Source organism: Aureibaculum marinum (assembly GCF_003813905.1).
GTDB lineage: Bacteria > Bacteroidota > Bacteroidia > Flavobacteriales > Flavobacteriaceae > Aureibaculum > Aureibaculum marinum.
In genome coordinates this window covers 57672-99836 of the sequence record NZ_RPFJ01000015.1, presented here as the reverse complement: position 1 = coordinate 99836, position 42165 = coordinate 57672, and the positions used below count along the sequence as shown (strand labels likewise).

Sequence of the window (42165 nt, the reverse complement as noted above, 5' to 3'; positions counted from 1 at the left end):
TTAGACTCTTTAGACTCTTTAGACTCTTTAGACTCTTTAGACTCTTTAGACTCTTTAGACTCTTTAGACTCTACATAAATTTATGTTAAATTTTAACACTATTCAAGTAAATATTTACTTAATTTTAGGAAATTTTTTCACAGGTTATCAAAATTTTCTTTTCACTTTAGCCAAGTATTAATTGCAATTTTTACGTACAAGGCTACGAAATGCCTGAAAATAATGTTAAACTAAATTTATAATTTATGAGAAAAATAAGTGATTTTAAAGGTTTTACCTTAAATGAAAACTCAAGAAAAGTTATGGGTGGTGCTATGAAGCCAATAAAACTAATGACTTTGACAAGAAGAACAAAAACCTAAAAGATGTGCACCATGATAATGATGATGACGGAGAATGGTCATGTGGAGATACTTATACTGTTTATAAATTAGATCCTAAAAAATAACCTATTATGAAAAAACTAAGTTTAAAAGATTTTAGAAAAAACAAGTTAAACCTAATTAATATTTTAGGTTGAAATGTAGAACCCATTAGGTATCGCAAGTACAATGCTACCGGTTCTGGAAAAATATCAGGCAGAAGTTATTCCTCTGATTTACATATAGACACAAATAGAGATGGTGTGAACGATGCGGCTATATTTTATAACGAGTGTGAAGAGGATAGAGGGGGAATTACTGAATAAAAAGAATTTTTGTTGAATGTTGTGCATTTTATGTTTCATTTATTGATTTTAATGTATGAAAATCCACAACGTTTACAATTTACTTAAATCTATTCACATGAAGGTTTTGATAATTGTTCTTATTATATCTGTTAATTTTGTTGTATCGTCACAAGAAAAAATAATACTTAGTAAAGCTGTTTTAAATGATTTGACAATATTATATGAAAATGATCAGAAATATAGATTAAAGCTTTCTCCAATTGGTATAGACTCCTTATCATTTTTCGAAGTTGATAGTTTATCGATTGACGATAAAATTAACAAAATGAATGAGCTGTTTATAAAGAATAGAAAAAACTCTTTTATTTATAAAAATAACGTTGATAGTTTATGGAATCTTCAACATCAAATTGATGTTCAAAATTCACAAAAACTTTTTAAAATTATTAATAAGTATGGATATTTAAATCAAGAGAATTCTAACTGCCACATCCCTCTATATATTATTTTGATGCATACGCCCGCACAATATAAAAAAAGGACGTTGAAATTAGTAGAGCAAGAATATGAAAAAGGTAGAATTAATCATTTCAATTATCTAAATATTATTTGGCATTTAAATGACAGAAATGGTTTGCCATTTGAATATGAAGTTGTAAAGGAAAATGATTCTGTTAATAAGCAGTGAATATGACACTACAACTAATATTGTAGCTAATTGGTTGGTCAAACTTAAAGTTAAGTTTAAACGCTTAAACTTTGAAAACCAGCATAACTTAAATTGGTTTTTGATTAATAATAAAGAATCTTGCTTAAAAATTAATGGATTTGACTTTTCAAATGTAAAGGTTGTTTGGCACAGAAGAGGTAGGTTAAGGCATGTTCCAGTATCCTTAAATAATGCGGGGAATCTTTACAACTAGCTTAAAAAAGAAGAAGACAGTTTAATAAAATCGATTGAAAATTATTTAAGAAACAATGTCAATTACGTCGGTTCTTTTTTAAAAGAGGTAGAAAATTTTAAATTACAACATTTGTTTAGTGCAAAAAAATCTGGATTAAAAATTCCAAATTCTTTAGTCACTACCTCAAAAAAAGAATTAGTAAAATTTAAAAACCATCACGATTCCATTATAACTGAAGATTTAAGATTGATAGAGCGTTTTTTTTATCAGTTTAAGGAAATTGTCAAAAGATAAACTTTTTTTAATCAAACAATAAAAGAACCTTACTAGTTTTTTTTAACGGCTATCCGATTCATCCACCTTCCCTTCAATTACACTATCAATTTTCTGCATAGTCTTATCAGAAAACAAACCTTGAACCGCTAAAAAAAGGCCAAATATCATCAACGCGACTCCCATACCTCTTTTAATCTTTCGAATAACAAGAGGTGTTAACTTGTTTTTTAATTGTTTAGCAAGTAAAATTTTAAGTAAATCGGTAATAAAATAAGACCCTAAAACTGCGGCAAAATAGGTAAAAATACGGGCATCATTCATTTCTAATTGTGGACTTACTACAACAATCATTCCCAACCAAAAAGCCAATACTCCAATATTTATGAAGTTCAACAAAAACCCTTTTAGTAATAATCCAAAGTAATTATTCTTTTCTACCACAACAAGGTCATCATCTGTAATAATAGGCTTTCTACGCTTAAAAAAAATTAACAAACCGTAAACAAATAATATACCACCTCCTAATAAGAACAACCTAGGATCATCCTTTATTTTTTCCAACAAAGTACGGCTTCCAAAATATGAAAAGTATAAAAATATAACATCTGCAATAATTACCCCTATATCAAATACTAATGCTGCTCTAAAGCCTTTCGTTGCACTAGTTTCTAGAAGCACAAAAAATACTGGGCCTATCATAAACGCAAGACCTACTCCTATTGGTATGGCATTTATGATATCATTCATATTTAAAAAAATGGCTTAGCATTAGTTTTAGGTTATTTTAGTCTACATAAAAAACAACAGAAGTAAGTGCTTATTTTTATTTTCTTATTATTTATATTTCAATTATACATCATCATAATCAATACTTATGGTAGGCGTTGTAGGATGTGCTTGACAAGTTAAAATAAGACCTTCTTCTATTTCATTGTCGGTTAAAATAGAATTTTTATCCATCACAGCTCTTCCTTCTGTAATTTTTGCCAAACAAGTACTACAAATACCTCCTTGACAAGAGTAAGGAGCGTCTAAACCATTTTTTAAAGCAACTTCTAAAATTGTTTTGCCTCTATCCATTTCAAAAGCATGTTCTTCGTCATCTAACAACACGTTTACCTTTGTTTTTCCATCTATATCAGCATCACCAACCTTATCATCCACATCCGTAGAAAACAACTCAAAATGGATATTTTTCTCCTCAACATTTTTCTCCAGTAAATTCTCTTTGATTAGATTTATCATAGGCTCAGGCCCACATAAAAAGTAATCATTAAACTGTATATCTTTACACTTATTATTTAATATAAAGTTTAGTACAGACGTATCAATTCTTCCAAAAAGTGTACCAACTTCTTCAAATTGACTATATACATAATATACAGAAAAATTTGCTGAATTGTCTTGCACTAAAGTATCAATTTCTGATTTAAACATAACATCAGTTACAGACTTATTTCCATAAACTAACACAAAATGACTTTCTTTTTCTGTTTCTAATACAGATTTTATCATTGACAGAATAGGTGTAATACCACTTCCAGCTACAAAAGCTAAGTAATTTTTACTGTGCTTACTATTAGGCATCAAATTAAAACGTCCTTCAGGTCTTGAAACTTCTAATTCATCTCCAACCTTTAATTCATTAACAGCATATTTAGAAAAATAACCATTTTCAGCTGATTTTACACCAACTTTTATACGATTACTTTGAAGTGAAGAACAAATAGAATAAGCACGCCTAAGCTCATTACCATCTAATACTTTTTTAATAGTTACATATTGCCCAGGAATAAATTTGTATTTGTCTTGTAAGTCTTGAGGTATATTAAAAACTATAGATACAGAATCTTTAGTTTCTTTTTGAATCTCTTTGATAGAGAGCTTATAAAATGTTGACATTTATTACTTTTTTATGAGCAACAAAGTTAATAAAAGCTCTGAAGAAAATCGAATAATTGCTAACTTAAAGATATAGAATCTGGTAGTTCATTTTTATCATCATCTTGGTACGGAAAGTAGTGTTTCAGTTTGAGGCCAGTTTCTAAGATTCCTTGTTTTAAACCATCTGCATAATTGCCTTTTTTAAATTCACTGATTACAGTATCTTTAACACTATTCCAAAAATTATCAGGAACTACATTGTCAATTCCTTGATCTCCTAAAACAGAGAATTTTTTATCATCAACGGCTACATAAAAAAGCACTCCATTTTGCTGTGCTGTTTCATTCATTTTTAAATAATGAAATACTTCTCTAGCTCTTTCAAGAGGTTCTTTATCTGTAGTTTTTTCTAAATGTACTCTTATTTCTCCTGAAGTATTTTGCTCTGCCAAACGGATAGCCTCAACAATTTCTTGTTCTTGAGTTTTTGTTAAAAAATCTTCTACTTTAGACATAATTAAACATTAATATAGCACAGAGCTAAATAAGACAACTATTAATTAATTTACAACTTTAAATATACATTTAACCGTCTATTTAAAGTCAAAATCAACATCTGGAGCATTTTCTGAACCTGCATCAGCTGCGTATCTATTCATTTCATCGAAATTAAATATTCCTGCTAAAACGGAATTTGGAAATGTTTTAATATGTATGTTATAAACGTTTACTGCTTCGTTGAATCGATCTCTAGCAACATTTATTCTATTTTCGGTACCCTCCAATTGACTCTGTAATTCTAAAAAGTTCTGATTGGCTTTTAACTCAGGATAACGCTCTACCACAACCATTAATTTACTTAAGGCTCCTGTTAAACCACTTTGGGCTTGTTGAAATTTTGCCATGTTTTCAGGAGTTAAATCTCCAGCATTAATAGTTGTTTTGGTAGCTTCTGCCCTAGCTTGAATTACACCTTCTAAAGTACTTTTTTCAAAATCTGCAGCTCCTTGAACCGTTTTTACCAAATTCCCAATTAAATCATTTCTGCGTTGATAAGCACTTTCAACGTTAGACCATGTTGTCTTGGCATTTTCTTGATGTACCACTGCGGTGTTATTAAAGCCAACAGCCCAACGGTAAAAAGCAAATGCAATTACTACAAGTATTATTACAGGAATTAACCATTTTTTCATTTTATAAATTTTTAGAGTTGATTTTTTATTTTTATAAGCTCTCCTTTTACGGCCTCTAGTTTTGCAATGATATCAAAATTATCTTTGATTTCATCTGGTTTGGCCTTTAATTTTTGACGAGCTCCTTCTAATGTAAACCCTCTTTCCTTAACCAAATGATAAATCATTTGAAGGTTTTTTACATCTTCAGGGGTAAACATTCTATTGCCTTTGTTATTTTTTTTAGGTTTTAGAATATCAAATTCCTTATCCCAAAAACGAATCAAAGACGCGTTTACATTAAAAGCTTTCGCTACTTCGCCAATTTTATAATATCTTTTATCTGGTAAGTTTATATTCATTAGTCAAACGATTGTCCTTCTTGTGCAGCCATTTTTAACATTTCTTCAAACTCATCAGGCGTTAAGTTTCCATAATAAAAATTAATAGGATTTATTGCTTTACCATTTTTATGCACTTCATAGTGTAAATGCGGACCTGATGATCTTCCTGTGTTTCCTACAAAACCAATTAAATCTCCTCGCTTTACTTTCTGCCCTTTTTTTACATTGTATTTGCTTAAATGTGCATAAATTGTTTTATATCCATAACCATGATCTATTTCTATATGATTACCAAAACCTGATGCCCTATTATCTGCTCTATATACAACTCCATTTCCAGAAGCATAAACTGGTGTACCTGTAGGGGCTGTAAAGTCCATACCTTTATGCATTTTTCTTGCCTTAGTAAATGGATCTGAACGCCATCCGTAACCTGATGCCATTCTCGTTAAGTCTTCATTATTTACCGGTTGAATTGCTGGTATAGATGCTAATAGCTTCTCTTTATCTTCAGCTAAACTGATAATTTCATCTAAAGATTTTGATTGGATATACAATTGTTTAGACAACACATCCATCTTTCTAGTAACATCAATAATCATTTCTGAATTTTCAAAACCTTCTAATGATTTATACCTATTCACACCTCCAAAACCAGCTTTTCTTTGCTCTTCTGGAATTGGGTTTGCCTCAAAATATAAACGATAAATATCGTTATCTCTCTGCTGAATACCATCTAAAACAGTCTCTATTTGAGCCATTTTTTTATCCAACAAGCCATAACGTAATTTCAAATTTTCTAACTCTCGCTTCTGAGCTTTTTCTTTAGGAGACTCCACAAATTGAAAAGAAATAAACATAAAAATTAGGCCAAAAGAAACTGCTCCTAAAAAAAACACTAAGAATCTTTTAAACTTATCCCGTTTTCGTAATACTACTTTTTTATAAGATAAAGTATCAGAATCGTAATAATATTTTACTTTAGCCATAGATTAAAATATGCTATTTTTGTATCGTTTAAAATACAATTTTCTATTGTATAACAAACAAAAATACAAAATGTTTTGCAAAGTAAAAGAACTTAATTTTTTTTAGTTTATAACCAATACCATATGACTTCTCAAAAAATCAGACAACAATTTTTAGATTTTTTTAAAAACAAACAGCATAAAATAGTGGCTTCAGCTCCTTTAGTTTTAAAAAACGACCCTACATTAATGTTTAATAATGCGGGTATGGTTCAGTTTAAAGAATATTTTTTAGGACAAAAAGCCATAAAAGATAAACGCATTGCTGATACTCAAAAATGCTTACGAGTATCTGGAAAACACAACGACCTTGAAGAAGTTGGTATTGACACATATCACCATACTTTATTTGAAATGCTTGGCAATTGGAGCTTCGGTGATTATTTTAAAGAAGAAGCCATTGCCTGGGCATGGGAATTGCTTACTGAGGTTTACAAAATTGACAAAAACAATTTATATGTTACTGTTTTTGAAGGAGATAAAGAAGATAATTTAGACTTCGATCAAGAGGCCTACGATTTTTGGAAAAAACACATTAGTGAAGACAGAATTATCAATGGAAATAAAAAAGATAACTTTTGGGAAATGGGAGCTCAAGGTCCTTGTGGTCCATGCTCAGAAATTCATGTTGATTTAAGGTCTGAAGAAGAAAAAATAAAAATTCCAGGTAAAGACTTAATAAATAAAGACCATCCACAGGTTGTAGAAATATGGAATTTAGTCTTTATGCAATACAACAGGAAAGCAAATGGTTCATTGGAAGATTTATCTGCAAAGCACATTGATACCGGAATGGGTTTTGAAAGACTATGTATGGCACTACAAGGTGTAACTTCTAATTATGATACCGATGTTTTCACACCTTTAATTAGAGAAGTAGAAACTATTACAAATAGTAGTTATGGTAAAAATAACGAAACTGATGTTGCTATTAGAGTTATTGTAGACCATGTACGAGCAGTAGCATTTTCTATTGCAGACGGACAACTGCCTAGTAATACAGGTGCTGGATATGTAATTAGAAGAATTTTACGTAGAGCTATTCGCTATGGATTTACATTTTTAAACCAAAAAGAAGCTTTTATTTATAAATTAACTAAAACATTGGTCAAGCAAATGGGCGATGTTTTTCCTGAATTAAAAAATCAAGAGACATTGGTTGAAACCGTCATTAAAGAAGAAGAAAACTCTTTTTTAAGAACTCTTGATCAAGGACTACTACTATTAGATATAATTATAGAAAATGCCGAAAACAAGCACATTTCAGGTTCAAAAGCATTTGAACTTTATGACACCTATGGATTCCCTTTTGACTTAACCCAACTTATTGCTAAAGAAAAAGGTTATACCGTTAATGAGCAAGGCTTTACTGACGAAATGAAAAAACAAAAAGATCGATCAAAGGCCGCATCTGCTGTGGAAACCTCTGATTGGACTATTTTAATTGAGGATGACGAAGAGGAATTTATTGGCTACGACACGTTAAGTGCCAATGTAAAACTAACTAGATATCGTAAAGTAACCACCAAAAAAGATGGTGAAATGTATCAGCTAGTATTTAATATGACTCCTTTTTATCCCGAAGGTGGCGGGCAAGTTGGAGATAAAGGCCATATAGAAATGAGTAATGGTGATATTATTTATATCCTTGACACAAAAAAAGAGAATAACTTAATTGTTCATTACACGAAAAACTTACCAAAAAACACATCAGAAGTTTTAAATGTGGTTGTAAATGAAGAACAACGCAAGTTATCAGCAAGCAATCACACGGCAACACATTTATTACATCAAGCTTTACGAAAAGTGTTAGGAGACCATGTTGAACAAAAAGGTTCTTTAGTAAAACCAAAATCGTTAAGGTTTGATTTTTCTCATTTTTCAAAAGTGGAACCTGAACAGTTACAAGAAATAGAAGATTTTGTTAATGCTCGTATTCGTGAAAACTTACCATTGATTGAAAAAAGAAATATCCCTATTCAAGAAGCCTTAAACGAAGGAGCAATGGCGTTATTTGGTGAAAAATATGGCGATAGCGTGAGAGCTATCCGCTTTGGTAAATCTATTGAATTATGTGGAGGAACTCATGTGTCTCATACAGGAGAAATATGGCACTTTAAAATTATATCAGAAAGTGCAAGTGCTGCTGGCATACGTCGTATTGAAGCTATTACCAATACAGCTGTAGGTTATTATTTTGAAAATATTGACAAAGATTACCAAGCAATAAAACAGACCTTAAAAAATTCAAAGAATCCTGTTAAAGCAATTGAACAATTACAACAAGAAAACAACAACTTAAAAAAACAAATTGAACAACTTTTAAAAGACAAAGCTTCAAATCTTAAAAACGAATTAAAACATAAAGTTGAAGAAATTAACGGTATAAACTTTATAAGTGCAGAAATTAATTTAGATGCTAATAGTATTAAAGATTTGGCTTTTCAACTTGGAGGAGAAATTGACAATTTATTTTTTATTGCTGGATCAAATAATGGAGGAAAAGCAATTTTAACAATATATATATCAAAAAATATAACTAATGACAAATTGCACGCTGGAACTATTGTAAGAGAACTTGGAAAATTAATTCAAGGTGGTGGAGGCGGACAACCTTTCTTTGCTACAGCTGGAGGTAAAAACCCAAATGGCATTAAAGAAGCATTGACAAAAGCAAAGGAGTTTATTGTGTAACCAACTTTATCAGTTCTACTTGTATTGGATTTTGAGAACTGCTAAACAAAGTACATAATTATTGTTAATTATATTAGTAATCCATGAAACTCAAAACTGAAATACCTATAAAAAGACAAGCTTACCCAATAACATATGATAGCAATATCATTTTACTAGGTTCTTGTTTTTCTGATAATATAGGCCAGCAATTGGATTATTATAAATTTGACACATTAGCAAATCCTAATGGTATTATATTTAATCCTATTTCAATTGAAAACGTTATAAAAGATGTGATTCAAAAGAAAAAATACACCAAAGAGGATTTAACTTTTTATGATGGACTGTGGCACAGTTTTAATCACCATTCAAAATTTTCTAGTTCTACCCCTGAATTGGAAGAAAAAAATAAAAATGCCGCTAACTTTTATAAGGTATTAAAAAAAGCTACACACATTTTTATTACTTTAGGTACAGCTTGGGTTTATAGGTATTTAAAGACAAATTTAGTGGTAGCAAATTGTCATAAAATTCCACAAAAAGAATTTAAAAAAGAATTACTTACTATAGACGAAATTAAAAATAGTTTAGCTTCTGTTCTTGAATTGGTTAGTTCTGTAAATTCAAATGTTTCTATTACTTTTACAGTAAGTCCGGTAAGACATCTTAAAGATGGTTTTGTTGAAAATCAATTAAGCAAAGCTCATTTATTAGCAGCCATTCACAGCACTATAAATTCTCATTCAAGCAATTATTTTCCTGCTTATGAAATAATGATGGACGATTTACGCGATTATCGATTCTATAATGATGACATGCTACACCCAAACAAAATGGCTATAAAATACATATGGGAAAAATTTACAAGAGCTTTTATAGACGAAAACACTATAAAAATAATGTCTGAAATTAATAAACTTCAAAAAGATATGACCCATAGACCTATACACCCTAAAAGTGAAAGTCACAAAACATTTAGAAGAGCTCTAGATAAAAAAATTGAAAATTTCAGAAAAAAATATCCTGAAGTAAACTTTTAAGAATTTACGTGTTTAGCTACATTTTGCCAAGGCCCACCATTAATACAATCGATACCATGTCCCTTTAAAATACTTTCAGCAGAACCACTTCTGGCACCACTTCTACAACAAGTAATTACAGGCTTATTAAATGCTTTTATCTTATCAATATGGTTAGGAATTGTATCTAATACAATATTTTTTGAACCTTCAACATGACCTTCATTAAATTCAGCAACAGTTCTAACATCAATAACAACTGCTCCTTTTTCAAGGTATTCTACTATCTCATTACTATTATTAGATCCAAATAAATTAAAAAATCCCATTTTTATTTTTTTACGTTTTAAGTCTGCAAATGTAAGAATAAAATTGTTTTATTAACTGTAACAGATGTTACCTTTAACTATTCTAAGAATATTTTATAAAATTAAAAAAAATCCCGCTCAAAATTGAGCGGGATTTCCAGTAATCAATAATAAATTAAATTATCTTGTAAATAACATTTCCCTATACTTAGTTAAAGTCCAAAGCTCATCATCAATCATAATTTCTAACTTATCGCAGTGATATCTTATTTCATCAAAATAAGGTTTTACTTTATTACAGTAAGCTTCTGCTGCTTTTTGACCTTCTAATTTATTTGCTTTTTTACGCTCTTCAACCATTGCATTAATTTTTGAATTGATTTCAGCTATGTGTAAAGAAATTTCTTTAACCAACTCAATTTGCTCATGTGCAATTTCTCTATAATCTTGCTCAAAAATTTCCTTAAGACCTTTTACATTTTTAATCAATGTATTTTGATATCGAACAGCAGTAGGTATTACATGATTTCTAGCAATATCACCAAGCACTCTACCTTCAATTTGAATTCTTTTTGTATATTCTTCTAGTTCTATCTCATGTCTAGCTTCAATCTCAACTGCTGTCATTACTTCCATTTCCTCATAAAGGTCAATCGCTTTCTTAGAAATTTGAGCTTTTAAAGCCTCTGGAGTAGTTTTATTATTACTTAAACCTCTTTTTTTAGCTTCTTTAGTCCACTCTTCTCCATAACCATTACCTTCAAATAATACTGGCTTAGATGCTTTAATATATTCTCTTAACACATTAAAAATAGCTTCATCTTTCTTTAAATCTTTCTTCTTAATAAGAGCATCAACTTCAATTTTAAATTCTTTTAGTTGTTTTGCAACTATAGTATTTAAAACAGTCATAGGCACTGCACAGTTGGCTGTAGAACCTACTGCTCTAAACTCAAATTTATTTCCTGTAAAAGCGAAAGGAGAAGTTCTGTTTCTATCTGTATTATCTAATAAAACATCTGGAATTTTTCCTACTACATTTAACTTAAGATCTGTTTTTTCTTTTGGAGAAAGTTTTCCGTTAGTAACACTTTCTAACTCATTAAGCACTGCAGTTAATTGCTCTCCAATAAATACAGAAATAATTGCTGGTGGAGCTTCATTAGCTCCTAATCTATGATCGTTACTTGCAGATGCAATAGCTGCTCTTAACAACTCTTCATTTTCATAAACAGCTTTTATCGTATTAATAAAGAAAGTTAAAAATTGTAAGTTACTCATTGGTGTTTTTCCTGGACCTAATAAATTAACACCAGTATCAGTTGATAAAGACCAATTATTATGTTTACCTGAACCATTTACACCTGCAAAAGGTTTTTCATGCAATAAAACTTTTAAATTGTGACGAGAAGCTACTCTTCCCATAACATCCATCAACAATGAGTTGTGATCAACCGCTAGATTAGCTTCTTCAAATATAGGTGCCAATTCAAATTGATTTGGAGCCACCTCGTTATGACGAGTTTTTACAGGAATACCTAATAACATACACTCAACTTCCAAATCACGCATATAATTTATCGCTCTGCTTGGAATAGATCCAAAATAATGATCATCTAATTGTTGTCCTTTAGCAGGAGAATGACCTAACAAAGTTCTACCGGTTAATTGAATATCAGGTCTTGAATTTGCTAAAGACTTATCTATTAAAAAGTACTCTTGTTCCCATCCTAAAGAAGCACTTACTTTTTTTACATTTTTATCAAAATATTTACAAACAGCAGTTGCAGCTTTATCAACAGCCGTTAATGCACGCAATAAAGGTGTTTTATTATCCAATGCTTCACCTGTATAAGAAACAAAAATGGTTGGAATACATAAGGTTGTTCCATAAATAAAGGCTGGAGAAGTTGGATCCCATGCTGTATAACCTCTAGCTTCAAAAGTATTTCTTATTCCTCCATTTGGAAAACTAGAAGCATCCGGTTCTTGTTGTACTAATTGAGCACCTTCAAACTTTTCAATAGCCATTCCATTTCCAATAGTTTCAAAAAAAGCATCATGTTTTTCTGCAGTTGCACCAGTTAATGGTTGAAACCAGTGTGTATAGTGTGTCACATTTTTAGACAATGCCCAATCTTTCATTGCAGCAGCTACTTGACCAGCAATTTTACGGTCTATTTTAGTACCATGTTCAATTGCACTCATCACTCCTTGATAAGCCTCTTTGGTCAAATATTGACGCATTGTATTTCCATTGAATACATTTTTTCCAAACAAATTGGAACGTCTATCATATTCATCAACCTCAACTGGTTTTCTGTTTAAAGCTTCTTTTAAAGCATTGAATCTTATTTGTGCCATTTTTTTTAATTAAATTTTTATTTTATGCTTCAAAGGTAAAAAAATAATCAACACAAATGATAACACCCCTTCATTTTAAGGGACCAAACGCTCCTTTTTATTATATACGCAAAATAAACCCCTATTTTTTTAAGATGTTTTAAAAGAAAGATAAATAAAAATAACGTATGCTGATAAAAGTAACAGACCTTTATAACGTGAAATTTCTAATTTTTTTGGTAAAAAAACTAATGGAAACAATACAAATGCTATGGCAAGCATCCAAAAAATATCATTTGACAATATTTGTGGCTCTGTAAGAGGGATTGGCTTAACAATTGCTGTTAATCCAAGAACGGAACCTATATTAAAAATATTGGATCCAATTAAATTCCCTAAAGAGATGGCCTTCTCTTGTCGTACTACTGCTATAATTGAAGCTGCTAACTCAGGAACACTTGTGCCTATAGCTATTACTGTAACTCCAATTACGGCTTCACTTACTCCAATAGAAACAGCAATTTCTTTTGCTCCAACCACCAACCATTCACTTCCAAAATACAGAGCAACAGCACCTATCAATAACCAAGCTAATATTTTTAAGTTTGAAACTACGGCTAAACTCTCATCTACCTCTTCGACTTCAACATCATTTTTTGCACTTTTAATCAACACTATTAAAAATAAAATAAGACCAACAAACAGTATTATTCCTTCAAAAACCGACAACAAGCTGTCATTTTGTAAAAAGTAATACAATAACAAAGAAAAAACCATCATTATTGGCCAATTTATTCTATAAAAAGACTTATCAACACCAATAACTCCAATGGTAGCTGTAACACCAAGTACCAATCCTATATTGGCAATATTAGAACCTACCACATTATTTATGGCAATAGCTGGAGATCCAGACAAAGCTGCTTGTACACTTACTAAAAGTTCAGGAGCAGAAGTAGCAAAAGAGACAACAGTCATCCCAATTACCATTTTTGATATATTAAACTTAAAGGAAAGTGCAACAGAAGATCTAACTAAAAACTCACCACCAATTACCAAAAGTATTAATCCTGCTATTAAATAAACTACACTCATAAATTTAATTTTTGGCAAATATAGTGTTTGATTTGAATTGTATATTAAAAATTATTAATTGGTCTAACATTATTTTGTTACTAATATGAAAATCTCAATAATTATAAAATTAATACTAAAAAAGTCCTTAAATCTGTACAAATAGACCCAAATCATCTCATGACTGACATTGTCAACACAAACAATAGTTTTGAAGTGACGCAAGAATAAACATACTAAAAATACAATTTTTAAAACCATCTCTTTTTTAAAAAAGAGATGGTTTTTTTCTTTGACCCCAATTTACAGGGGGATACAATTTAACTAAATTGGGTTTAAGAATACTTTTTTAAACAATCCATCTTTGTATCAAATAAATAATAAAACATCTCGTTAACAAATTAACATTTAAATAACCTATCAAATTATGAACAACGTACTTCCTAAATTTAAGCGTCCATTGAAGGACTCTAACGACCCTAAAACAAATGTTTCTTACTGGGACAAAGCTTTGGATGCCTTTGATGAAAAACAGTATAAAAACGCTTTAATTCACACCTTAAATTATATGAACAGCACTTTGTTAGAAGGTGTTGATACCAATGGCAATTTTTCCATTGAAAGAGGGCAAGGTTCTGCTTTAATCCTTTTAGAAGTAACTGATAATGAGTTTAAAATTAAAGCTCCCTTTTTAAAAATTACGGAGAGTACAAATAAAATAGCCTTATTAAGAAAAGTTGGAGAAGTAAACTTTAGCCCACTTACGCTGGCACAAATACATTTAAAAGACGATACATTGTGGTTTGGTTATAATATGCCATTAAGCTTATGTCAACCTTATAAAGTTTATGATGTTTTACGTGATGTATGCGTTTATGCTGATGATTATGATGACGAGTTTGTTGAAAAATATAAAGCAGCCTTTTACCAAGATCCTAAAACAACTCCTCTAACAGCAGAAAATCAGGAAAAAGCATGGAGTCAAATAGAAGATATTTTAACGGACTACCAAAATTATAGTGCATTCTTTAAAGAAAAAAGATGGGACAACTTTCAATGGGACATTATTGTAATCTCTATTTTAAAACTGTCTAACATGCCTTATGTTCACGGATCACTAAGAACGAAACTGCAAGAATATGTTAACAACATGTTTAACGGTGATATTGATTTTCAATTTAGAATTGATAAGGGTACAAATTTCATGAAAAAGCTATGTAAAATGTCAAAAGAAGAATACCTAAAGAACATTTACAATGCAGATGCTTTAGTTTCGTTGAAATGGCGTAGTTCAACTGAAATTGTTCAAGATAACATGAAGAATAGAGAAAACATCGTCAATAAATACGTTAAGGATAATGACAATTTTTCACTTTGCTATTACCTTCAATTTTCATTCTTGCATTTGGTTTACAGTTATAATTTAGAAGAAGATCAACTTAATGCAATTTACGACGTTCTAGAATCAGTATCTGGTCTAGACCCTGTTAAGGCGGCTCCAAAATTATTAGACACATATACTGGCTTGCTAAATGGAACGGCAACACCGGTCAGAAAAAAAGTTAAAAAAGGACTTTTCTCCAAACTATTCAGTTAACATAAAAAAGATAGAAATTATGCAAAATATAGAAAAATCAATATATAAAATAATCACAGGCTCTGGCATAGGTAGTGGATTTACAATTTCTGGAAACAATCATATTATAACTAATTATCATGTAATAGAAGGTAATAAGTCTGTAGCCGTAGAAGATTACAAAAAAGACCGATATGTTGCCAAAGTGGTTATGGTAAATCGAGATGTAGACCTTGCCTTCTTACATATAGATGGATACGAAAACAAAGAGGTTGGTATTACCTTAAATGAAGGTATAGAAATTACAAATACCCAGAAAATATATATTCATGGATATCCTTTTGGTATGCCTTATACTGTAACTGAAGGTATAGTATCTTCTGTAAGTCAGCCCATAGGCAACAGACATTTTATCCAAACAGATGCTGCCGTAAATCCAGGAAATTCAGGTGGCCCAATGTTAAATGAAGCCGGTAACTTAATAGGAGTAACTACTTCTAAATTTACAGATGCAGATAATGTTGGATTTGGTATTAAGCATTTGGATTTAATAAAAGAAATAAATGATTTTGTTAGTACTGATATTGCGTATCATGTAAAATGTAACTCCTGTGATACCTATACTACTGAAGAAAGCGAATTTTGTGTAAATTGTGGTAGTGATATTGACATCTCATTATTTGAAGAATTTGAAAAATCACATTTTGCCAATTTTGTAGAATCTACCTTAGTAGAATTAGGTATGGACCCTGTATTAGGTAGAGCGGGCAGAGATTTCTGGGAGTTCCACCAAGGAAGTGCTCAAATAAGAATTTTTGTTTATAATAGAAATTACTTATTTGCGACTTCTCCATTAAATAAATTACCAAAACAAAACCTACAAGAACTAATGGATTATTTGTTAACAGATAATGTATCACCATACTCTTTAGGAATTTATAATAACACTATATTTATATCGTATCGTACGCATTTATCAGATATTTACTCAGATCATGCAGATGAAATCAAAGAAAATATTAAAAATTTAGCTTTAAAAGCAGATGACTTGGATGACTTCTTCGTTGACAACTATGGTTGTGAAATGTCTATTGCCGCAAAAGTTTAATTTTAATTTTATTAAGTAAAATTTTAAAATGCTCTCAAGAAATTGAGGGCATTTTCTGGTTAACATTAAATCTATTTTAAATCACCCCTATATTCTGGGGCTCAATATTAGCCAAATTCAGTTAAAATTAGAATATTAATTATTACATCTTTGTACTGTAATAATCCATTAATCATATTTAACAAAATTAGAATTATGAAAACAATGAAACACATATTATTTATTGCAATTTGTACACTTTCTTTAATAAGTTGCGGACGAGAAATTCCAACTGATTTTGATTACGGAAAAGTTGAGAAAAATACTTATACAAATGATTTTTTTGGACTAACCATGAAAATTCCAGAAGGATGGCATGTACAAAACCAAGAAACTCAAAAGATATTGCAAAACGAAGGTGCTAATGCTGTTGGTGGTGAAAAGCTTGCAAAAGCCATAAAAGCTACAGAAATTACATCAGCTAATTTATTGATGGCTTCTCAATTTGATCTCGAAACTTATAATAATCCAGAGGTTATGAATTCAAATTTCTCTTTAGTAGCTGAAAATTTAGGAATATCTGCTGTTACTATAAATGACGGAAATGCTTATTTGGAAGCGAGTAAAAAACAGTTTAAAAATAATAATATCCCCATTGAAATTAAAGGCGATACTAAAACTATGGATGTAGACGGAAAAACATTTCACTATTTTGACGGTATCTTAACCATGCAAGGTCAAAAAATAAAACAACGTTATATGGCTACTATAAATAATGGTTTTAGCTTGTTATATGTAGCTACTTATGGTAGTGAAGACCAGCTTGAAAAGTTAATGGAAATATTAAACACAGCGAAATTCAAATAAAAGAACAGCCTAATTAAAATAAAAATCCGTCTCAAAAATTTGAGACGGATTTTTTATAAGTATAAAGATTACGCTTTATTTATTTCAACTTCTTTTTAACAGCTACTTCTTGATATGCTTCAATAACATCTAATTCTTTAATATCATTAAAGTTTTTAATTTGCATACCACAATCATAACCTTTTGCGACCTCTTTAACATCATCTTTAAAACGTTTTAAAGAAGCTAATTCACCATCAAAAATTACTACACCATCTCTAATAATTCTAATTTTAGAATTTCTGTATACTTTACCATCAGTAACCATACAACCAGCAATAGTACCTACTTTAGAAATTTTATAGGTTTCCCTAATTTCAGCATTACCAGTAATTTCTTCAACCATTTCAGGAGACAACATTCCTTCCATAGCATCTTTTATTTCATCTATTACTTTATAAATAATAGAATAATTTCTGATATCTATTTCTTCTTTATCAGCTAAAGCACGTGCATTTCCAGATGGTCTAACATTAAATCCAATAATAATAGCATCAGAAGCTGAAGCCAATAATACATCTGATTCAGTAATTGCACCTACCCCTTTATGTATTATGTTAACTTGAATTTCTTCTGTTGATAATTTTTGTAATGAATCAGTTAATGCTTCTACAGAACCATCCACATCACCTTTAAGAATAATATTTAGCTCTTTAAAGTCTCCTAAAGCAATTCTTCGACCAATTTCATCTAATGTAATATGACGTTGAGTTCTAACAGATTGCTCACGTTGCAATTGATCTCTCTTGGCTGCAATTTGTTTTGCTTCACGCTCATCATCAAATACTCTAAATTTATCACCTGCTTGTGGAGCTCCATCCAATCCTAATATTGAAACTGGAGTTGACGGCCCCGCTTTTTTAAGTGGATTTCCACGCTCATCGTGCATCGCTTTAACCTTTCCACTGTGTTTCCCTGCTAAGATATAATCACCAATCTTTAATGTACCTGCTTCAACCAAAATAGTTGAAACATATCCTTTACCTTTATCTAATAAAGCTTCAACAACAGTACCTAAAGCATTTTTATTTGGATTTGCTTTCAACTCTAACAATTCGGCTTCAAGCATTACTTTTTCCAATAAATCATCTACTCCTGTACCAACTTTAGCCGAAATATCGTGAGACTGAACTTTTCCACCCCAATCTTCAACTAAAATATTCATTTGAGCTAATTCTTCTTTTACTTTATCAGGATTAGCTGTAGGTTTATCTATTTTATTAATTGCAAATACAATAGGAACTCCTGCTGCTTGAGCATGACTAATAGCTTCTTTAGTTTGAGGCATTATAGAATCATCTGCCGCAATAACAATAATAACAATATCGGTCACTTGAGCACCACGAGCACGCATTGCTGTAAATGCTTCGTGACCAGGTGTATCTAAAAATGTTATTTTTTGTTTATTTGCTAATGTTACACTATATGCACCAATATGTTGCGTAATTCCACCTGATTCCCCTCCAATAACATTTGCTTTTCTTATATAATCAAGTAAAGATGTTTTACCATGATCTACGTGCCCCATTACAGTAACTATAGGTGCTCTTGGTTCTAAATCTTCTTCCTTATCTTCAGACAACTCAATAGCTTCTTCAACTTCTGCATCAACAAACTCTACTTCATAACCAAATTCTTCTGCAACAATTGTAAGTGTCTCTGCATCTAATCGCTGATTCATGGTTACCATCATTCCTAAAGACATACATGCTGAAATAATTTCAGTAACTGAAATATTCATCATTGTGGCCATTTCACTTGCGGTTACAAACTCAGTAGCTTTTAAAACTTTACTTTCAGCTTCTTGTTTTTCTAAATCAGCTTCTGTTTGTTGACGGTGAATATCACGTTTTTCTCTACGATACTTAGCCCCTTTTCCTTTTTTAGATTTACCTTGAAGTTTTTCTAAGGTTTCTCTAATTTGTTTTTGTACATCTTCCTCTGAAGGTTCTTCTTTTACGATATTTTTTCTACCTCTACCTTTACCAGAAGATTTAAATCCACCACCACCTGCACGTGAACCTGCACCTGCTACAGGTTTATTAATTCTTTTCCGTTTTCTTCTACTTGAATCTCCAGAAGATTTTTTGGTTGTTGAATCTTTATCTTTTTTCTCTGTTTTCTTTTTAGGTTTTTCAAATTGTTTTAGATCAATTTTTTCACCAACTTGTTTAGGTCCAGATAATTTTTGATATTTTGTTTCTATTTTTTGAGGTTCTGCTGGCTTAACAACTTCCTCTTTTGGCTCAATAACCTTTTCTACTTTCTTTTCTACTTTTTCTTCAGTTTTCTTTTTAGGCTTTTTGACTCCACTTATCTTATCAACATCTATTTTACCTACTTGTTTAATTCCAGAGAGCTTTTCTCTTTTAATTACTACGGGCTCTGATTCTTTTACAACTTCTTTTTTAACTTCAGGCTCTGGTTTTGTTTCTGTTTTAGGTTTAACCTTTTCCTTATCCTCTTCTTTAACAACTTTTTTACCTTCAATATCTATTTTACCAACAGTTTTAATACCTGCCAATCTTTCAGATTCAGTTCTAAAAATTTCTTTTTTAGCCTCTTGTTGTAAACGTTTTTTCTCTTGCTCTTCTTCTTGAGCTAATCGCAATGCTTCTTTTTCTTTACGTTTTTCTTCTCCAACTTCTTTAGAAGCAACTTTCTTACTTTTATCAGTTTGAAACTCGTCTAGCAGCACAGCATAAACCTCATTAGAAATTTTGGTTGTAGGCCTTGCTTCGACTTCAAGTCCTTTACTTGCAAGGTGTTCTACCGCCCTATCTAGTGAGATATTTAATTCTCTTAAAACTTTATTAAGTCTCAATGTTTTACTACCTGCCATACAATTGTTTAAATTACTACTTTACTTTTATTTTCTTAAACCATCTATTGAAGTATAAAAATATTAATCTTCAAATTCTTCTCTTAATATTTTTTGAACGTCAATTATAGTTTCTTCTTCTAAATCTGTTCTTTTTACCAGCTCATTAACATCTAATTCTAATACGCTTCTCGCTGTATCTAACCCAATATTTTTAAACTCAGCGATTATCCAAGCTTCTATTTCATCAGAAAATTCTGTTAACTCTACATCCTCATCTGCAATACCCTCTCGCTGCACATCTAACTCATAACCAGTTAATTGACTCGCTAAACGAATGTTTACACCACCTTTACCAATAGCTTTAGAAACTTGGTCAGGCATTAAAAACACATCAACTCTTGGTTTCTCACCTTCTACAGCTTCTTTAATTTCCATAGAAGTTACTTTCGCTGGACTTAGTGCTCTTGCAATAAATATTTGATCGTTTTTAGTATAATTAATTACATCAATATTTTCATTTCCTAATTCACGTACTATACCGTGAATACGAGACCCTTTCATACCAACACAAGCTCCTACTGGATCAATTCTATCATCATAAGAATCAACTGCTACTTTTGCTTTTTCACCCGGTATTCTCGCTACACGTTCAATGGTAATTAAACCATCAAATACCTCTGGAATTTCTTGTTCAAATAATTTTACTAAAAATTCTGGAGCTGTTCTAGACATAATAATCGTAGGTTTATTACCACGTAATTCAACCGACTTTATAATACCACGAACAGATTCTCCTTTTCTAAAATAATCTGATCTAATTTGTTCACTTTTAGGTAAAATTATCTCATTACCTTCATCATCTAGCAAAATTACAGCATTATGTCTAATATGATGAACTTCTGCACTATAAATTTCACCTTCTAATTCTTTAAATTGCTTAAATACATTTGTATTATCATGTTCATGAATTTTAGAAATTAGATTTTGACGCAATGCTAAAATCGCTCTTCTACCTAAATCTTCTAATTTTACCTCTTCAGATACATCTTCACCAACTTCAAAATCAGGCTCAATCTTTCGAGCATCTGATAAGGATATTTCTTCATTAGGTTCTTCAACTTCACCATCATTAACCACTACTCTATTTCTCCATATCTCTAAATCACCTTTATCAGGGTTTATAATAATATCAAAATTATCATCAGAACCATATTTTCTTTTTAAGGCAGCTCTAAATACATCCTCCAGTATCGCCATAAGCGTAACTCTATCAATACTCTTATCATCTTTAAATTCAGAAAAAGACTCTATTAATGCGATGTTTTCCATCCTCTTTCAATTAAAATTTTAATTTCACTTTTGCTTGTTCTATACTCTCATACTCTAGGGTTGCTGTTTTTACAACGGTTATTTTACCTTTACCAATAGGTTTGGGCTCTCTAACTTTCCATTCTAAAACAATCCCTGTATCATTAATCTCTAAAAGTTTACCTTCAAATTTATCTGTTTTTGTTTTAACTTTTAAAGTTTTACCTAAGTTTTTATTAAACTGTCTGTTATTAACTATAGGTTCTGACAATCCTGGCGAAGATACTTCTAGAGAAAAATCAGTAGTTTCTCTATCTAAATTATGTTCAATCTTTCTACTAATTCTAATACATTCTTTTATTGAAACACCTTCATCACCATCAACAATTACATTTATTCTATTATCTGGCGAGATTTTTAAATCTATTAAAAACAATTTAGGGTTCTCTTGAATTGCTTCGTCGACTAATTTTTCTACTTTTGCTCTCACTTTTTTGATATAAAAAGAGGGGACTTTTCGTCCCCTCCATTCCAAAATTTCTTTGTTTTCGTGTGCAAATATATAAATTCTATCTTAGAATGACAAGAATCATTGTTTTTTATCGTTATAAAACTGTAACTTTAAGCTAAACATATTAAAAAATTCATTATTATGAAAAAAATACTAGTTCCTATCGATTTTTCTGACGAAGCAATTAATGCTTGTAAAGCCGCTGCTTCTATTGCAAAAAAAACTGGTAGTGAAATTATTCTATTGCATATGCTAGACATACCTACAGATGCCATTGACCCTTTAGAATCTGATATTTCTAGAGGTGGTGGACAAACAATTCTTTTTATGAAAGGCATAAAACGCAGATTTGAAAAATTAAAACAGGAACCTTTTTTTGAAGGAATTAAATTAACAGAAAACGTAAAATTTCACAAAGCTTTTGAAGGGGTTATTGAAGAAAGTAAAAGTAACAATGTTGATTTAATTGTAATGGGCTCTCAAGGAGCTACAGGATTAAAAGAAATGTTAGTAGGCTCTAACACAGAAAAAGTTGTTAGACAATCACACATACCCGTTTTAGTCATTAAACAAGAGGTTGAAAATTTTGAAATTAATGATATGATTTTTGCATCTGATTTTAGTGAAAATAGCAAAAAGAACTTTCAAAATGTAATTGATTTTGCTAATATTTTTAATGCAAAATTACATTTACTTTTTGTTAACACTACTCGTAATTTTGAACCTACAGAAGTCACAAATGCCAAACTCAAAGATTTTGTAAGTGGTTTTGACTTAAAAAATTACACATTAAATACTTATAATGATGTAACTATTGAAGAAGGTATATTAAATTATGGAAAAAAAATAAATGCAGATATTATTGCAATTAATACACACGGAAGAAGTGGTTTATCTCAGCTATTTAACGAAAGCATTAGCAAGGAATTAGCAAACCATGCTCTGAGACCCGTAATTACTTTTAAAATTTAAAAAACTTTATTTAAAATCACTAAAGCTCTTTTATTCTAAAAGAGCTTTTTTTATTTAGAAAAATTGATTAGTTTAGAGCAATGAAATTTACCCTTTATGAAAACAATACTTGTACCAATTGATTTTTCTGACGAAGCAAAATATGCGTGCAAAGTCGCTGCTTCTATTGCAAAAAAAACCAACAGCGAAATTATTTTATTGCACATGCTAGACATTCCATCTGCATCAGTAGATCCAATGGTTGCTGGTAACTTAAGCGGAGGAGGTCAAACCATATTTTACATGAAAACCATTCATAAAAAGTTTAAAGACTTTAAGTCTCTCCCTTTTTTTGATGGATTAAAGGTTACCGATTCTGTAATTTTCAAGAAAGCTTTTGAAGGGGTTATTGAAGAAAGTAGCAAAAATAATGTAGGACTGATAGTTATGGGCTCTCAAGGGGCTACTGGTATAAAAGAAATGTTGGTAGGGTCAAATACAGAAAAAGTTGTTAGACAATCTGATATTCCTGTATTAGTAATAAAACAAGACATTGATAATTTTAACATCAAAAACATGATTTTTGCCTCAGATTTTGGCGAGAACAGTAAAAAACACTTCCAAAAAGTAATTGATTTTGCCAACCTTTTTGAAGCTAAAATCCATTTTCTTTACATAAATACCATCCATAATTTCGAACCCACTAGAGATTCTAAGAAAAAACTTAATGATTTTATCTCTGACTTTAATATTGATAATTATACAGTTAACATCTATAATGACACCAGCATAGAAGAAGGTATTTTAAATTATGGTAAAGAAATAAATGCAGACGTTATTGCAATAAACACGCATGGTAGAAGTGGCTTATCTCAACTTTTTAACGAAAGCATAAGCAAAGAACTAGCAAATCATGCTCTAAGACCAGTAGTTACATTTAAAATTTAACCCCATTTTCCTTTTGATAGAAGGATAAAAATTAATAAGATCCATCTCATTTATGAGCAATCCTATCACCTTAAAGCAGTTAGCAAAAGAGCTTAATTTATCTATTTCAACTGTATCAAAAGCTTTAAAAGATAGTTATGAAATCAATGAAAACACCATTGCAAGAGTACAAGCTTTAGCAAAAAAATACAATTACCGCCCAAATAGAATGGCATTGAGTCTGAAAAACAATCAGACAAAAACCATTGGTGTTATTATTCCTAATATTTTAAATTATTTTTTCTCTAAAGTACTATTAGGTATAGAAGATGAAGCGAATAAAAATGGATATCAAATAATAATTTGCCTATCAAATAATAAATATAAAAAAGAATTACAAAGTTTAGAACTTCTTAGCGACGGTAGTGTAGATGGTTTTATACTTTCTATTGCTAGAGAAACACAACGAGACAAACATCATAGCCACTTTAAAAAAATTATTGACGACGATTACCCTATCGTAATGTTTGACCGTGTTTCAGATAATGTAGCTTGTGACAAAGTAGTTATCGATGATTTTGAGGCCACTTTTAATGCCACAAATTATTTACTAAACAAAGGTAGAAAAAAAATAGTACTCATAAGTACTGTTAGCAATTTAGGTATTGGAAAAGAGCGTGCTAACGGTTATAAGGAAGCCTTAAAAAAGAATTCGAAATATAAAAACAAAGCTATTATAATACCCATCACAGATAAATCAAAATACGACAGCATCATTGACAAATTATTTGAAGACCATAAAGACGTTGATGGTATTTTAACAACCAATAATGTTTCTGCCGTTACTGCTTTAAGAATAGCTCAACAAAAAGGATTACACATACCTAAGGATTTATCTTTAATAGGTTTTTCTGATGATACTATATCGCGATTGTCGAACCCAAAACTAACTACGATAGACCAAAATGCCTTTGAAATTGGTAAAAAAGCAGTGAGCACACTCATATCTCGATTAACTTCAAAAACTAAGACCGAATACAAAACCAAGGTTGTTAAAACCGATTTATTAGTTAGAGAGACTACTTAAACTTCAACAAAACAAATCTAGCTCTATACCTGACCTTTTCTTAAAGCTCAGCAATACACTGTAAATTAATCCAATTATCATTTTTTAAAATATAAAATGCCCCTCTTTTTGAGAGGGGCATTTTAATCAAATCTGTTGGCCCACAAGGACTCGAACCTTGAATGTCGGTACCAAAAACCGGTGTGTTGCCAATTACACCATGGGCCAATACTATTTTTACTTCTTTAAAAGCAGGTGCAAATTTAAACCAAACTTTTAATATGGCAAATTTTTTTTACTGAATTTTAAAAAAATCAACAATCAACAACAAATTGGATAAAAAAATAGTGTTTTGCACTATGTATTCACCTAATTATTAAAAAAATAAAAATGTTAGCTATTTTCTATTTGCAAATTACAGCTATATTTTAACATATTTTTAATATCAATTCTACGCTACTCAACCTATTCACAAAAGTTAATCAATTTTTATTTAGTAAATTCGCCCCGAAGTAACTTAATATAGCAATGGATCAATTCAATTACAAAAAATGGAATAATATATTCGGATGGATAACTTTTGCAATTGCATTAGTAACCTATACCCTAACCATAGAGCCTACAGTTGCATATTGGGATGTTGGTGAATACATTTCTACTGCCGTAAAATTAGAAGTAGGACATCCTCCTGGAGCTCCTCTATTCCAAATGTTAGGTGCGTTTTTTGCTATGTTCACCTTTGATCCAGAGCACATTGCTATGATGACTAACTTTATGTCTGCTCTTTCTAGTGCTTTTACAATTTTATTTTTGTTTTGGTCCATTACCATCTTAGCAAAAAAGGTTGTTACTAAAAATAACGAAAAAATCAATAAAAATAATACCATAGCTATATTAGGTAGTGGTTTGGTTGGAGCATTAGCTTATACATTTTCTGATAGTTTTTGGTTCAGTGCTGTAGAAGCTGAAGTATATGCAATGTCCTCTTTTTTAATGGCATTGTTATTTTGGCTCGGTTTGCGTTGGGAAAATGAAATGGACAAGCCTAGAGGTCATAAATGGTTATTACTAATATCTTTTGTTGTAGGACTTTCTTTTGGAGTTCACATACTTTCATTATTAGTAATACCGTCTATCGTATTTATATATTTCTATAAAAGATATGGCAATATAACTTCCAAAAAATTTATAATCGCTAATGTTGCATCGATCTTGATATTAGCATTTGTATTTAAATTTTTATTTCCTTACACCTTAGCCTTTTTTAGTTTTACAGAATTGTTCTTTGTAAACACATTAGGTATGCCTTTTGATACTGGTAGTGTTGTTGCTGGACTAATTTTAATAGCTTTCTTTTACTTTGCTATACGTTACACAAGAAAAAAGAATTTAATTCATACAAACCTTATTATTCTTTGTTTACTATTTATTATGATAGGTTTTTCTTCTTGGATAATGTTGCCTATTCGTGCAAATGCAAACACCACAATTAACGAAAACAACCCTTCTAGTGCAAGAGAGTTATTAGCCTATTATAACCGTGAACAATATGGTGATGCTAGTATTTTCTACGATTCTTATTACTCTGAAACTCGTCAACAAGATCCAAAAGACCCTTGGCGTGATGATAAACCAAAATATGAAAAAGATGAAAAAGCCGGTAAATATGTAATTGTTAATCGTTACAAAAATGCTAGACCAAATTATACTGATAAACATAAAGGTTTTATACCAAGAATGGTAGACCCTAATGTTGCTCACAATTATAAAAGTATTGTAGGTATCCCTCAGAATAGTAAACGACGTCCTACTTTTGGTGAAAATCTTCAATTTATGATTCAATATCAGTTTGGATACATGTATGGACGCTATTTTATGTGGAATTTTGTAGGTAGACAAGATGATATTCAAGGCAACCTTGATAATCATGGCAATTGGATAAGCGGTATTAATTTTATTGATGAAATGAGATTAGGATCGCAAAAAAACCTCCCAGAAGAGGTAAAGCAAAATAAAGGCCGAAATACCTATTACTTTTTGCCTTTAATTTTAGGAATAATTGGTCTACTTTTTCATATTAAATTTGATAAAAAGAATTTTTACATTCTATTTCTCTTTTTTGTTTTTACAGGTTTGGCTATTGTATTTTATACCAATCCAAAACCTTTTGAACCAAGAGAACGTGATTATGCCGTGGTTGGCTCTTTTTACGTATTTGCTATGTGGATTGGATTTGGTGTACTTGCCATTTACCAACAATTTAAAGACAAAATTAACCCTAAGACATTAGCAATAAGCACAACAGTAATTTGTTTATTAGCAGTACCAACATTAATGGCATCTGAAAATTGGGATGACCACGATAGATCGAATCGTTATTCTACTCGAAATAATGCCAAAGCCTATTTAGATTCTGCTCAAGAAAATGCTATCATGTTTACTATCGGAGATAATGATACTTTCCCGCTTTGGTACATGCAAGAAGTTGAAAATTATAGAACTGATCTTAAGTTAGTAAATACCAGTTTATTTGCTACAGATTGGTACATAGACCAACAAAAAAGAAAAACATACTTAGCTGATCCAATTCCTGGCCAATTGGTTCATGATGATTATAAAACAGGTTCTTTAGACGTGGCTTACCACATTCCAAATCCGGCTTTTAAAGATACTGTTATGAACATCAAAGCCTTAATAAATTGGTTAGCTAGCGATGATCAACGAACCTTTATTGATATTGATGAAGATGGTTATCCTGAAAAATATTATCCAACCAATAAAATTAGAATCCCAATTGACAAGGAAGCAGTATTAAAAAACAATATTGTTCCTATAAAAGATTCAGCTAAAATTGTACCTTATATTGACATTGAAATTGATCCCTTAGGGTTACAAAAACATCGAATTTTAATGTTAGATATTTTGGCTCATAACGATTGGACAAGACCTATATATTTTACTGGAGGTGCTAATGCAGATGATGAATATATTTGGCTAAAAGACTACCTTCAATTAGATGGAATTGCTTATAAATTTGTTCCAATATATACGCCAAGTAAAGACGCTAACGGAAGGTCAAAAAGTGTTTTAGATCTTGGTAGAATTGATACAGACATTATGTACAATAATGTAAAAAAATGGGATTGGAGAAACAGTAACGGTGATATTTATGTAGATGTTGAATCTAGAAAAAATAGCATTACTTTTAGAAATAGCTTAATCCGATTGGCGGAGGCTCTAATAAAAGAAGGTAAAAAAGATAAAGCTGAAGAAATTTTAGATTTATCTATTGAAAAAATGCCTATTAAACGTTACAATCACTACGGCCTAGTGTTAGGATATCCTGAAGCCTATTATAAAATTAATAAAAAAGAAAAAGCAAGAAACGTTGCTAGTACTTTAGTAGATATTTTTCAAGATAGAATTGAATTTTATAGCACATTAGATAACTATGGCATTTCACAACATTACGATGATATAGAAGGTACTTTAATGATGTATAACAATGTTGTTGTAACAGCTGATGAATATGACAAAGAATTTGCCGACGAACTTAAAAAAGGTTACGTTGCTTCTATACGTTCATTAGAAGGTGTAATTGAATAGTATAAAAGGTTAAAAATATTAGAGGCTGATTGTATTTATTTAAAAATATAATTAGCCTTTAAAAAAAGTAGTCTATTGTTTGTAAATCAATTTTAAACTTACATACAATCATTGTCCACTAAAAAATGAACTCATATTTTACAAGAATTCCTTATTGGATTAAGGCTATTTTTCCAAATCAGATTTGGAGTTTGCCAAATACTAACAAGGAGATTTATCTAACTTTTGACGATGGTCCTACTCCTGAAATAACCGAATGGATTTTAAAAACCTTAGAGCAATATAATGCAAAGGCTACATTTTTCTGTGTTGGTAACAATATAAAAAAACACCCTACCCTTTTTAATAACATTATTAAAAATAACCATAACGTTGGCAACCATACGTTTAATCACGAAAAAGGATGGAAAACAAACAATAACAATTACCTTAATTCTATTTTAAAAACTGAAGAATTAATAAGAACCTTATTCTGTCAAACTTTACCTAAAAAAAACGAACAGCAATTAACAAAATTATTCCGTCCTCCATATGGTAAAATTAAAAGATCTCAAACAAAATCTCTTATTAAAAAAAATTACAAAATAGTAATGTGGTCAGTATTAAGTTGGGATTTTGATAAATCTATTAACTCCGAAACATGCCTTAATAATGTAATTAAAAACACCCAAAGTGGTGACATCGTAGTTTTTCATGACAACGAAAAAGCATTTGATAAACTAAAAGTGGTATTGCCAAAAACGTTAGAGCATTTCAGTAAAAAAGGGTATGTGTTTAAAAAAATAACTTAAAAAAAGAGCTTTTCAGCTATAAATTGTATTATACATATTGCTCTACAAGGCTAATTAAAGTATTCGCATCTTGCTCTCCTGACTGACGCCATTTCATCTCTCCATTTTTATAGATTATAAAAGTAGGGTTTCCTTTAATACGTAATGCATTAGCTAAGGTTTCATTTTTATCTATATCAATTTTTATAATTTTAGCTCTATTACCTAAAGCAGCAGCAACATCTCGTAATACCTTATGAAAAGTGTTATTGTCTTCATTCCAATCCGCATAAAAATCTATCAAGGTAGGAACACTTGAATTGATTAACTCACCAAATTTTGCCATAACAAATATTTTTAACAATTAAACAATCAACTACGAGTTAATGGGTTGGTTATACAAATATAACATTTTTAGATAATTATTTTATTCTCAATTACTATAAAAAATTGAAGTCTAAAATTTCACAAATTAGTTAAACTAGATTACTCTTAACATTTACAACCTAACTTTTGGCTAAAGTTACCATTTTATTCATTCTATTAACATCAGATACAGGTACTACACTTTCGTTAAAAAAGCGAGCACTATTCATTGAAACCTTCACTTTATTTTTAGATTTAACTAATGTGGTTGCTGAAAAATGAATTTGAGTAAAATTGGCTTTTTTAAAAGTTAAAATATTATTAATATTAACACCTCCTCCGGGCATAATTTCAATTCTATTTTTAGCTTTATCTTTTAATTTCTTCAATAAATCTAACCCTTTTATTGCTTCATTTTGTTGACCAGATGTTAAAATACAATTTACATTACAAGTTATCAACTGTTCCAGTTCACCTATTGGATTTTGTACCCAATCAAAAGCTCTATGAAACGTAAAACTCATTGGTTTAGACAATTCTACTAATTCTTTTGTTCTTGCTACATCAATAGTATTATCATCATTTAAAACTGCTGAAACTATTCCTTCACACCCAAGTTGTTTACATATATTGATATCGTTTTTTATAATTTCAAATTCCTCCTCAGAATAGGTAAAATTCCCACTTCTTGGACGCACTAAAACATGAACAGGAATTTCTAAATCATCCTTTATTTTTTTTATTAAACCATAAGAGGGTGTGAGTCCGCCTACAGCCAATTCTGAACATAACTCAATACGATCAGCTCCAGATTTTTGAGCATTCATAGCCGATTGGTAACCATTGGCACAAATTTCTATTATCATAAATTGTATTTAACAATGTAATTTATCATCAATTTGTTGTTGTTAATCTAAAATCTAACGAAGTTCTAACTGTTTTTACTATCTTGCTTTGCCATTTTAACTTTTAGAGTTTAATCAAGTGCTAAACTAATCATTTAATCATAACAAATTAAACACAATGAATCAAGCTAAGTCGTATCGAAGTTCTTTTATATTATTAACTATTTTATTTTTCCTTTGGGGATTTATAACTGTATTGGTTGATTCATTAATTCCTCGATTACGTGAATTATTTACACTTTCATATTTCCAGGCAGGTATGGTTCAGTTTGCTTTTTTTGGAGCCTATTTTATTCTTTCTGTTCCTGTAAGTTTTATACTATCAAAAATAGGTTATAAACGAGGTATTATACTAGGATTAGCCACTATGGCTTTAGGTTGTTTACTTTTTTATCCTGCAGCATCGTACCGTATATTTGGTATTTTTATGTTGGCTTATTTTATTTTAGCAGCTGGAATTACCGTTTTACAGGTGGCAGCAAATCCTTTTGTGGCTGCTTTAGGAACGGAAGATGGTGCCTCTAGCCGACTAAATCTATCACAAGCTTTTAATTCATTAGGTACTGCCATTGCTCCAATAATTGGTGCATTATTTATACTGAGTGATAAAATCAAAACAAAAGAAGAAATAGATTCATTAGTGGGTGTTGCAAAAGAAAACTATCTAGCTGCCGAGGCGTCTGCAGTTCAGATGCCTTTTATTGGATTGGCAATTTTTATTGGATTAATTGCTGTCGTTTTCTTTTTCGCTAAATTACCAAAATTAATAAGTGAAGAATCTACAGGAACATACAGTCAAGCTTTTAAACAGAAAAATTTAATGTTAGGTGTTTTAGGAATATTCTTTTACGTAGGTGCAGAAGTTGCTATCGGAAGCTATTTAATAAACTACTTTTTAGACATGAATTTAGTTCCTTTAGTAAGAGACAATCCTATAATGATGAATACAGCAAATTTTATTGCTAATGTATTCCAAAAATCATTAGATGGAGCAGACGACAAAGCCCTACTAGGAATATTCGTATTATTTTATTGGACTGGAGCTATGGTAGGAAGATTTATAGGATCTTACCTAACAAAAATAATGAAACCTGGTAAAGTATTAGGTATGTTTGCTACAATGGCGATATCATTAATTATTATTTCAATGAGCACTACTGGATTAATTTCTATGTGGACAATTTTAGCTGTAGGCTTGTTTAATTCTATCATGTTTCCTACCATATTTACATTAGCTATTGATGGTTTGGGAGAATTAAAACCAAAAGCATCAGGATTACTATGTACTGCAATTGTAGGTGGTGCAATTATACCTCCTTTATTTGGTTTATTAACAGATAACGTTGGCTTTAAAATGGCCTTGATTTTTGTAATTTGTTGCTATGGTTATATTTTATTTTATGGATTAAAAAACACAAGAAGCAAACACAGAGATGTAAGGGAATACAGTTTGTAAATTCGTATAAAATTCTATTATAAATTACCCGAAAATCTAAAAAATGAAACGAAGAAATTTTATAAAAAATGCCTCATTAAGTGGAGTTGGATTGGCTATCGGAACTGCACTAACAAACTGTACTAACAAAACTTCTGAAGACTCTCAAAAAGAAAAATCAATTGTTACTACTGCTAAAAAATCATTGCCATTAGTTATTGCAACTTGGAATTTTCATAACGCAACGTCTAAAGCATGGGAAACATTACAAAGTGGTAAATCAGCTCTAGATGCTATTGAGCAGGGTTGCATGGTCGAAGAAGCTGATGTAAAAAATGTAACAGTAGGCAAAGGAGCATTGCCAGACAGAGATGGTAATGTTACTTTAGATGCCTGTATTATGAACTCAAAAGGTGATTGTGGATCTGTTGTTTACCTTCAAAATATTACACACGCTATTTCAGTAGCTAGAAAAGTAATGGAAGACACGCCTCATGTAATGCTAGCAGGGAAAGGAGCAGAACAATTTGCCTATGAAAAAGGCTTTAAAAAAGAAAATTTATTGACAGAATCTTCCAAAAAAGCATGGGAAGAATGGAAAGTAAAATCAGAATACAAACCCATTATTAATATAGAAAATCACGATACTATTGGTATGTTAACCGTAGATAAAAATGGTGACATCTGTGGTGGTTGTACTACCAGTGGCCTAGCTTATAAAATGGCAGGACGCGTTGGCGATAGTCCAATAATTGGAGCTGGATTATTTGTAGACAACGAAGTAGGTGGTGCCGTTGCTACTGGATTAGGCGAAGAAGTTGCAAAAACTGTAGGTAGTTTTTTGGTAGTTGAACTAATGCGACAAGGTAAAACTCCACAAGAAGCTTGTGAAGAAGCAATTAAAAGAATTGTGTCAAAACCTAATAGCAATTACAAAGATTTTCAAGTGGCATATATTGCTGTAAATAAAAAAGGAGAAACAGGTTCCTATTCTATCCATAAAAACTTCAGTATGAGTAAAGTTCAAGATGGAAAAAGTGAGAACATTCAATCTGATTATTTTTTAAAAGAAAAAGAATAATCTTGTTACTATTATAAATTACAAACCTCACAGGCTATATAAACCTGTGAGGTTTTTTTAGCTTCTAAAACATTTTAATACTTAAAACAATCTTTGTAGCTTTGAACTTACCATAAAAAAACACTATGTCCAATCAAAAACGCTTGTTCTTACTAGATGCTTATGCCTTAATATTTAGAGGGTATTACGCTTTTATAAAAAACCCAATTATAAATTCTAAAGGTATGGATACTTCCGCCATAATGGGATTTATGAATTCGTTATTAGATGTTATAAAACGAGAACAGCCAGATCATTTGGCGGTATGTTTTGATAAAGGAGGAAGTGTTGACCGTGTTGAAATGTTTGCCGAATACAAAGCCAATAGAGACGAAACTCCAGAAGCCATAAAAATTGCTGTTCCTTATATTCAAGAAATTTTAAAAGCCATGCACATTCCCATTATGGTTAAGGAAGGTTTTGAGGCTGATGATGTTATTGGTACTCTTGCTAAAAAAGCAGAAAAAGAAGGATACCAAACTTTTATGGTTACTCCAGATAAAGATTTTGCTCAATTGGTTTCCGAGAATATTTTTATGTACAGACCACGATTTGGAGGTGGATATGAAACTTGGGGAATACCTGAAGTTTTAGAAAAGTTTGGTGTTACGGACCCTCTGCAAGTAATAGATTTCTTAGCTATGAAAGGAGATGCTATTGATAACATTCCAGGTTTACCTGGCGTTGGCGATAAAACAGCTAAAAAATTCTTAGCAGCTTACGGCAGTATTGAAGGCTTGTTTGAAAATAGCCACGAGTTAAAAGGTAAAATGAAAGAAAAAGTAGAAGCCAATGTAGAACTTGGCCTTTTATCAAAAAAATTAGCAACCATAATGCTAGATGTTCCTGTAGAATTTGATGCTAAAGATTTTGAACTCAACACACCTGATATCTCAAAAGTAAAAGAAATTTTTGAAGAACTAGAATTTAGGCGTTTAATGGTTAATCTTACCAATACCTTTAGTCCTAAAGAAGAAAATACAGACATCAAACCTCAAACAGAGAAGAACAAACCAGAGGCTAAAAATAATCCTTCTGAAAATGTTCAATTCGATTTATTCGCGGCACCTGGTTCTGGTAACTCAACTCAAAAAACTGAAGCAAATGGTTATAACACCATAAAAAACACTTCTCACTTTTATCAATTTGCCAATACACCTCTTTCTCGAAAATTACTAATACAACAATTGTTAGCCCAAAAATCAGTGTGTTTTGATACAGAAACAACAGGCTTAAAATCATTGGAAGTAGAGTTAATAGGAATTGCATTTTCTTGGGAACACAACAAAGGATTTTACGTTCATTTTCCTAAAAATCAAGAAGACACACAACAAATACTTGAAGAATTTAGACCTTTTTTTGAAAATGAATCTATTGAAAAAGTAGGCCACAATTTAAAATACGACATAAAAGTATTATCCAATTATAATATGCCTGTAAAAGGGAAGTTATTTGACACTATGATAGCTCATTATCTGATAAACCCAGATATGCGTCACAGTATGGATATTTTAGCAGAGACTTACCTAAATTACCAACCCGTTTCCATCACTGAATTGATTGGTAAAAAGGGTAAAAATCAAGGCAATATGCGTGATGTTGATTTAGAAAAACTAACAGAATACGCAGTTGAAGATGCCGATATTACATTGCAACTAAAAACTCATTTTACTAAAGAACTTGAAAATGGAAACCTAACTGACTTATTTGGTAAGGTAGAAATGCCATTAGTTGCAGTTCTTTCTGCTATGGAAATAGAAGGTATTAATATAAATATCGATTTTCTAAAAGAATTGTCAGTAGCTCTAAGTAAAGATATTGAACGCTTAGAAAAAGGGATTTATGAGCAAGCCGGCGAGGAATTTAATTTAGCTTCTCCAAAACAATTAGGTCCAATCTTATTTGACAAACTTAAGTTAGTAGACAAACCTAAAAAAACAAAAACGGGACAATATTCTACCGCTGAAGATGTCTTAACTTATTTAGCAAAAGACCATCAAATTATTAGAGACATTCAAGAGTTTAGACAATATAAAAAATTACAAAGTACCTATGTAGATGCATTGCCAAATGAGGTAAATCCAAAAACTCATAGAATTCATACTGTTTATGCACAAGCAGTTGCAGCAACAGGTAGATTAAGTTCTAACAATCCAAATTTGCAGAATATCCCTATCAGAACTGAACGTGGACGTGAAGTACGAAAAGCTTTTATTCCAAGAGATGAAAATTATACATTGTTAGCAGCGGATTATTCACAAATAGAATTGCGAATTATTGCAGCATTAAGTCAAGAAGAAAACATGATAAATGCTTTTAAAAACCACGAAGACATTCATGCTTCTACTGCTGCAAAAGTGTTTAATGTTCCTTTAAGCGAAGTATCTCGTGAACAACGTAGCAATGCTAAAACTGTCAATTTTGGGATTATTTATGGAGTTTCAGCGTTCGGATTAAGTAATCAAACTACACTTTCTAGAAGTGAAGCAAAAGAATTAATTGATACTTATTATAAAACCTATCCAAAACTACGAACATATATGGATGGTCAAATACATTTTGCTCGAGAAAATGGCTATGTAGAAACTGTTTTAGGTAGACGTAGGTACTTAAAAGACATTAATTCTCGTAATGCTGTTGTTCGTGGTGCCGCTGAACGAAATGCTGTAAATGCTCCTATTCAGGGAAGTGCAGCTGATATTATTAAATTGGCAATGATTAATATTTATAATCGCTTTCAAAAAGAACAATTTAAAAGTAAGATGTTACTTCAAGTACATGATGAATTGGTTTTTGATGCTCACAACGACGAACTAGAAACTATAACACCCATAATTAAAACAGAAATGGAAAATGCCTATAAACTAATAGTACCATTAGATGTTGAAATTGGGTTAGGTAAAAATTGGTTAGAAGCACATTAAAAAAGCCAATAAATATATTTTGACATCACATTTTAAATACTATTTAATAACCTACAGCTCTCGCATCAAAACTTCTTGAGTCTGCAGCACCATATATCATGTTTTTTTTGCGGTCTATAAAAATTCCCATTGCCTGCCCTTGTGAATTTCTATAATATACTTCATGGCCTAATGACTTATACATTTTTTCAGTATCTGGAGATATTCCATACCTTTCAAAAGAAGTCTTGTTTGGGAACCATTGATGGTGAATTCTAGGAGCTTCAATAGCTTGAGCTATATTCATGTTAAAGTCAATACTATTAAGAATTACTTGTAAAACAGTATTTATAATAGTTCGCCCTCCAGGGCTTCCAATAACAATTAGAGGCTTTCCATTTTTTGCCACAATAGTAGGCGTCATACTAGATAACATTCTTTTTTCTGGTTGAACTAAATTAGGTTTTGTACCGATTAATCCTTGGGAATTAGTATACCCTGGAATAGGATTAAAATCACCCATTTCATTATTTAACAAAAATCCAGCACCGTCAACTACAATTTTATTACCATAACTATTCTCTAATGTATATGTTAAAGAAACTGCATTACCATCCTTGTCAACAACAGAAATATGGGTGGTTTCAGGACTTTCAGGTATTAAGAATTTTGCATTAAAATTTGCAGAGTCACTAGGCGAAGCCCTTTGCAAGTCTATACTAGACCTTAAATTGTTAGCATGTTCTTTTGATATTAACTTCTCAATTGGCAAATCCGGATTAAAATCTGCATCACCAACAAATTCTGCCCTGTCTGCAAATGCCCTTCGCATAGCTTCAGTAAGCACATGCAATGCAGCCGACGAATTATGTCCCATTTCACTTAAATTATACCCTTCCAAAATATTAAGCATTTCAATTAGAGCAATTCCTCCAGAGCTAGGTGGAGGCATACTAACAATTTCATAACCTCTATAAGTTCCTAAAACAGGCTTTAGCTCTTGAGCTTCGTATTTAGCTAAATCTTTTTCAGTAATTAAACCTCCATTTTTTTTCATAAATTCAGCAATAAGTTTTGCCGTTTTTCCTTTATAAAATCCATCTGCACCATTTTTCTGAATTCGTTTTAACGTTTCTGCCAATTCAGGCTGCTTCCATATCTCACCAGGTTTGTACGGTGTGATTCCATTTTTTAAAAATACTTTTGCTGTTGACGGATATTTAGCTTTGTTTTTTGCAATAAAATTTACAAACCACTCATTTCTATACGTTGCTGGAATACCATTTTCTGCCAATTCAATTGCAGGTGCTACTAAATCTGACCATGGCAGTTTTCCCACTCTTTGATGTGCTAAATACAAACCAGCAACTGTCCCTGGCACACCAGTAGCTAATAATCCTTCATGATTAGAATTATTCTTTATTTTTCCTTCTTCATCTAAAAACATATTTTCAGTTGCCGCAAGAGGAGCCTTTTCTCTAAAATTAAAAGTAGATTTAACACCATCATCACCATAATAAACTAAAAAACCACCTCCACCAATGTTTCCTGCAGATGGCAAGGTTACTGATAAAGCAAAAGCCGTTGCTACAGAAGCATCAATAGCATTTCCACCCTTTTTAAGAATAGCTCTACCCACTTCTGACGCTAAATAATGACTAGTAACTACCATTCCTTTTTTTGCTGGAGCAGGAGTTTTTCCACTTTGAGCACAAATAAAAATTGTATTGAACAAAAAAAATAAAATTGCAATTTTCAAATCGGTTTTCATAAAATTGAATGGTTTATTGAATTCTAACAAACCTAATTAAAATCTATTGGATGTGCAATAAAACTATTTGTAGGTTAGAAAAAGTAGAAAGTTAATAGACAAAACAGTAAAAAAAACAATCTAAATCTAATTTTAAATTTTAGGATTAGTTACTCAACTGTTTTTTGGGGCATTTCACAAAACTTTTAGTCGAAAAAATATATCTAAAACACTGTTTGCTATATAAATAAATAGTAGTATCTTTGCACACCTTTTTTAAGGGAAAAAATAATTTTATTAATAGACAAAAACTAATCGTGTGAACACATTAAGTTACAAAACAGTATCGGCTAATAGAAACACTGTAAACAAAGAGTGGGTTTTAGTTGATGCGGACGGACAGACATTGGGTCGTTTAGCTTCTAAAGTAGCAATGCTTATAAGAGGTAAATACAAACCTAACTACACACCTCATGTTGATTGTGGTGACAATGTAGTAATTATTAACGCAGAAAAAATTATCTTATCAGGTAACAAATGGACAGATAAATCTTATATCCGTCATACAGGTTACCCTGGAGGTCAAAGATCGCTTACTGCGACAGAGTTGTTTAAAAAAGATCCAACTCGTATTGTAGAAAAAGCAGTAAAAGGTATGTTACCTAAAAATAAATTAGGAAATGCCTTATTTAAAAATTTAAACGTCTTTGCTGGTGCTGAGCACGATAAGCAAGCTCAAAAACCAAAGACTATTAACCTTAACGATCTTAGATAATGGAAATAGTACACAAAATAGGTAGAAGAAAAACGGCTGTAGCCCGTGCTTATGTTTCTAAAGGAACAGGAAACATTACTATAAATAAAAGAGAACTAGATAATTATTTTACAACATCTACTCTACGATATAAAGTTTTACAACCTCTTACTTTAACTGATAATGAAAAAAATTATGATATTAAAGTTAATGTTTTTGGAGGTGGTGTTACTGGTCAAGCTGAAGCAATTCGATTAGCAATTACTAGAGCTTTAGTTGCTATTGATGAAGACTACAAAGCTATTTTAAAACCAGAAGGATTGTTAACAAGAGATCCAAGAATGGTAGAACGTAAAAAATTCGGTCAGAAAAAAGCCCGTAAAAAATACCAATTCTCTAAACGTTAATGGTAAAAGTATTATTCTGAATGAATCGAAAAATATTTTAAATATAATTTCTAAATTCAAAATATTTTTCGATTCCAGAATTACCAAATTAAATTACAACAAATAACAATTAATATAATCAGTGTTTAAGTTTAGCACCCAAATGGTTAAGACTCACACGAAAGTGGCTACTTAATTATTGCTAAATAAGGAACGTAAACTAATAACAAAATGAACATTCAAATTCAAGAATTACTAGATGCAGGTGTACACTTCGGTCACTTAACAAGAAAATGGAACCCTAATATGGCTCCATACATTTACACAGAACGTAATGGAGTACATATCATTGATTTGTACAAAACCTCAGCTAAAATTGAAGAATCTGCAGCTGCTTTAGAAAAAATTGCAGCATCTGGTAGAAAAATTTTATTTGTAGCTACTAAAAAACAAGCTAAAGATATTGTTGCTGATAAAGCAGCAAGTGTTAACATGCCTTACATTACTGAAAGATGGCCAGGAGGTATGCTTACCAACTTTGTAACTATCCGTAAAGCTGTTAAAAAAATGGCCCAAATTGATAGAATGAAACAAGATGGTAGCTTTAATGCTTTATCTAAAAGAGAAAAATTGCAAATTGATCGTCAAAGAGCTAAATTAGAGAAAAACTTAGGTTCTATCTCTGATATGACTCGTTTACCAGGTGCTTTATTTGTAATTGATACTAGAAGAGAACATATTGCTATTGCCGAAGCTCAAAAATTAAATATTCCAATTTTTGCTATGGTAGATACTAACTCTGATCCAAGACCAATTGATTTTGTTATTCCATCTAACGATGATGCTTCTAAATCAATCAATAAAATTTTGTCTTATGCAACTGAAGCTATTGCTAAAGGTTTAGCTGACAGAAAATCAGATAAAGAGTCAGAAAAAAATGACGCCCCTAAAGTATCTAAAAAAGTAGAAAAAGCGAAAGAAAAAGCTGAACCAACTACTGAGGATAAAGAATAAATAACAATTGTATAACCTTACAAATAATGATTCTCTAAATCATTATTATATTAAAGATAAAAATTATGGCAAAAATAACAGCCGCAGAAGTAAATAAATTAAGAAAAGCCACTGGTGCAGGTATGATGGATTGTAAAAATGCATTGGTTGAAGCCGAAGGTGATTTTGATACCGCTATTGATATATTACGTAAAAAAGGACAAAAAGTTGCTGCAAAAAGAGCTGATAGAGAAAACTCAGAAGGTGCTGCAATTGCTAAAGTAAATGCTGATAACACTGTAGGTGTAGCAATTATTTTAGGTTGTGAAACTGATTTCGTTGGTAAAAACGAAAATTTTATAGCATTAGCCAATGCTCTTGCTGAAAAAGCACTTCACTTTGATACAAAAGAAGAGTTTTTAGCATCTGATTTTGACGGAATAACTGTTTCTGAAAAATTAATAGAACAAACTGGTGTAATTGGTGAAAAACTAGATATCACTGGTTTTGAAAAATTAGAAGCTCCGTATGTTGGCTCTTATGTTCATATAAATAAAATTGCTGCATTAGTTGGTTTATCTGATAAAGTTGATAATGTAGAAGTTTTGGCTAAAGACCTTGCTATGCAAATTGCATCTATGGGAGCAACTACTTTATCTTACAAAGATTTTGATCCAGCATATGTTGCTTCTGAGACAGAAGCTAGAATTGCTGTTATAGAAAAAGATAATATTGAGTTAGCTCGTTTGGGAAAAACCCTTAAAAATGTACCTAAATACATTTCTATGTCTCAATTAACACCAGAAGTTTTGGCTCAAGCGGAAGAAGATATCAAAGCAGAATTAAAAGCCGAAGGTAAACCTGAAAAAATTTGGGATAAAATACTTCCTGGTAAAATTGAACGATTTATCTCTGATAACACCACTTTAGACAAAGAGCAGTGCTTGTTAAATCAAGAATTTATTAAAGACGATAAAAAATCTGTTAACGATTATATTAAAACTTATGGCGATGTAAAAGTTGTTGACTTTAAAAGAGTTGCTTTAGGTTAATTAATACTACATAATAATAAAAAAAGACAGTCTTTTCAGACTGTCTTTTTTTATTATTTAAAACTTTTATGATAATTAATACCTAATTGCTCCCATCTTTTTTCAAGTTGAATTAAAGATTTAATGAAGCTATCATAATTTTTATTTTCTTTCTGAGTCCAACCAACCTCAGCATAAGCTGCAATTCTTGGGTATATTTGATTTTCCATTTGTTTAACCGTAGGAATCCATTCACTCCACATTTGACATCCTAATCCTAGTATTTGCTCATTGTATTTAGAATCTAATCCTTCTGGTATTGGATCAAATGAATATGCTTTCGAAAGAGGTATTGATTTATAATTATAATCAAGATATGTCATAGAATGTAATGAATTTACTACTTGATGTCCATTAGTAACTGCTTTGTTAACCAATTCTAAACTACCCTTCCAAAAATGGATAATTGCCGTTTTAGAAAGCTTCACTTTAACTTCCATGTTATTATCTTTATCCCATTCATGAATTTTTTCTCCAAGTATTTCATTCCATCCCATCATACGGTGATTATTTTCTTCTATAAACTTGGAAATTTTATTAGTGAAAAACAGTTGAAGGTCAACAGGAGAAGCCAATCCCTCTTCTTTAATTTTATCTTGTATTTCTTTAGAGTTTTCCCATGTTTCAAAACGCACCTCATCACCACCTATATGCACAATATCGCTCGGAAATAGATCAAAAACTTCTTTTAAGACATCTTTTAAAAATGTATGTACCTTTGGATTAGCTACATTGAACGAATCATCCATTTTGCCAAACTCTACAGACACATCTGTTGTTGTACCCAAAACACCAAGCCATGGATAAGAGGCTATTGCAGCAGTAGCATGCCCTGGCATTTCAATTTCAGGAATAATAGTAATGTGACGTTCATTAGCATATTCAATAATCTCTTTAATTTGCTCTTGTGTATAAAAACCTTGATGAGGTTCACCTACTCTTTCTGGACTTTTTCTACTTAATTGCGTATCTTTTCTATAGCTTCCTATATTAGTTAAGTTAGGATATTTTTTTATTTCAATACGCCACCCTTGGTCATCAGTTAAATGCCAGTGAAAAACATTCATTTTTAAGAGGGCCATTTGATCAAGTAATTTTTTTACTGGATTAGCTCCCTTAAAATGACGAGATTCATCTAACATAAAAGCTCGCCATTTAAAACGAGGCTTATCTTTGATTTCTAATACAGGAATTGAAACCGTTTTATTAGAATAATTATTAGTTTCAAAAT

34 protein-coding genes and 1 tRNA gene (1 of these 35 cut by a window edge) are annotated in these 42165 nt (G+C 31.0%); 18 read left to right on the top strand and 17 right to left on the bottom strand.

Translation table 11 applies throughout. The features are described 5' to 3' along the window. Positions 1-785 precede the first annotated feature (785 nt). Entirely contained in the window at positions 786-1358 is a 573-nt protein-coding gene (locus tag EGM88_RS11690) for a hypothetical protein (protein ID WP_123898473.1), read from the top strand. Positions 1359-1911: 553 nt separating this feature from the next. Here EGM88_RS11690 and EGM88_RS11685 read toward each other — a convergent pair. The 6 genes from EGM88_RS11685 to EGM88_RS11660 all read right to left on the bottom strand — a co-directional run bounded on the left by EGM88_RS11685 (position 1912) and on the right by EGM88_RS11660 (position 6240). Beyond that, positions 1912-2598, bottom strand: coding sequence for a LysE family translocator (locus EGM88_RS11685; RefSeq protein WP_123898472.1), 687 nt, complete (start codon positions 2596-2598; stop codon positions 1912-1914). Positions 2599-2700: 102 nt separating this feature from the next. Next, positions 2701-3753: a 2Fe-2S iron-sulfur cluster-binding protein gene (locus EGM88_RS11680; RefSeq protein WP_123898471.1), complete on the bottom strand. Its 1053-nt coding sequence runs from the start codon at positions 3751-3753 to the stop codon at positions 2701-2703. Positions 3754-3812: 59 nt separating this feature from the next. Beyond that, positions 3813-4250 carry a TPM domain-containing protein gene (locus EGM88_RS11675; protein ID WP_123898470.1) on the bottom strand — a complete coding sequence of 146 codons (438 nt, stop codon included), beginning with the start codon at positions 4248-4250 and terminating at the stop codon, positions 3813-3815. A gap of 78 nt (positions 4251-4328) precedes the next feature. After that, entirely contained in the window at positions 4329-4928 is a 600-nt protein-coding gene (locus EGM88_RS11670; protein WP_123898469.1) for a LemA family protein, read from the bottom strand. 11 nt (positions 4929-4939) lie between these two features. Further along, positions 4940-5269 (bottom strand): MerR family transcriptional regulator, encoded by a 330-nt coding sequence (locus EGM88_RS11665; RefSeq protein WP_123898468.1) that lies wholly within the window; start codon positions 5267-5269, stop codon positions 4940-4942. Beyond that, positions 5269-6240, bottom strand: coding sequence for a M23 family metallopeptidase (locus EGM88_RS11660; RefSeq protein WP_123898467.1), 972 nt, complete (start codon positions 6238-6240; stop codon positions 5269-5271). Before EGM88_RS11660 ends, EGM88_RS11665 begins: the two co-directional genes overlap by 1 nt. A gap of 123 nt (positions 6241-6363) precedes the next feature. Between EGM88_RS11660 and alaS the strand changes: the two genes are divergently transcribed. Together alaS and EGM88_RS11650 are read left to right on the top strand one after the other, a co-directional pair. After that, positions 6364-8973, top strand: coding sequence for an alanine--tRNA ligase (alaS, locus tag EGM88_RS11655; protein WP_123898466.1), 2610 nt, complete (start codon positions 6364-6366; stop codon positions 8971-8973). A gap of 83 nt (positions 8974-9056) precedes the next feature. After that, entirely contained in the window at positions 9057-9995 is a 939-nt protein-coding gene (locus EGM88_RS11650) for a GSCFA domain-containing protein (RefSeq protein ID WP_123898465.1), read from the top strand. On the opposite strand, the gene EGM88_RS11645 is transcribed toward EGM88_RS11650, so the two are convergent. From EGM88_RS11645 to EGM88_RS11635, 3 genes are all read right to left on the bottom strand, one after another. Continuing rightward, positions 9992-10303 carry a rhodanese-like domain-containing protein gene (locus EGM88_RS11645; RefSeq protein WP_123898464.1) on the bottom strand — a complete coding sequence of 104 codons (312 nt, stop codon included), beginning with the start codon at positions 10301-10303 and terminating at the stop codon, positions 9992-9994. The two genes, EGM88_RS11650 and EGM88_RS11645, sit on opposite strands and share 4 nt — an antisense overlap. A gap of 159 nt (positions 10304-10462) precedes the next feature. After that, positions 10463-12646 carry a glutamine synthetase III family protein gene (locus tag EGM88_RS11640; protein ID WP_123898463.1) on the bottom strand — a complete coding sequence of 728 codons (2184 nt, stop codon included), beginning with the start codon at positions 12644-12646 and terminating at the stop codon, positions 10463-10465. Positions 12647-12775: 129 nt separating this feature from the next. Then, complete coding sequence (locus EGM88_RS11635; RefSeq protein ID WP_123898462.1) at positions 12776-13720, bottom strand: calcium/sodium antiporter; 945 nt, start codon at positions 13718-13720, stop codon at positions 12776-12778. A 406-nt stretch (positions 13721-14126) separates the two neighbouring features. Here EGM88_RS11635 and EGM88_RS11630 point away from each other — a divergent pair, with 406 nt between their 5' ends. The 3 genes from EGM88_RS11630 to EGM88_RS11620 all read left to right on the top strand — a co-directional run bounded on the left by EGM88_RS11630 (position 14127) and on the right by EGM88_RS11620 (position 17229). Beyond that, on the top strand, positions 14127-15296 hold the full coding sequence (locus EGM88_RS11630; RefSeq protein ID WP_123898461.1) for a type III secretion system chaperone family protein: 1170 nt from the start codon (positions 14127-14129) through the stop codon (positions 15294-15296). Positions 15297-15315: 19 nt separating this feature from the next. Beyond that, positions 15316-16383: a trypsin-like peptidase domain-containing protein gene (locus tag EGM88_RS11625; protein ID WP_123898460.1), complete on the top strand. Its 1068-nt coding sequence runs from the start codon at positions 15316-15318 to the stop codon at positions 16381-16383. 204 nt (positions 16384-16587) lie between these two features. Further along, on the top strand, positions 16588-17229 hold the full coding sequence (locus tag EGM88_RS11620; protein ID WP_162497573.1) for a hypothetical protein: 642 nt from the start codon (positions 16588-16590) through the stop codon (positions 17227-17229). Positions 17230-17308: 79 nt separating this feature from the next. On the opposite strand, the gene infB is transcribed toward EGM88_RS11620, so the two are convergent. The 3 genes from infB to rimP all read right to left on the bottom strand — a co-directional run bounded on the left by infB (position 17309) and on the right by rimP (position 21890). Then, complete coding sequence (gene infB, locus EGM88_RS11615) at positions 17309-20110, bottom strand: translation initiation factor IF-2 (RefSeq protein WP_123898458.1); 2802 nt, start codon at positions 20108-20110, stop codon at positions 17309-17311. A 63-nt stretch (positions 20111-20173) separates the two neighbouring features. Continuing rightward, positions 20174-21421 (bottom strand): transcription termination factor NusA, encoded by a 1248-nt coding sequence (gene nusA / locus EGM88_RS11610; protein WP_123898457.1) that lies wholly within the window; start codon positions 21419-21421, stop codon positions 20174-20176. Between the two features lie 10 nt (positions 21422-21431). Beyond that, complete coding sequence (rimP, locus tag EGM88_RS11605) at positions 21432-21890, bottom strand: ribosome assembly cofactor RimP (RefSeq protein WP_123898456.1); 459 nt, start codon at positions 21888-21890, stop codon at positions 21432-21434. A gap of 162 nt (positions 21891-22052) precedes the next feature. Between rimP and EGM88_RS11600 the strand changes: the two genes are divergently transcribed. From EGM88_RS11600 to EGM88_RS11590, 3 genes are all read left to right on the top strand, one after another. Continuing rightward, positions 22053-22883, top strand: a complete 831-nt coding sequence (locus EGM88_RS11600; RefSeq protein WP_123898455.1) for a universal stress protein — start codon at positions 22053-22055, stop codon at positions 22881-22883. 96 nt (positions 22884-22979) lie between these two features. Next, positions 22980-23810 (top strand): universal stress protein, encoded by an 831-nt coding sequence (locus tag EGM88_RS11595; protein WP_123898454.1) that lies wholly within the window; start codon positions 22980-22982, stop codon positions 23808-23810. Between the two features lie 52 nt (positions 23811-23862). Next, positions 23863-24876, top strand: coding sequence for a LacI family DNA-binding transcriptional regulator (locus tag EGM88_RS11590; RefSeq protein WP_123898453.1), 1014 nt, complete (start codon positions 23863-23865; stop codon positions 24874-24876). 135 nt (positions 24877-25011) lie between these two features. Here EGM88_RS11590 and EGM88_RS11585 read toward each other — a convergent pair. Continuing rightward, positions 25012-25083: transfer RNA gene (locus EGM88_RS11585), tRNA-Gln, on the bottom strand. A 300-nt stretch (positions 25084-25383) separates the two neighbouring features. On the opposite strand from EGM88_RS11585, the gene EGM88_RS11580 reads away from it, so the two are divergent. Both EGM88_RS11580 and EGM88_RS11575 read left to right on the top strand, forming a co-directional pair. Continuing rightward, positions 25384-28461, top strand: coding sequence for a glycosyltransferase family 117 protein (locus EGM88_RS11580; protein WP_123898452.1), 3078 nt, complete (start codon positions 25384-25386; stop codon positions 28459-28461). 125 nt (positions 28462-28586) lie between these two features. After that, positions 28587-29252, top strand: coding sequence for a polysaccharide deacetylase family protein (locus EGM88_RS11575; protein WP_123898451.1), 666 nt, complete (start codon positions 28587-28589; stop codon positions 29250-29252). 28 nt (positions 29253-29280) lie between these two features. On the opposite strand, the gene EGM88_RS11570 is transcribed toward EGM88_RS11575, so the two are convergent. Both EGM88_RS11570 and EGM88_RS11565 read right to left on the bottom strand, forming a co-directional pair. Further along, entirely contained in the window at positions 29281-29577 is a 297-nt protein-coding gene (locus EGM88_RS11570) for a thioredoxin family protein (protein WP_123898450.1), read from the bottom strand. A 160-nt stretch (positions 29578-29737) separates the two neighbouring features. Then, the gene (locus tag EGM88_RS11565) at positions 29738-30463 is read right to left on the bottom strand and encodes a copper homeostasis protein CutC (RefSeq protein ID WP_123898449.1); all 726 of its coding nucleotides are present in this window, start codon (positions 30461-30463) and stop codon (positions 29738-29740) included. Between the two features lie 157 nt (positions 30464-30620). Here EGM88_RS11565 and EGM88_RS11560 point away from each other — a divergent pair, with 157 nt between their 5' ends. The 3 genes from EGM88_RS11560 (at position 30621) to polA (ending at position 35981) form a co-directional block, all read left to right on the top strand. Beyond that, a complete protein-coding gene (locus EGM88_RS11560; protein ID WP_123898448.1) occupies positions 30621-31958 on the top strand; it encodes a sugar MFS transporter in 1338 nt (445 codons plus the stop codon). A gap of 43 nt (positions 31959-32001) precedes the next feature. Continuing rightward, a complete protein-coding gene (locus tag EGM88_RS11555; protein WP_123898447.1) occupies positions 32002-33018 on the top strand; it encodes a N(4)-(beta-N-acetylglucosaminyl)-L-asparaginase in 1017 nt (338 codons plus the stop codon). A 125-nt stretch (positions 33019-33143) separates the two neighbouring features. After that, positions 33144-35981: a DNA polymerase I gene (gene polA / locus EGM88_RS11550; RefSeq protein ID WP_123898446.1), complete on the top strand. Its 2838-nt coding sequence runs from the start codon at positions 33144-33146 to the stop codon at positions 35979-35981. 43 nt (positions 35982-36024) lie between these two features. On the opposite strand, the gene ggt is transcribed toward polA, so the two are convergent. Then, positions 36025-37731, bottom strand: a complete 1707-nt coding sequence (gene ggt, locus EGM88_RS11545; RefSeq protein WP_123898445.1) for a gamma-glutamyltransferase — start codon at positions 37729-37731, stop codon at positions 36025-36027. A gap of 298 nt (positions 37732-38029) precedes the next feature. Between ggt and rplM the strand changes: the two genes are divergently transcribed. The 4 genes from rplM (at position 38030) to tsf (ending at position 40895) form a co-directional block, all read left to right on the top strand. Next, positions 38030-38485, top strand: a complete 456-nt coding sequence (gene rplM / locus EGM88_RS11540) for a 50S ribosomal protein L13 (protein ID WP_123898444.1) — start codon at positions 38030-38032, stop codon at positions 38483-38485. Next, positions 38485-38871: a 30S ribosomal protein S9 gene (rpsI, locus tag EGM88_RS11535; RefSeq protein ID WP_123898443.1), complete on the top strand. Its 387-nt coding sequence runs from the start codon at positions 38485-38487 to the stop codon at positions 38869-38871. Before rplM ends, rpsI begins: the two co-directional genes overlap by 1 nt. 210 nt (positions 38872-39081) lie before the next feature. After that, positions 39082-39864, top strand: a complete 783-nt coding sequence (gene rpsB / locus EGM88_RS11530; protein WP_123898442.1) for a 30S ribosomal protein S2 — start codon at positions 39082-39084, stop codon at positions 39862-39864. Positions 39865-39929: 65 nt separating this feature from the next. Continuing rightward, positions 39930-40895, top strand: a complete 966-nt coding sequence (tsf, locus tag EGM88_RS11525; RefSeq protein ID WP_123898441.1) for a translation elongation factor Ts — start codon at positions 39930-39932, stop codon at positions 40893-40895. 53 nt (positions 40896-40948) lie between these two features. On the opposite strand, the gene EGM88_RS11520 is transcribed toward tsf, so the two are convergent. After that, positions 40949-42165 carry the 3' portion of a beta-N-acetylhexosaminidase gene (locus EGM88_RS11520; protein WP_123898440.1) on the bottom strand. 394 nt of this gene lie beyond the right edge of the window, so 1217 of the gene's 1611 nt are visible here — the last part of the coding sequence; its start codon lies off the right edge, out of view; it ends in the stop codon at positions 40949-40951.

What these genes read in the sequence shown, in the direction of transcription:
- EGM88_RS11690 (WP_123898473.1), top strand. Translation starts at nt 786, where the DNA reads ATGAAGGTTTTGATAATTGTTCTTATTATATCTGTTAATTTTGTTGTA.
- EGM88_RS11685 (WP_123898472.1), bottom strand. Translation starts at nt 2,598, where the DNA reads ATGAATGATATCATAAATGCCATACCAATAGGAGTAGGTCTTGCGTTT.
- EGM88_RS11680 (WP_123898471.1), bottom strand. Translation starts at nt 3,753, where the DNA reads ATGTCAACATTTTATAAGCTCTCTATCAAAGAGATTCAAAAAGAAACT.
- EGM88_RS11675 (WP_123898470.1), bottom strand. Translation starts at nt 4,250, where the DNA reads ATGTCTAAAGTAGAAGATTTTTTAACAAAAACTCAAGAACAAGAAATT.
- EGM88_RS11670 (WP_123898469.1), bottom strand. Translation starts at nt 4,928, where the DNA reads ATGAAAAAATGGTTAATTCCTGTAATAATACTTGTAGTAATTGCATTT.
- EGM88_RS11665 (WP_123898468.1), bottom strand. Translation starts at nt 5,269, where the DNA reads ATGAATATAAACTTACCAGATAAAAGATATTATAAAATTGGCGAAGTA.
- EGM88_RS11660 (WP_123898467.1), bottom strand. Translation starts at nt 6,240, where the DNA reads ATGGCTAAAGTAAAATATTATTACGATTCTGATACTTTATCTTATAAA.
- alaS (WP_123898466.1), top strand. Translation starts at nt 6,364, where the DNA reads ATGACTTCTCAAAAAATCAGACAACAATTTTTAGATTTTTTTAAAAAC.
- EGM88_RS11650 (WP_123898465.1), top strand. Translation starts at nt 9,057, where the DNA reads ATGAAACTCAAAACTGAAATACCTATAAAAAGACAAGCTTACCCAATA.
- EGM88_RS11645 (WP_123898464.1), bottom strand. Translation starts at nt 10,303, where the DNA reads ATGGGATTTTTTAATTTATTTGGATCTAATAATAGTAATGAGATAGTA.
- EGM88_RS11640 (WP_123898463.1), bottom strand. Translation starts at nt 12,646, where the DNA reads ATGGCACAAATAAGATTCAATGCTTTAAAAGAAGCTTTAAACAGAAAA.
- EGM88_RS11635 (WP_123898462.1), bottom strand. Translation starts at nt 13,720, where the DNA reads ATGAGTGTAGTTTATTTAATAGCAGGATTAATACTTTTGGTAATTGGT.
- EGM88_RS11630 (WP_123898461.1), top strand. Translation starts at nt 14,127, where the DNA reads ATGAACAACGTACTTCCTAAATTTAAGCGTCCATTGAAGGACTCTAAC.
- EGM88_RS11625 (WP_123898460.1), top strand. Translation starts at nt 15,316, where the DNA reads ATGCAAAATATAGAAAAATCAATATATAAAATAATCACAGGCTCTGGC.
- EGM88_RS11620 (WP_162497573.1), top strand. Translation starts at nt 16,588, where the DNA reads ATGAAACACATATTATTTATTGCAATTTGTACACTTTCTTTAATAAGT.
- infB (WP_123898458.1), bottom strand. Translation starts at nt 20,110, where the DNA reads ATGGCAGGTAGTAAAACATTGAGACTTAATAAAGTTTTAAGAGAATTA.
- nusA (WP_123898457.1), bottom strand. Translation starts at nt 21,421, where the DNA reads ATGGAAAACATCGCATTAATAGAGTCTTTTTCTGAATTTAAAGATGAT.
- EGM88_RS11600 (WP_123898455.1), top strand. Translation starts at nt 22,053, where the DNA reads ATGAAAAAAATACTAGTTCCTATCGATTTTTCTGACGAAGCAATTAAT.
- EGM88_RS11595 (WP_123898454.1), top strand. Translation starts at nt 22,980, where the DNA reads ATGAAAACAATACTTGTACCAATTGATTTTTCTGACGAAGCAAAATAT.
- EGM88_RS11590 (WP_123898453.1), top strand. Translation starts at nt 23,863, where the DNA reads ATGAGCAATCCTATCACCTTAAAGCAGTTAGCAAAAGAGCTTAATTTA.
- EGM88_RS11580 (WP_123898452.1), top strand. Translation starts at nt 25,384, where the DNA reads ATGGATCAATTCAATTACAAAAAATGGAATAATATATTCGGATGGATA.
- EGM88_RS11575 (WP_123898451.1), top strand. Translation starts at nt 28,587, where the DNA reads ATGAACTCATATTTTACAAGAATTCCTTATTGGATTAAGGCTATTTTT.
- EGM88_RS11570 (WP_123898450.1), bottom strand. Translation starts at nt 29,577, where the DNA reads ATGGCAAAATTTGGTGAGTTAATCAATTCAAGTGTTCCTACCTTGATA.
- EGM88_RS11565 (WP_123898449.1), bottom strand. Translation starts at nt 30,463, where the DNA reads ATGATAATAGAAATTTGTGCCAATGGTTACCAATCGGCTATGAATGCT.
- EGM88_RS11560 (WP_123898448.1), top strand. Translation starts at nt 30,621, where the DNA reads ATGAATCAAGCTAAGTCGTATCGAAGTTCTTTTATATTATTAACTATT.
- EGM88_RS11555 (WP_123898447.1), top strand. Translation starts at nt 32,002, where the DNA reads ATGAAACGAAGAAATTTTATAAAAAATGCCTCATTAAGTGGAGTTGGA.
- polA (WP_123898446.1), top strand. Translation starts at nt 33,144, where the DNA reads ATGTCCAATCAAAAACGCTTGTTCTTACTAGATGCTTATGCCTTAATA.
- ggt (WP_123898445.1), bottom strand. Translation starts at nt 37,731, where the DNA reads ATGAAAACCGATTTGAAAATTGCAATTTTATTTTTTTTGTTCAATACA.
- rpsI (WP_123898443.1), top strand. Translation starts at nt 38,485, where the DNA reads ATGGAAATAGTACACAAAATAGGTAGAAGAAAAACGGCTGTAGCCCGT.
- rpsB (WP_123898442.1), top strand. Translation starts at nt 39,082, where the DNA reads ATGAACATTCAAATTCAAGAATTACTAGATGCAGGTGTACACTTCGGT.
- tsf (WP_123898441.1), top strand. Translation starts at nt 39,930, where the DNA reads ATGGCAAAAATAACAGCCGCAGAAGTAAATAAATTAAGAAAAGCCACT.